Origin of the sequence: Succinispira mobilis DSM 6222 (assembly GCF_000384135.1) — a bacterium.
Lineage (GTDB): Bacteria > Bacillota > Negativicutes > Acidaminococcales > Succinispiraceae > Succinispira > Succinispira mobilis.
The window spans coordinates 1747438-1805108 of record NZ_KB913028.1; the positions used below are offsets into that span (position 1 = coordinate 1747438).

Here is a 57671-nt window from a genome sequence, read left to right on the forward strand (position 1 = left end):
AGGCACTAGGGGCAAACTTCAAAGCATAAAATTTAGGTCCAAGCAATGGTTTAAGATATTTTGAATTTTTATCAAACAACTCATCTTTACTATAACAAGCACTATTATATTCACTAATAGTTTTTTGTAGCTTATTTGCATTAATATTCAATTTATCTGCAAGTTCTGCGATATTATCAGCTTGATATAAAACACCGCGATTTTTTAGCAACTCTATCTGCATCGCCTCTTTAAAATTTTCCATACTCATATTAGCTGTAACAACATTAACCAAATCCAACCCATTTTTTTCATAACCTTCCAAGATACTATCATCTATTATGGAAAAAGCCATTCTATTTTTTTGTCTCGCAATCGCATTTACCGAAAAAACTGGATTTTCGATGATACTCTCATTCATAAATCGTTCTCCGGCTAAATTAACCAACAAATTCGGCTGTCTAAATGGTAGTTCTACAGGAGCATAACCCCCAGTGTGCGGTGCAAAAAAGACAAGTTCCATATCCATCTTACTTTTAGCAGCTCCTACTGCCCAAGCCATTTTTATTCCTTCTCCCTTTAAACCTGGAACACGGTAAGAAAATAAATCTTTATCATATTCATACTCCGTATACTCTTTAATAAATTCTGGCGAATCGCCAAAACCACCAGTGCAAACAATAACACATTCCGCTTCTAATTCTAACAATCCTTTATCTTCTTTTTCAGCGACTACGCCAATTATTTTACCCGATTCTATTTTCAAGGACTTAACAGTTGTATTTAAAGATATCTGTCCACCTAAATCTTTTAATCTACTGTGTAATGTTCTAATCATAGTACTAGCAGCGCCCAATGCTCCTACCTGTCCATTCTTAGGTTTTATCAAGTGCCATGTGGCCTCAGAGCCTGGAAAATATTTTGATGGTAAAGCAAATTCTACTCCCATTTTTCCCAGCCAACTAATAGTTTGTGCCGATTTATATAGATATTTACGCACCAACAAAGCATTAGCTCGCCAATGAGTGTAATCCATAAATTTTTGAAATGCTCGTTCTCTTGTTAGATCTATAAGATGTTTTTTTTGTAAATCCGTTTCCACCCCTAATAAACCGACAGCTAAATTTGTACAGCCACCTAACTTATTCATTTTTTCAAGTACACATACACTTATCTTAGCTTCAGCCAAAGTAACAGCCGCGCTTAATCCCGCTGCACCTCCACCTATAACTATTGCTTGCACTTTGTGTTTATTCATTCTTCTCCCCCCTATAACCTCCAATATTACTTTAATTCATGCTAACAAATATTTTTTCAACTAACAAGGATGATTTAATCAATATTTGCCTATTTTTATCCTGCTTTTTAATTCTTTAGTATTAAAAGACTTTTTACATCATACTTTAATCTTATTTTATCTTATTTCAAAAAAATCTTGCATAAATTTATTATATGGTATATAATATAAAAGTAATTTACATTATGGCCCGGTAGTTTAGTTGGTTAGAATGCCGCCCTGTCACGGCGGAGGTCGTGGGTTCGAGTCCCATCCGGGTCGCCATGCGGAAATAGCTCAGCGGTAGAGCATCGCCTTGCCAAGGCGAGGGTCGCGAGTTCGAATCTCGTTTTCCGCTCCATAGGGGTATAGCTCAATTGGTAGAGTAGCGGTCTCCAAAACCGTTGGTTGTGGGTTCAAGTCCTACTGCCCCTGCCAGAAACCACAGCCTGTACAGCAATTGTACAGGCTTTTTTTCGTCCGGGTGTAATAGTCCGTTAGTAACTGGGGTAAAGTGGTAGTATAATTATAGCTTCCAGTCCGAGTAATTTTTATGTATAATTATCTGTATTGAGCATGACTTGAAAATCCTCCTTTGATCGCTTTCACAACTTTATCATAAAGGATTTTTCAAGATCATGCTCATTTTCTGTAAAAAAATATGCTGTGATATGCAGAATTTTCTACACACCGCAACATATATTATAGAGCCCTAATATATGCTAGGTGGTTTTTTATATTATTTTTTTAAACAGCTTGAACACACTTCAAAAAATTTACAGCCTGTTCTGTAGGCAGTGGTTTACTAATATAGTAGCCTTGCAATAAATCGCAACTCGATTCTAACAACCTATCTTGTTGTTCAATTTCCTCAATCCCTTCAGCTACAACATTCAATCCTAAAATATGAGCCATCTCGATAATCGCATTAACTAAATTAGATTGCGTATTATCTTTAGTAATATCATCAATAAAGCTTTTATCTATTTTAATTGTATCAACTGGTAATTGTTTTAAATACGTTAACGAAGAGTAGCCCGTTCCAAAATCATCCAAAGAAACTAACATTCCCATTTCTCTAAGTTCACTCAATTTCTTCACAGCATTAATTTTATTTTCTAGGAATACACTTTCTGTAATTTCAATCTCTATCGCCCGCGCAGGAACATGCTTTTTCTGTAACGCGCTTTTCACCATAGCCACAAAATTTTCGTCTAACAGTTGTTTTGCTGAAATATTTACAGCAATTCTAATACTGCCATAGCCACTAGAGTTCAAGTATTTCCAAAAATCACATGCTTCTTGTAGAGCATAATTACCTAGTTCATAAATCAAATTGTTTTCTTCTGCGATTGGAATAAATACCAAAGGAGATATATTCCCTAAAACTGGATTTTTCCAACGCATCAAGCCTTCAAACGCAACTATTTTACCATATGAATTGGTCTGCGGCTGATAATACATATGTAGTTCATTACGTAATATTGCTTTCCGCAAATGTGATAAAATCAGCAATCTTTCTTGTACATCTTCTAATAGTTCCTCCGAAAAGATTTTAAAACCTGTTCGACCTTGTTTTTTAATACTTGTCAAAGCAACATCGGCACATTTTATTAAAGATGCTATCTTTGTCCCATGCTGAGGATAAAAACTAACACCAATACTGGCCGTTACATTTAGTGTAACATCTGCAAAAGTGTATTCGTTTTTAATTTTATTAAAAAATTGTTGCGCATATTCTTTAACACATTCTTCATTGCAATTTTCTACAAATACAATAAACTCATCACCGTTAACATGCCAAACACTACCGTTACCACGAGTTAATTCTTTTAAATCTTCTGCAACATTTTTAATTACGGCATCTCCATAACTAATTCCAAAGGCATTATTAACTACATTCAAGTTGTCAATATCAATATAAAAAAGAGCTCCTTCGGCACCATTAGTTGTCTCCACGAAACTTTCTAGCAATTTAACCCTATTAGGTAGTCCTGTCAACTGGTTAGTATAGGCCAGTTTTTCTGCTCGCTCTTGAATCATTTTTTCACTAGTAATATCTGTAAACGATCCCCTAATCTGCTTTATGTTTTTTTCAGTTGTTACAGTTCTAGCTACCATTCTTAAATAATGATGCTCATTATCTAAAGCCAAAATTCTAAATTCTAGTTTTATTTTCCCGTCATCATTTTTATTTTGTAATTCTTCTAGTACATTTTCAACTTTTTTATAATCTTCAATATGAACTCGCGCCAAAATCAACTTCCAATTATTTGACTTAAGCTTACCAGTTGTGCAAATATATGTTTCTAAAAAAGAAGTAGTTATTTGCAATTTATTTTCGCTAGGTACCCATTCAAATAAAGCATTATCTGCTTCTTCAATAATATCAAGATATTTATTATACACTTCTTTAACTTCTTGTACTTTTGCTTGCAATTGTTTTGTACGACTCTTAACTAATGATCTTAAAATTATCACTAACCCAACCAAGAAAAAAATAAATAGACTCAACGGCACCAACAAAGACAACAACTCATTGTTACTTATTAATTCATGATTAACTAAAACAATTTTTTGAATCTTCGAAAGCAAATATTCATTTCCCCAAATATAGACACCGATGATAGAACCAAATATACTAATTGGGCCCAATGTCTTTATGTTTAAATTAATTTTATTCAACTAGTCCACCCTATTTTCTTTCTAATATTAAATTTTGCAAAGAATATATTAATTTTAACACAAAATATGCTCTATAGTTAAGTTCTTTTTAAAAAAACAACTAAAAAACCCTCTGGCATAACCAAAGGGTTTAAATTTTAAAAAATATTAATGACCGGCTGGAGCTGGCGCCTTTTTCCAAATGCCAAGTGGTTTACCAACTGGCCAAAAAACTCTGCCAAAAAACTTATTAAGGAATGTAGCTCCACATAAGTAAAAAGAAATCATAGACACAATTAATTCTGCATAAGCTGCCATACCATGTGCCCAATGCCCACCAATACCTAGTGTATCAAGTGCTAAGCCTAACAATAACAAATCAATAAAAACCATATCCAAGAATAGCACAAAATTTGCTTCAGCAGCAGCTATAGTTCCAATCACGGAAAATATAAAAAATCCTAAAAAAGCAAATCCTAGTTGTTTCGGATCAACACTTTTTGCAAGTACCTCACCTAACACACCCGCTTTAATCATCCAACTTGCTGCTACTCCTAACCAAAACAAGCCAAAAGCTCCAAATACAGTTGCCCCAAAAATGTTGTTGTGCTTAAAATCATATACACATGCAAACAATTGTGCGATTGCACCTAGAAAAATAGCCCAAGGAATAACAAACGATACCCCACTTGTAATACCTAATTTTTGTGATGCTGCTACTAACGTAACAATAGATAGACCTAACAAGCCAAGTGGTGTCGGATCTGCTACTACGATTTGAACATTGCGATTTTCTGTTGCCATTATATCCTCCTAAAATTTCAATATATAACGGTATTATAGTATACTAATTTTAATATGTCAAGAATATAGCTGAATTTTCGAGTCTTATGTATTTTTTTCAGAACAATCTGCATTTTTTGCGATACTTGGTAACCTAACCTTCAGTATTGTGTATTCTTTTTTGATATCAAGATACTTGCCTAATATTTTCGCACTAGCTCGCTGTGCAAAATCCATTATAGCTTTTTGATTTTCAATTTGAACTTGAACGACTTTTCCACATATTTTATTTTCAGAAGCCATTTTACCTAAAATTGTATTAACCTTAGAAACTGCAAAAGATTCTTTGTAACTTCGCTCATCAGTTAAAGCACTAATTATGTCGGCTACCGCTAAAACTCTTTGAGAAATATCTAAATCAACTGCTCTTAAGCCATAAGGATAACCTTTCCCATCTAGTTTTTCATGGTGACTTATCGCTATTTTGTAAATATCATCATTCACGCAGTTTTTTATTATTTTCTCTGTTTCTAATACATGTTCTTGCATTTTTTGCATTTCCCACATCGCTAATTTGCCATTTTTGTTTAAGATTTCTTTAGGTGTTTTTATTTTTCCCAAATCATGTACCAGTGCTGCATAATAAATATTATATATGTTACTTTTCGGCAATTTTAATTTTTGTGCTAAAGCCACACTTATATAAGCAGTTTTCACACTATGCGTTACCGTATACTCACTCTTAAAATCTATCGAAAAAACAAGCATCTTTAAATAGTCTCGTAAAGAATTTCGTGAAATTTTGGCATTTTCGAATATTTCTAAAATAATTTTCAAATAATCACCATTGAAATAATTACGCAGTAAATCACCTTTTTTATTCGCCTGCCAAAAAAGATTTATATTATCTTTAGCAAACATTTCGCCATCATGTTTGCATAAATATTTTTCTAAATATTTTTCTCCATTTAGTTGTAAATAGTTATCTAATTTATCAGCGAAATATAACAGATTTATTATATCTTTATTGTCACAACCTATTTGTTTCATAGTTTGATAATCAAAATGATGATATAAAACTGTATTGGCCAGTTTTTTAAGCGGTGAAAAATATTTCAAATGTAAATAGCCATAAATTGAATGTTTGCAGTAATCCTCTTGCTCAAAAAATTCAAAGGAATTAATATCTTCTGTTTTGTAAGCACCGATATCGTGGAATAAACCTAAAACACAAATATCAATAATTTTTTTTTCAGAATATTTATCTGAGTTTACGAGTAGCATATATAAAATATATGCTACTCGTTCTCCGTGATCGGTTAAGCGATGGTCTATCCTTCTTAGAGCCCGCAAAACAATTTGTATAGCTTTTTCACTTTTGACATTATTTATCACTTGAAAAACTTCCTCACTCTATTAAAACTTCTTTTTTTATGTTTTTAGATAATTTAAAGCAAGCAACTAGACTATATAGTATATATACTACTATATTATTATTAGTATCGCAATAAGCCAGATATTTATTTTCTTGGCTATTTTGGTAAATTAAATTACTTGTAGTATAATATTCCATGAGGTGACTTTAATGTTTAAAACTGATAGTTTGTTTGCAAACGCACCTAAATATGTTCCTTTAGCCGAAAAAATGCGACCTCGAACACTTGAAGAATTTATTGGTCAGGCAAATCTTGTAGGTAGCAATAGTTATCTTGCTCGTTTAATCAGCAAAGATAATCTCCAATCGCTAATTCTTTACGGTCCTGCTGGCGTTGGCAAAACAACCTTAGCTAATATCATTGCTAATACAACCAAAGATAACTTTGAAAAACTAAATGCAACAATTGCTGGCGTTAGTGATTTACGTCAAATCATTCAAAAAGCTAAAGAATTAAGACAACTGTATTCAAAAAGAACGATTTTATTTCTCGATGAAATTCATCGTTTCAATAAAGCCCAACAGGATATTCTTCTGCCCTATATTGAAAATGGTCTGCTGATCTTAATTGGCGCTACAACAGAAAACCCCTACTTTGAAATAAATACGCCTTTGTTATCACGAGTTAAAGTACTAGCTCTTCAACAACTTGAAGCTAAACATATCAAGCAAATAATAGAAAAGGCGCTTCGAGATAATGAACGTGGCTTAGGTAGTCATAACTTCAGTTTAACAGATGATAGTCTATGTACTTTAGCCGATTTTTCTAATGGTGATGCTCGCATAGCTTTAAATTTACTAGAACAACTATATTTAATGTTTGGTGAGAACACTTGCGTAACTTTAGATGAACTAAAAATCGCTATGCCAGAAGCAATACGGCGTTATGATAAAAATGGCGATCAGCATTATAATGTAGTCTCTGCTTTTATCAAAAGCATGCGTGGTTCTGATGTCAATGCTAGTATTCACTATCTAGCCAGAATGTTAGCCGCTGGCGAAAATATCGAGTATATCGCTCGCCGAATAATTATTTGTGCTGCGGAAGACGTAGGTCTTGCTGATCCGCAAGCGCTGACAGTTGCTACTAGTTGCTTTCAAGCTATTAAAATTCTGGGTATGCCAGAGGCAAGAATCCCACTTGCACAGGCTGTTGCTTATATTGCTCTAGCCCCTAAAAGCAATGCTTGTTATCTGGCTATAGACAAGGCCTTACAAGATTTAAATACTATTGATTGCGGCGATGTTCCAGCGCATTTAAAAGATGCACATTATGCCGGTGCCCAAAATTTAGGTTGGGGTTTAGATTATAAATATCCACATGATTACCCGAATAATTATGTTTCCCAACAATATCTGCCAGATAATTTAAAAGGAAAAATTTATTTAGCAACAAATAATCTTACTCCTAAAGAAATATAATTGAGGTGAGCCACTTTATGAAACTTTCAACCAAAGGTCGTTATGGCGTGACCGCTATGTATGATTTAGCAATGCATTGCCAACATGGACCAGTACCATTAAAAAGTATCGCCCAACGACAAGAAATATCTGAACACTACCTAGAAAAGCTAATGGGCCAACTACGCTCTGCAGGACTAGTGAAAAGCACTCGTGGTTCACAAGGCGGATATATTCTAGCTCGCTCTGCTAACCAAATCACAGTTGGTGATATTATTCGTGTTATGGAAGGCCCAATTGCTCCAGTTAACTGTTTACTATCTGAACAAGTTAATAATAGTTATTGCGATAAGGCTTGTAGTTGTATTACACGTGGAATTTGGGAAAAAGTTGCCAATAGTATCAGTACAGTTTTAGATAGCATTACTCTTGAGGATCTATGCAAGGAGGAACTAGGCAATGAGTAAAACAGTTGCGGTAGCGATGAGTGGCGGCGTTGATAGTTCTGTAGCCGCCAAGTTATTACTAGATCAAGGATATAAAGTAATAGGTTTAACTCTAAGACTATGGGGAGCCAAGCTCAATGATGCTGGGCAAAGCGTAGCTGAAATTGATGCAAAAAAAATCGCCGAAATGTTAAATATTCCGCACTTTATTATTGATTGCCAACAATATTTCCGTGAAAGCGTCGTAGAAAATTTCATCAGCGAATACGCCTTAGCCCGTACTCCAAATCCTTGTGTTAATTGTAATAAATTAATAAAATTTGGTCTATTATTCGAAGAAGCAATGTTACTTGGTGCCGATTATCTCGCTACTGGACATTATGTTCAGAAATTTATTAATCCAATAACTAAAACACATTATTTACAACAAGCTACAGATAAAAGCAAGGATCAAACCTATGTACTTTATAATATTAAAAGCACAATGTTAGAAAAATTAATTTTCCCACTAGGAGCTTACAGCAAAACTGAAGTTCGAGCGTTAGCTGAACAATTTAATTTACCCGTTTTTGCCAAAGCTGATAGTCAAGAGATTTGTTTTATTCCTAATGATAATTATCGCGATTTTTTGGTAAAACACAGCAATATCAAGCCACTTAAAGGTGATTTTGTTGATATAAATGGTAATATTTTAGGAGAGCATCAAGGCTTAGTAAATTATACCATTGGGCAACGCAAAGGTTTCAATATAGCCTTTGGTAAAAAAATGTATGTACTACGCCTAGATAAAAGTAAAAATCAAGTTGTCTTAGCCGATAATTCTGAAGTTTTTGCCCAAACTCTAAAAGTAACAGACATAGTTTTTGTTGATGAGCGTAATTTGAATTCTGAATATGTACTACAAGTAAAAATACGCTATAATGCGAAGCCAGCCTTAGCCAAAATAATTGTTAAAGGTACAACAGCCGATATAGTATTTGATCAACCTCAACGTGCCATAACTCCTGGACAATCCGCTGCGTTTTATGAAGGCGATATTCTCGTTGGTGGTGGAATAATCGAATGTTAATAAAATTTTAAGGAGAGTATTAACTCAATGAATAAAACAGACTTGCCAGAAGTGCCTCATGACCACGGAACCAATATCCAAACCTTATTGAAAACAGTTCCTTCTGCAGATGACTTTAAACAGGCAGCAACTGTCTTTCAACAGCTTTCCGATCCTACTAGATTGAAAATTCTTTGGTTACTCTGTCATACCGAGGAATGCGTTTATAATATTGCTAATGCGATAGATATGAGTCCTCCAGCTGTATCTCATCATTTACGTTCTCTGAAACAGTCTAACCTTATTACCAATAGGCGAATTGGTAAAGAAATGCATTATACGCTACAAGATTGTACACAAGCAAATTTAATTCATCAAGTTATTGACGCTATTTTCAATTTGAACTGTCCTCGCAAACAAACTCATAATTAAAAAGCTAAAAAACGCTGACCTATGAACTTATATTTCACGGGTCAGCGTTTTTTTATTTTTTAATTAAGAGGCGCATCGAATTTAAAATTGCCAAAACTGAAACGCCAACATCAGCAAAGATTGCCAACCAAATACTAGCCAAACCAAAGAACCCTAGGAGCAGTACTGTAAATTTAACAGCTAAAACAAAAAATATATTACTTCTCACTACTTGCATAGTCTGCTTCGCCAATTCAATTGCCATTACTATCTTGTAAAGACTATCATCCATAATTACAACGTCAGCTGCTTGAATGGCAGCATCCGTCCCCATGGCTCCCATTGCAATACCAATGTCTGCTCTTGCCAAAACAGGAGCATCATTAACTCCATCCCCTACAAACATAACTTTGCCTGTTGTCTGACGTTTTAATAAAGTTTCTAGGTTTTCCAACTTATGTTGCGGCAGTAATTTACTGTAAATATTCGTAATACCAAGTCTTTCGCCCACAATTTTAGCAGCTTTTTCAGTGTCACCTGTAAAAATATTAATATCTATAGACATTTTTTTCAATAAATCCACTGTTTTTTGCGCATCATTTTTTATTTTATCTGTTATGTAAATGCGCCCAGCATAAACCCCACCAATTGCTACATATAATTCGGTGATATCATTATTATTCCTGGCATCAGTAAAGTCCGGAATAACTATTGACTGTTGTTCTAATAACAACTCATTTCCTAAAATGACTTTTTTATCATCTACTTCGGCTATAATTCCAAGCCCTGGCAAATCTTCTAAGTTTTTCACACGTTTATTATCTAATTTTTGCCCATATGCTTCTTGAATACTTTTAGCAATTGGATGATTGGAATACATTTCGGCATGTGCAACCAATTCCAGAAGTAATTGTTGAGAATAACCTACACTACTTACTGATACAACAGAAAACTTTCCTTCTGTCAAAGTTCCAGTTTTATCAAAAACTATATTTTTAACTTTAGCCAAGGCTTCAATATAATTACTTCCTTTTACTAAAATACCCAACTTAGATGCTGCTCCAATTCCACCAAAAAAACTTAATGGAATAGATAATACTAATGCACAGGGGCAAGAAATAACTAAAAAGGTTAGTGCTCTATACAACCAGTCTTGAAATAAAGCCTCTTTAAAAAGAAGTGGCGGTAAAACAGCTAAAAAGAAAGCAACACTTACGACTATTGGCGTGTAATATTTGGCAAACCTACTAATAAATTTTTCCGTTTCCGCCTTATTATTACTGGCATTTTCGACTAATTCTAGAATTCTAGCCACCGTAGAATCTTGATATTCTTTGCTTACTTCAACTTCTAAAACTCCTTGCATGTTAATACAGCCACTTAGAACTTCTGAACCTATCTCTACGGCTAAAGGTAAACTTTCTCCTGTCAAAGCCGCTGTGTTTAAATAAGATACCCCTCTTATAACTTTGCCGTCAATAGGGATTTTTTCGCCAGGTTTCACAGTAATAACTTCGCCTATGGACAATTCTTCTGGGGCAACTCTTTTTAGCCCATCCCTAGTATTAAGATTTGCATAATCTGCCTGTAAATCTAGTAATTCTGTTATTGCCTTTCTAGAATTATCTACAGCTCTTCCTTGAAAATATTCGCCAATTTGATAAAACAACATTACCCCAACTGCTTCAGCATACTCTCCTAAATAAACCGCGCCCATTGTTGCTAATGACATTAAAAAACTCTCATCAAATACTTTTCCGCGCACAACATTTTTAACTGCCGCCCAAACTATTTCCAACCCTACTATTAAAAATGCAGAAATTAATAAGTAATCCCTATATTCTTGCAATATCGGTAATATCATTGCGGCAATAAAAATTAAAGTAGCTAATAATATCTTTGTTAATTGTTTTTTTTGCATATATCTATCCTTTTATAAGTACTTTTGGTTCAATTTTTTTAGCTTGAACTTTTATATTTTCTAAGACGGTGGAAAAATTTTCCGAATCAGCTTCTAAAACAAGTTTTTGCATTAAAAAATTAATTTTAAGTTCTATAACCCCTTCAATTTTTTTCAAACTATTTTGTAGTTTTTCAGCACAATTAGCACAATCAATATTTTCAATACGATAACTTTTTTTCATTTTTGTTCACTCCTTATAATTTAATTAAACAATTGTTTAATCGTTTAATTAAATTATATAAAACTTTAACTACCCTGTCAACAAAAAATATGCGTAAACTTTAAAGCGCTCTGGCTGTAAAGTTATACGCATATTTTTATCTAATTTTAAAGTTCTATATTGCAGGCATTAGCCAATGTAGCTCGTGCTTCTTTTATAATAGTAGCAACTACGTCCTGGCAAGGTTTTATATCATTTAAGACATTCAAGCTTTGCCCTACTTGAACCAAGCCTTGTTCAACATCACCCTCAATAGCAGCTTTTTTATTAGTTCCCGTAGCCATAGTGTTCAACTCATCTTGCGGTGCTCCTGCTCTTTCGCGGGCTAAAAACATTTCTGTAAAACTGTTTTTTAATCCTCGCACACCGTGGCCTCTTGAATACCCAGTTACCGCTGAATCAGTGTCTGTAGCTGCGATTATTTTTTGTTTAGCATTTTCATGCATATTGCACTCAGTAGTTAAAATAAATCTTGATCCCATTTGTACACCAGCAGCACCCATTAATAACGCCGCAGCCATAGCTCTGCCATCTGAAATTCCCCCAGCAACAACAACTGGAATTTTAACCTGTGGAATCACGTTGCTCATCAAAGCCATTGTAGTTTGTGTACCAATGTGACCTCCAGCCTCCATCCCTTCAATAACAATAGCATCAGCACCACTATCTTGAACGCGCTTAGCTAATTTTACACTTGGTACTACCGGAATAACTTTTACTCCATTTGCATGGAATTTCTCAAAAAACGGCACTGGATTTCCTGCGCCTAATGTAACAAAAGCTATTTTTTCCTGACAAACAATTTCTACTATCTCATCTACGTTCGGAGCCATCAGCATAACATTAACCCCAAAAGGTTTCTCCGTCAAAGCTTTAGTTTTCGCAATTTCTGCTTTTAACCATTCACCAGTTCTACCACCTGCCCCAATAATACCAGCCGCACCAGCATTAGAAACTGCGGCTGCCAATAAAGCCTCTGATGCCCAGGCCATTCCGCCCTGAATAATCGGATATTCTATGCCCAAAAGTTCTGTTAAACGTGTTTTCATATATATCAACTCCTTTTCAATTCTACAAAGTATACATAATACACTTAGTCCAATCGATTTCATTATAATTAAATTATTTCTTTAAGTCAATATATTTACACTTACTATAATCTAACCGCCGTATTTTTTTGTTGTAATTTCGTATGTTTTTATGTTAAAATTCATACTAAGAGTATACATTATTAATTTTTCAAACTTTTTTTTTAAGAATATTGTATGTATCTGTTTATATTAAAGAAAGAAGGTATTAATTTTGAGAAGTGATGAAGTTAAATTAGGCCCCGGAAGAGCACCCCATCGTTCTTTATTCTACGCAATGGGCTATTCAAAGGATGATCTTAGTAAACCATTAATCGGTGTAGTAAATGCGCAAAATGAGATTATCCCTGGACATGTGCATTTAAATGATATTGCTCAAGCTGTAAAACACGGAATTTTAGCTAATGGTGGTACTCCTATTGAATTTCCGGCAATTGGAATCTGCGACGGGATTGCAATGGGCCATTCTGGTATGAAATATCCTCTAGCTAGCCGCGAACTAATTGCAGATAGTATCGAAGCGGTTACAAATGGTCATAAGTTTGACGCCTTAGTCCTTATCCCTAACTGCGATAAAATAGTTCCTGGTATGCTAATGGCCGCAGCACGTTTAAATATTCCCGCTATCGTAGTTAGCGGCGGGCCCATGTTAGCAGGTAAATTCCAAGGCAACGATGTTAGCTTAAGTACAGTATTTGAAGGCGCTGGTAAATTCGCCAACAATCAAATGTCTGCTAGTGAATTAGAAGAACTAGAACAATCAGCCTGTCCTGGTTGTGGTTCTTGTTCTGGCATGTTTACCGCCAATACAATGAATTGTTTAACTGAAGCACTAGGTATGGGTTTACCTGGTAATGGAACTATTCCTGCCGCATATCAAGGTGCGCGACTCAATCTTGCTAAACAAGCTGGTAAACAAATTATGTATTTGGTTAACAACAATATCTGTACTCGTGATATTCTTACTCAAGCCGCTTTTGAAAATGCAATAACTGTTGATATGGCTATTGGTGGTTCTTCCAATACCGTATTACACCTACCAGCTATTGCTCACGAAGCCGGTATTGAATTGCCCTTAGAACTTTTTAATAAGATAAGTGCTCGCACACCTTATCTTACAAAACTCAGTCCTGCGCCTAAAGCTTTCCACATTCAAGATTTAAATGAAGCCGGCGGAATTTATGCTGTAATGACAGAGTTAAATAAAAAACAGTTGCTAAATTTAACAGCTAAAACTGTAACAGGCTACACCATTGGTGAGTTGTTGCCTAATTACGAAATTCGCCGTCCCGATGTTATTAAAACTATCGATAAACCTCATAGTTTAACTGGCGGGATAGCTATTTTATCAGGCAATTTAGCCCCAGATTGCGCTGTAGTTAAAGAAAGTGCTGTAGCACCAGAAATGCTAATTCACAAAGGACCTGCTAAAGTATATGATTCGGAGGAAGAAGCAATAGAAGCCATTTTAGGTAATAAAATCGTAAAAGGTGATGTCGTAGTTATTCGCTACGAAGGTCCAAAAGGCGGACCAGGGATGCGCGAAATGTTAAATCCTACATCTGTTCTAGCTGGCATGGGTCTTGATAAAGACGTTGCCTTGATAACTGATGGACGTTTCTCAGGTGCAACTCGTGGTGCTTGCATCGGTCATGTATCACCCGAAGCACGAGAAGGTGGCCCAATCGGCTTAATCAAAAACGGAGACACTATTTCCATTAATATCCCTGAGCGTAAATTGGAAGTATTACTTTCAGAGGCAGAACTAAGTCTGCGTAAACAAAACTGGCTAAAACCACCAGCAAAAGTTAAAACTGGCTATTTGGCAAGATATGCTAGTTTGGTAACTTCAGCCAATACTGGCGCAGTAATGAAAACTCCCGACAACGATTAACTTTTCTGTAAATGACACTACTTGTTTGATTTATTTTATCGGTTAAACAGTAGTGTCATTTTAGTTTAAAACAAAAACTATACTTCAGTATAGTTTTTTTCTATTTAAAGATCGTGTACAATACAATTGTAGCAAGCTACAAAAAGGAGGTAATTAATGGAAGTGAATTTGTTGCTACTAAGTTGTTTGGCTAGTACTAAATTAGATTGAAACGTTACTGACGTCTGCAACTCGTGTGTTGCCTAGCTAGGTTGAAAGCTTAAGTTATTTAGTTAACTATCAGGTATTAGCAAACAAACAGATGGAAAACAACAAGTCATTGGTAATTGGTATTCGGGTTTTCTTTTAGTTAAGTAAAGTCGACAGTCGATTATCGAATCAATTGATTACAATTTTTAGTATCCTAAATCCTAGTAACTCGGGGGTGAACTTGAGTAGTTGAGAAATTACCAAGGTAGACTATAGTTAACTATATTAAAGTATTAAGAATCGATTCCTTTTCCAAAACAGAAGAGGCAAGAAAGTAAAACATTATACGCATCTTTTCCTTAGGGTTTGATATAAAGCGTATGTGTAAGTTTACTTATACTTGTTCTCTTCTGTTTTATTATTAGCAGGATTAAATACTTTCAGCTAGAATATTATAATAAGAGCATTGGGAAGAGGTGATAAAAATGTCTACCAAAAACTCCGTTTCTTGTGCCTTTAATTATAAACTTCTCAATATTTTAGAACATGATTATTCTTTAAACAGTCTACAGTATTTAGAAATAATTTTGCCCAAAAACAGCTGTAATTTTTTATATTATGACTGCCGTAGCGACAATTTGGATTCAATTTGGTATAAATTATTATTACAATTCAGACCTTTTGCCCCGCAAATTATAACCCGAATGCTTTCCCGCTACTTTCCCAGAGATATCTTAGAAATCACAAATACCATTAAATTTATTTTACAGCTAAATTGGCATAAAAGAACCTACATTATTCTTGACAACGCCCATTTACTCTTTCACAATAATTCAAATTTAATAGATTTTTTCTATTTTTTATTAAAAGAAAATTTGCCTAATTTACATATTTTACTAATTACTAATTCTAATCACCCTATCCTAGATTTGAACAAGGTAAAAACGCATCCCAAAACTTCCTTGCTTAAACTTTTTTCTAGCCAATTTTCATTAAAAATCCCTTCTACTTCTTTACTAAATAATCTAACTAAGCCAGAATATAATTTTTGCCTAGAAGTGTGCTCCTTAGATTCTTTTAGCTTCAAAGATGCATTATTTATAAGTTCTCTAGGCTCTCCAGACAAGTATATTAAACGATTATTACTGTTAAATATTCTACTATATAATTCTTGCAATAATACCTATACTTTTTCTAACAACATTTTAGATGAACTTCGTCAAAGATTTTCCCAGCTAGATTCTAAAACCCAAAAAAGTATTTATTTAAAGTTAGGTAAATGCAGTATCCAAAATGGAGATTATCACCTAGCAGCTAATTTTTATTATATTATTAAAGCAAAAGAAGAGCTGTTTACTTGTCTACACTTAGCTAGTCCAAAAGATTTTTTCAAGTTTAACCGCCAAAACTTAATTATGTATTTTTCTTTTTTAACTTATTTTGCTTCGATAAAAGCACTGGCTCTTAACCTTGTTTATGCTCGTTATCTCCTCCAACAGCTCCAAATACAAGATTTCAAGGAACTAATTAAAAATATTGAACCACAAATAAAAAAACTTAAAAGGTTAAAAATTCGACGAAAACTTCTGAGCAAGTTGTTAAACCTAAAAATCATCGCAGATTTTCCCAATATAACCAACCAAAAAAAATCCTTATTTAAACTGCAATATCTACAACAGTATCAATTAGAAAAATGGGAAAATTGGTATTGGAGCATCCCAGAGATGATAAGTTCTCTACTCAATCCACTCCACCTGTCTTTTGCCTTTCATCTCGATAATTTGAAAAACTGCTTTAATTATTATAATAACTTTAACAGTAATTATTTTATTGGTATCGATTTACTTTTAGTAGCTGAGCAAAATTACTATCAGAATAACCTTTCTATGTCCCTTAGCAACTCTTATAAAGCCTTGACCCTGGCTGACTCAAATTCTAATATTAGTTTAAAACTAATGATTTATTTTTTAATTAGTAAAATTACTATTGCTCAAGGTGATAACCAGCATTTTTCGCTAATTCAAGAAAAAATTTTAGCTTTAAGAAGCCTTCAGGTCAATTCAGCCCTAGAACACATTTTCGCCTTTATCGACCTTGGTTTAAACAATTTATTGAAAGGTAAAAACTCATTCATTGAAAACTGGCTAGAAGCCCCTCAGCTTTTAAATAGCAATATTTATCCAGTTTGTAAATCCTACTTTTTAACTCAATATTTATTTTATCTTTTGCGAAAATCCGACTTTAAAACATTAATTAATACTTATCAAGAAAGTGAAAACTCTCTAACTAACAACACTTCTCCAATTCTAAATATCTATAATTATTTATTTTTGGCAATTGCCTATAACCAACTTGCGGAATTCTCTAGATCTAATAATTTTTTCAGAAAATCATTGGACCTAGCTGTAAAAGCAGAAATAATCATGCCTTTCATCGAAAATTTTTCTTACTTAGAACATTTTTTGCAAAAAGTTAAGGCCGAAAAAATTTCAGATTTCGCTTATCAAAATTTTTTAGAAAAAGTAACACCAAGCTACAAGTCCAATGCCAATAAAATTTTTCTTTCTCAACCACCTCCTGATTTAACTATTCTTACCAGTCGTGAAAAAGAAATAGCTTTACTTACGGCCTCTGGTTTATCAAATAGCGATATCGCTAACCAACTTTTTATTGCTGAAATTACCGTCAAAAAGGCTTTGCAAAATATTTTTCGCAAACTACAGGTGCAAAATCGTCTAAGTTTGGCATTATTGTTGAAAAAAACAAACCCTAACAGCTAATTAGTTGTTAGGGTTTGTTTTTTTATCCTAATACCACTTTTGTAAAATCAACAATTTTTAAAACTAATTCACGAATATTTACTAATAAAGCTAGCCGATTATTTTTTATCTCTTCATCTTTATCCATTACCATTACTTTTTCAAAGAAATAATTTATCGGTTCTACCAATTTGTTTATTACTTGTAGTGCAACTAAATATTCACCTTCAGTTATAGCCGCTTCAATAGCTGTTTTCTGTTGGTTAAATTGTTTGCACAATTCTATTTCCGCCGCCTCCAATAATTTTTCTTCTCGCACAACACCAGCCTGTGCTACATTTTTGGTCAAATTTGCTACTCGCACAAAAGCTTGCACTGTACTAACAAATTCTTGACTAACCGCAAACTCCTTAATCGCTTTAGCGCGTTTAAGGGTATCTTGCATATCCATTAATTGCATTGCTAAAATTGCATCTACTAAGTCATAACGTAGACCTTGTTCGATTAATAAGTTTTTCACACGCAAAGTGAAAAATTCTTGTAACTTGGCAGTTAAATCTTGTTGCTCTTGCCCGCTAATATTTAAAGTTTCACAAGCTGCCATAATTATTTTATCTAAAGGTAATTTATAAGTGCTATTTGCTAATACATTAACGATCCCTAATGCTTGTCGACGCAAAGCATAAGGATCTTGCGAGCCAGTAGGAATTAAGCCGCGGCTAAAAGTTGCCACGATATTGTCAATTTTATCTGCTAAACCAACAAAAATCCCAGTTGCTGTACTTGGCAAAATATCACCGGCAAATCTAGGTAAATAATGTTCAAAAATCCCCTCATAAACCAATGGAGCTTCACCCTCTAGCTTAGCATATTCACGCCCCATTATACCTTGCAACTCTGTAAACTCACATACCATTCCGGTCACTAAATCAGCCTTCGCTAAATGTGCCGTATGTTTTACAATTGCTAAATCTTGATAATCAACCATTTGAGCAAAACGCACCGCTAATTTTTCAATTCTTTCAACCTTATCATACATACTACCTAACCCATCTTGGAACACAACATTTTTTAATTTTTGCAAACGTATTTCTAACTTTTGCTTGCGATCTTCGTTAAAAAAGAAACTTGCATCACTAAGTCTAGCTCTCAAAACTCGTGCGTTTCCGTGTGCTATTACTGCTAAGTTATAATCATTACCATTTCTCACTGTGATAAACATTGGCATTAACTCGCCAGTTTTTTCACTAAATAAGGGGAAATAGCGTTGATGTTCTTTCATCGGTGTAATAATTGCCTCTTTTGGCAACACTAAAAATTCCGGATCAAAGTGCCCACATAAAGCTGTAGGATATTCCACTAAATATACCACTTCTTCTAGAAGCTCTTCGTCAATTTTAGCTGTAGCTTGATTTTGTTGGGCAATTGTTTTTATTTGCTCGACAATCATTGCTTCTCGTTCATTAGGGTCAACAATAACATGCTCTGCCCGCAAAGTCTCTACATAGTCCTGTGCATGTTTTAAAGTTATTTTTCCTGCGCTTAAAAATCGATGCCCGTAGGTAAAGTTTCCTGAAGAAACTTCAGCTATAGTCAAGGGAATAACTTGCTCATTTAGTAAAGCTACCAACCAATGAATAGGACGCACAAAACGAATATCATAATTTGCCCAGCGCATATTTTTGGGGAAATTTAATTCCTGAATAATTTCTAATAATAATTCAGGTAATAAATCTTGAACATTTTGTCCAAGTAATTTTTTCACAGCATAGATATAACCATCTTTTTCTACTAAATCGGCCAAATCTACACCTTGAGAACGAGCAAACCCTTGTGCCGCCTTACTATACTCTCCTTCTGGCGTTTTAGCTATTTTTAAAGCTGGACCTTTAGCTTCTAACATATTATCTGGTTGTTGTTTAGCTAAGCCTGTTAATAAAAAAGCCAATCGTCTTGGTGTAGAATAAACTTTAACTGTATCATAGGGAATTTTTTTATCTGCAAATTTTTTTGCCACTAATTCAGCTAATTGTATATTTATTTTCGGTAAAAAACGTGCTGGAATTTCTTCTGTACCTATTTCTAATAATAATGTATCCATTCTTATTTTCCCCCTTTCAATAATGGATAACCTAGTTTTTCTCGTTGTTCTAGGTAAGCACTTGCACAAAGTCTAGCCATAGTGCGAACTCGGCCTATAAAGCCTGTTCGTTCACTAACACTAATTGCCCCACGAGCATCTAAAAGGTTAAAAGTATGCGAACATTTTAATACATAATCATAAGCTGGAATTACATATCCGGCTTCAATAATCCGTTTTGCTTCGGCTTCATATTTATCAAACAGTTCAAATAACAAACTAATATCCGCCAATTCAAAATTGTATACGGATTGCTCTACTTCATTACGATGAAATACATCACCGTAAGTTACGTCGCCAACCCATTGTATGTCAAAAACATTTTCTTTACCTTGAATATACATCGCCAAACGTTCTAAGCCATAAGTTATTTCAACTGCCACTGGTTTAACATCAATACTACCAACTTGTTGAAAATAAGTGAATTGGGTAATTTCCATTCCATCTAACCAAACTTCCCAGCCAAGCCCCCAAGCACCAAGGGTTGGTGACTCCCAATTGTCTTCAACAAAACGAATATCATGTTCTTGGTGTTTAATACCTAACAACTCTAAACTTTGTAAATATAGTTCTTGAATATTGCTAGGTGAAGGTTTCATGATTACTTGAAATTGATGATGTTGAAACAACCGATTGGGGTTATCTCCATATCTGCCATCAGCAGGTCGTCTAGATGGCTCTACATAAGCAACATTCCATGGTTCTGGACCTAAAGACCTTAGGAAGGTACTTGGATTCATAGTTCCAGCACCCTTTTCCACATCATAAGCTTGAGCTAAAATACAGTTTTGTTTTGCCCAAAAGTTTTGTAAAGTTAAAATAATCGTTTGAAAATCCATTTTACCCTCCTAAATATTTAATGCAATTTTGATAAAAATTGCAAACTTTTTAATGGTTTATCCAAGTGTAAGTAAAATAATTGTTGTATCACATACTCTAGCTGTAATAATTGTTTTCCTTTTATGCTAAATTCTATTTTAGTAGATAAATCTAACTTTGTAAATTTTTCCATAAGCACTTGTGTTTCATAATCAAAAGGTAATTCTTCTGTAACTTTGCAAGCTTCACAAACTGCTCCACCTTTTAGTGCACTAAAATAAGCATCTTCTGTTAATGTCTTATTACAAGCTATACAGTTGTTATAAAGTGGCGCAAGGCCTACATAGCCCAATAACTTAATACTGAAAATTATAGTTACTAATCTTTTGTTACGAACTGTAAGCAACTGTAGGCATTGTGTAAGCAAGTCATAAATTGGTTCATCAGCTTGACCTTCTACGGTAAATTCCTCAACTAATTCTGTCAAAATTGAAGCGTAGGTGAGAAATTCAAAATCTGCATCTGGCAAACGTGGTCCAATCAATTCTCCTTGCTTAAATGTATATATTTTTTTATTAGGAAATAACAGCATCTCAAGATTATTAAAAGGTTGTAGCAAGGCATTGTACATATTCTTAGCTCTGGCAACGCCATAAGCCATTACTAAAAGCTTTCCGTGTTCACGTGAATAACAAACAAGCAACTTATCAGTTGCTTGTGTTTGTTTTACTTTTAATATTATCAGTTGTGTATTAAATGGTTGTAAACTCATTTAATTTGCCTCACTAGTACTCATTTCTAAAGCCAAATTCACGCAACGCGTTATCTTTATTGCGCCAATCTTTTTTTACTTTAACCCACAGATCTAAAAATATCTTGTTACCTAACAATGCTTGAATATCGAGACGAGCTTGTTGCCCAATTGTTTTTAGCAATGCACCTTTTTGTCCAATAACAATCGCTTTTTGACTATCACGTTCTACATATATTGTTGCTCTTATATATACATCATCATTAGGACGAGTTTTCATTTCCTCAACTTCTACCGCTATAGCATGTGGTACTTCATCGCGAGTTAATCTCAATACTTTTTCTCGAACTAATTCAGCAACAATCACTCGCTCTGGCTGATCGGTCAGCGTATCTTCGGGAAAATATGCTGGCCCTTCAGGTAAGTGTTTTTCTATTTCTCTTACTAAATAGCTAAAATCTGTGTCTGTTAAGGCGGAAGCGGGTACAAGTTCAGCAAATTTATACTTTTGTTTGTAACTATTAATCAATGGCAATAGTTCACTTTTATCTTTTAATTTATCTACTTTGTTTAGCACTAACAACACTGGGGTTGTTACTTTCTCTAGCATTTCGATTATATACTGCTCACCTTTACCAAATTTTTCCGTTACATCTACCACAAACAGTACTGCATCTACTTCTTTTAAAGTATCTGTAGCACTTTTTAACATAAATTCACCCAATTTATGTTGCGGTTTATGGATTCCAGGCGTGTCTAAAAACATAATTTGAGAATGTTCATTAGTCAACACACACATAATTTTATTACGCGTTGTTTGTGGTTTATCCGACATAATAGCAATTTTTTCACCAATTAGACTATTAACTAAAGTGGATTTACCTACATTAGGTCTACCCACTATGGCCACAAACCCCGATACAAATTTTTCCATATTTAACCCCTTTTAATAAAAATATTAACAATACATTATTTTACCATATAAAAGCTTTTTTTGATATTTTTTTTTCTAATTCTGCCCGAAATTTGCTAATTATATTTACTTATGATAAAATTTGTTACAAAATATCATAAGGAGCGTGAGTTAATCTTGCTAAAAAACAAAATTTTTATTGCTATTACACTTTCTTGGTTGCTTAGTATTTTTGTTTTTAATAATTATGCGGATGCTAAAGTAATTGTTGAAAGCAAAGATATTATTAAAGACAAACCCAAAATCGAGCTTTACATCCCTCAACTTAGAGACTTAGTAGATGGTAATATACAACGTCAGATAAATCAACAATTGACAGCAACCACCGAAAGTGCCTTGGATGATTTTAATCAATTGACTAATAATATGCTTTTAAGCATAAAAAAAGGTAGCCTTCCAGCTGAATATGCTAATAGACTAACTTTAGTTTCTGATTATGAAGTTAAATTATTAAATAAAAATATCGTAAGTATCCTGCAATATGGTTACCAAGATACTGGTGGTGCTCATCCTATGCCTTTTGCTTATGCGCAAACTTTTAATATTAAAACCGGAAAAAATTATGCCTTAAAAGATCTTTTCCAACCAATGTCAAGCTTCGCTTATTATTTAACCGAAAAAATAAAATTAGAAATAAAGTTACGCAATAAGCAAGATAATTATATATTTACGGGGTTACAGGAGCAGCAGAAATTTTTCCTAACTCGTGAGGGCTTGTTTATTTATTATCAGCCTTATGAAATTGCGCCTTACTCTGAAGGCTTTATTTATTTTTTCTTCCCTTACAGCGACTTACCTGATATAAAGCTAGATGAAATTTTATATTAATTATAAATAAGTTTTATCAAAGATATTGCCGTCACAATTTGTACACAAGCTATTGCAACACCATACATAGAAACTTTTAGCCCATGATGCATTAATTCTCCAATATTAATCCGCATCCCAATTCCAGCTAACGCAATTATTTCAAAAACGCCACTAGTTTGTTTAAATAGCTGTGACAAATTATCGGGAATAATTTGCAAACTAAATAATACACACATTAAGAAAAAACCAACAACATACCAAGGAATTTGTCGCCAACCAACACGAACGTCTGCAGCTACAGCTTCTTTAGTAGCTGCATTTTTCATACTCCCTAAACAAAAAACTACGGCGACCAAAAAAATTATTCGTACAATCTTAAAAATCGTGGATAAATCTTTTACTGACTCATTAACCATACTACCACTTGCCACAACCTGCCCAATAGATTGTAGTATCCCCCCAATAAAAGCCGACGTTCTTAATGCATCAAAATCAAATAAACTTCCGGCTATAATTGGCAAATTAATCATTAATATACTGCCAATTAAATTAACAATAGTAATGCTAATCAATTTATCTGTTTCTGTCGCTTTGAGGACTGGTGCTGTAGAAGCAATTGCCGATGAACCACAAACTGCATTTCCACTTGCCATTAAATAGCTAAAATCACGTCCAAAACCAAGTTTTTGCCCAAAATAAATGCAAAATGCGATTGTTAAAATCATTTGCGTAACAATAAATAGCATCCCTTGCCAGCCAACCTGTAATACACTTTGAAAGCTTAAAGTTCCCCCAAGTAATACTATCGAATAAGTTAACAAATTACTTTCCGAAAATTTGCTGCCTGTCGCAAACAAATTATTTTTAGCTATTGTATTACCCACTAAAATGCCTAATAAAATTGCAAAAGTAGCTGCGCCAATATTAGAAAAATATTGTCCTAAAATAGTTCCTAAAAAAGCAATTGCCGCACACACCATAACGCCTGGAACTAAAGTCTTAATTTTAGTCAAATTATATCACTCACCTTGTCTTTATGATAGTTTGTAGTATAATACATGTTTAATGATAAGTAAAATATCTTTATATCATAATAACCATTATAATTTCTTATGATTAAGGAAAGGTGCTAATATGTTGGATGAATTAAAAACCTTTATCGCAGTTGTTAATCTTAAAAATTTCACTAAAGCCGCTGAACAACTTTCGCTTTCACAACCTAGTGTAAGCCAGCACATCAAAAATCTTGAAAAAACTTTTAATGCCATTTTAATAAAACGGAGTATTAAACAAAAAAGCATTGAAATAACCCCAGCAGGTAAAATTCTTTACGATCGAGCGCAACAAATTTGTAAACTATATGACTATACCCTAAACGAAATAAATGAATTACAAGAAACCATTTGTGGTCAGTTACATATTGGCGCAAGTTTTACTATTGGGGAATATTTCCTGCCTGAACTTTTGGGTAAATTTAGTAAACTCTACCCAAAACTGAATTTGCAAATCACAATTGAAAACACGGCTAAAATTTGTCAAAAATTAGCAGCTTTGGAAATAGATATTGCGTTAATTGAAGGAACAGCTCCAGCAGATAGGTTCGCCAAAACTACTTTCTATAAAGATCAGTTAGTTTTAATTACAGCCTTAGACAATCCTTTAGGCGAAACTTTTTTTTCAGCCAGCAACTGGCAAAAGCAAATATGGATAACTCGGGAAATTGGCTCTGGAAGTCGTCAGCAACTAGATAATTTTCTTAAAGAAACTAAACTTATTCCCGAAAATCTAATTGTTTTTGGCAGTAACTTCGCCGTAAAAGAAGCTGTAAAAAATAATCTTGGCGTAAGTTTTATTTCTAGCCATATTGCAAATTTGGCCCAGCTACAACAAGAAGTAAAAATTGTAACCCCTCACCAAAACTATTACCGCGAATTTAATTATTTATTACCACAAAATATTCCCTCTACAGCCACAATTAAAGCTTTTATTAATAATCTACATGAAAGCTTTTCAGATTATACTGTAAATAAATTTTAAGGAGTGTGTTTTATGCAAAAATTTATAACTGGTTTTCTTTTTGCCTGCATTTTATTTGTTTCTACGCCCATAACTCAAGCAATAGATTTGGGTGGAATTTTAAAAGTCGGCGGCATTGGCTTCTTAGTTGACAAATTTGCTCAGCCACTAAACAATTTTATTAACACACTTACTGCAAAACACGCAGTTAGCAGTGACTATGCCACAAAAGTTGTTCCAATTATTGTGGTCGGCACTGGCACTTATGCTGGTGCAGCTCAAGTTACCGGTCCTTTAGAACTGGTTGAACAAACAAAAGCAGTTTTGCAAATCGAAGGAAACTTTAGTGGTGATACTTTCAGAGTTAAGGCACTAATTCCAATCAATAGTAAAAATGTCACAAATTTTTCGCGTGTGCAGGGTGTTGGCGTTTCCGCACAAATTGATGTTAAAATATAGTCATTATATAAAATCGCAAAAAGCAGATATAACCTATCAACCTAGGTTATATCTGCTAATCTTTTATTTAAGCATTTCTATAGTTTTAAAGCTCTTTTTAGTTATCACGTTTTTGATAATATAAGAACAAGCACAATAAAGCGAAAACTATGCCGGAAGGATATGATATTGCCGTGGATAATTTCAATCCCTCTGGAGCTTGTAATATATAAGTAAAGGTTACTGCTGACATTAAAGTAGCGGGAATTAAAGCAATTAAAAAATTTTTCTTTGCTGGTGCTTGTTTATATAAATACACAGCCGCAGCCCATAAAGCAATCATCGCCAAGGTTTGATTAGACCAAGCAAAATAACGCCAAATTATATCAAATTTCATTTGTGATAAAATTGCTCCAATACCTAATAATGGTACTGTCAATAATAAACGTTTATTAATTGGCTTTTGATCGATATTAAACCAATCAGCTAGCGTTAAGCGCGCACTCCGAAAAGCTGTATCCCCTGAAGTTATCGGACACGCAATTACCCCTATCATGGCTAGCACTCCACCAACTTGTCCAAGTAAACTAGTGGAAATATCATAAACAACCCCACCTGGACCACCCATAGTTGCCATTGCTGTTGCCAAACCACCTGTTGATTTATAGAAAGCAACCCCAGCAGCAGCCCATATCAAAGCAATTATACCTTCAGCAACCATTGCACCATAAAAAACTCTTCTACCATCACGCTCTGTTTGAATACAACGCGCCATCATTGGCGATTGTGTCGCATGGAACCCAGATATAGCGCCACAAGCAACCGTTATAAACATTAATGGCCAAATCGGTAGTTTTTTAGGATGCAAATTTTCTAAAGTTAACTCCGGAATTGGATAACCTTGGAAAATTATACCCCCAGCAATTCCTACTGCCATTATAATTAAAGTCAAACCAAAAACTGGGTAAATTTTACCAATCAACTTGTCAATTGGCACTAAAGTTGCCAAAAAATAATAAGTCAATACAATAATAAGCCAAAACTTGGCATCCATCCAAGCTGGAGTGAGTTTTGCTAACAGCATCGCTGGGCCAGTCATAAAAACTGTACCAACTAACACTAATAAAACCACAGAGAATATTCTCATTACCGTCTTCATACTGCTACCCAAGTATTTACCAACAACTTCTGAAATACTACTTCCACCATTTTTCAAAGAAATCATTCCTGAAAGATAGTCATGAACTGCCCCTGCGAAAATTGTCCCAAAAACAATCCAAAGGAATACCACCGGTCCCCAGAGTGCACCGGCAATTGCGCCGAAAATAGGCCCTAAACCGGCAATATTTAGTAACTGAATTAAAAATACTTTTGCCGTAGGCAATGGAACAAAGTCTACTCCATCATTTTTAGCCAATGCTGGAGTTACTTCATCACTAGGAGCAAACATCTCATCAACAAATTTACCATAAACAATGTAGCCCGTAACAAGTAAAATCAGTGCAAGAAAAAAAGTAATCATAACTAGACCTCCTTATTTTTATGCTCAAACAAAAGACAAAGCCTTAAATGACCTTAAGACAAGCAATATTTTGCATTAACTGCTTAAATTTGTGTCCTAACTTATCTAAGGCTTTGAATTTTATCTGTGTACGCTAGCGAGGTTTTAAGTACTCTGTCTAAACAATTCCAGTAATAAATTCAAAGTATTTTTCAATTGTCAAAAATATACAGAACTTTTTCTATTTATCTATAAAATACTACTTTCTTGTCTATTTGTCAAGAATTCCAGTTATGTTTTACAAATACAAAAAAGACTATTCTGTTGAATAGTCTTTAAATTCAATATGGTGGGCGATGACGGGATCGAACCGCCGACATCCTGCTTGTAAGGCAGGCGCTCTCCCAGCTGAGCTAATCGCCCGAAAATGGTGACCCGTAAGGGAATCGAACCCTTGATACCGCCGTGAAAGGGCGGTGTCTTAACCGCTTGACCAACGGGCCATATTGGCTCCTTGAGTAGGACTCGAACCTACGACCGATCGGTTAACAGCCGATTGCTCTACCAACTGAGCTATCAAGGAATATTTTAGTTTGGTGACCCCGGCAGGATTCGAACCTGCGGCCTTTTGATTCGTAGTCAAACGCTCTATCCAGCTGAGCTACGGAGTCGTTGTCGTCGTTAATCGACATTGATAATTATATTACGTTTCAATAGCTTTGTCAACACTTTTTTTATTTTTATTTTCTACAAGTTTTTTGTGATAATAATCACATTTTTTATGTGAGTTTTTTAATATAATCTAGACATAAAATAAAAAGATGAGGTGAATTTTCTATGCAACCTAGAGCAGCTACTTTACAAAAAATAAACTCCAACAATGAAAAATTTTATGCTATTACTCCTTCTATTCCAGGCGGATTAGTCGAGGCTGACTTTTTAGAAAAACTGGCAAAAGTTGCCAAAAAATATAATGCCATTTTGAAAGTAACTACAGCACAACGAATCATGATTACTATGTTGAAATCTGAAGATGTTAACAAAGTCTGGGATGAATTAGGAATCGAACCAGATGATAACTCTAACAATTGTGTTCAGAGCGTTGTATTTTGTCCTGGTGATACCTTTTGTAAACGAGGTAAGCAAGATAGTGTCCAGTTGGGTAAACTTTTAAATAACGACTATTTTCATAAACAGATGCCGCGTAAATTTAAAATTGGTGTTTCTGGTTGTCCTAACGCTTGTGGTTTTACGCAACTTAAAGATATAGGTTTAGTAGGTTTAATTCAAGGCTGGTCTATTTATGTAGGTGGACAAGGCGGTTTCAAACCCCGGATCGGACAATTATTAATTGAAAATTTAACACTACAGCAAGCCTATAAACTTACCCATATAATTATTGCTTACTATCAAAAACATGCTCGTTTAGAACGTTTGGGCGTATTTATTGAACGAATTGGCTTCGATCTATTTAAAGACGCAGTTTTAAATATCTTTTACAACAACACCACCACTGAGTTTTCAACACCTGAAACAGTTGCTCCATCTAACGTTATTAATAGTTCAACCCCTAAGCTTAAGCAAATAACTTTAGACAGTATAATCGCAGATATCATCTCTAGCTTTCCAGAAACAATTCCCGTATTGCAAAGTATGCAAATGGGTTGCCTAGGTTGCCCTTCGGCTACTGGTGAAACATTAGCTGCTGCTGCAAAAATACACGGTTTAAATGAAATAAAACTATTAAATGAACTAAACAAAACTATACAAGGTGGTGCATCCAAATGAGTCTTTTTTTAGGTAAAATCCATTATTGGCTTTTCAACAAGGTTCTTCTATTAAATAACCGGACTGCAAAATTAGTCAACGCATTAAAAATACACTACCCACAACAAATTGAAGAGTTTTGGCAATACACTTTGGAAAATACAGCTCCCCCTTTACCGCCTGAAAAAGATTTGGCAGATTTAATTGACCCAAATAATATTCACGCTTGGCTAGCTGCTCAAATTAATACTGCGCAAATGCGTGAAGCAATCTTTATAAATGAATGTCAAGAAAATCTTCCCTCAGAAGCTCTAATGTTAATCAAGCAAACTTTTATAAGCGAAGCACAAATCCTAGCCGAAAAACTTCTTGTTACTGAAAACTATAGTAACGTCAGTGCTCCCGAGTTATATACATTGTTAAACGATCAATTACTAAATGGCATGCCCTGCGATAGCGAAGATCAAATTGAACAAGAAGGCCCACTCTATATCGCTTGGTCAAAATCCTCTTGCAGTAAATTAGAACTCTGGAAAAGTTTAAATGTCAACGTTGCGCTAATGCAAGAATTATACTTTAATTGGATATCTACTTTTTTAAAATGTTTAAATTCTAATGCTGTACTCTTAAAAACCCAAAATGGGTTAGCAATTAAACTAAAAGAGTAAAAAATTATTTAGTACTTTCCCAGAAGTTATGATAAATATATCAAACTTCTGGGATTTTTTCATGTCATAGATAATAAATTTTGCTATACTTATAATTAAGAAGATTTTATTTAAGGAGCAAATTTTATGAGCACAAGCAAAAATCTTGTAGAAGAGCTTGATATATTAGTTGCCAATAACATTATTAGTAGTGCGGTTGCAAATAATATTCGTGCCTACTACGAAACCAATTCACCTGTGAAAAAAACTAGCTGGAGCGTTGTGGTTTTTTCGCTAGGTATAATTTTTATAACTTTAGGGCTTATTTTTCTTATCGCTTACAACTTAGAAATGTTAGGGCAATTTCCAAAATTGTTTTTAGCTATTTTTATTCTAATTACAACCCAGTTGCTTAGTTATCATACAGTTTATAAAAATAATTCTCTAGCCACAATAATCAAAGAAACTATCCTCTTAGTTTATTGCCTACTGCTTGCCGGAAGTTTAATTTTAGTACAACAAGCCTTTGTGCTTGATGGCACGCTCCACGATTTTTTATTCATCTGGTTGATTTCCGTACTACCTCTTATTTATCTAAAACCTTTCAATTGTCCGATTATCATTTTTAATTTTTTAACTTTTTTTTGGTTACTATCTATGCACCACACCGCTAATTATTGGTTAATTTTACCAATATTATTGTCAATATATCCCGTAATAACTATACTTACTAAGCATCATCTTAGATACTTACCATTTATTTGTTGGCAAGTTGTAATCAATATTTTTACTGCCTGTATTGTTATTTACGATAAATTCAGCCCAAACTTGTCCTTACAATTTATAATATTAATCGCAGTTTTGTTCGCGCAACTTAGCAATTTTTCTTCAGAAAGCATTTTTAAAAAACCTTTAAAATTTATTGGTTATGGTGTCAGCCATTTATTTTTACTCATAAGCAGTTTCAATCATTTCGGTTGGAACGCTCAATCTATCACTACAATTCCTCTAACTACCTGGCTAATGTTTGCAGCTGCTTTAATAAGCAATTCTATCCTTAGTTATTTACTTTGGCAAAAATCCTGCTTAACTTTACCACAAAAACTTTTTTCAGCTGCGCCTATTATAATTTTTACTCTCTCATTCTTTTCCAAAGCTATAATCTCTAATCACTTTATATCCTGGGTAATTAGCCTTTATTTATTGGTTCTGTATTTAACTTACACATATTTCGGATTCCGTTCTTTAACTAAAAGTAATCTAAATTTAGGTATGTTAGGTTTAATTATTCTAATAATGTTTAAAGTTTTTGACTACGAATTAAGTTTTCTAAGCAAAGGATTAGTTTTTATTTCTCTAGGCTTTATTTTTATTTTTGCCAATAAAATTTTAGAAAAAAAGCAACGAGGTATTTCCAATGAATAAGCAAATTAAAAATTTTATTTTCGTTGCTCTCCTACAATTTGTAGTTCTAGTCTATCCAGTATATATTTGGCAAGATATAACAAATTCCGGGACAGAATATAAGTTTTTAGTTGAGATATCCCCCCCACACAAAACTTTTTCTGGCTATTATTTAAACCTTAATTTTGCCACAAGCAAATTCACGACAACTGAGAAAATTCCTACAAACAAGCAACTATACGCGCTATTAACAATAGATCAACAAGGTTTTTATCAAATAAGTGCAGTTAAACAAGATTTACCCCAGAATAACAATTCATATTTTCTAACAAAACTAAATTATCAACATAACAATGAACTCCATCTTGATATTCCTTTTAACAAATACTATATAAATGAGCGCACAGCAAAAAGCCTCGCCCTTCAACCTTTAGACAAACAATCTGGCAACTACGCAATTGTATCAATAAAAAACGGGCATGGCGTAATAAAACAAATCTATTATAATGACATTCCGTTAATAAACTAAACTTATATTTAAAGAGGTGTTGTTCTTTTGTCTATCCAAGAAATTCTTTCAGAGCTCCAAAATTGCGAAAAGCTCCAGCTTTTCCCCAAAAAAATATCCAATTTTAAACTTTTTTTAGAACTTAAAGAAACCCCAATTGGAATTGATATTTTCAACTACGAAAATAATAATAAATTCGCTAAAATATCTTTATTTTATAATCTTGCTACCAAAGACTATATTTTAAAAGAAGCGCTAGGTTTAACAGAATTTTGTAATATTAAATTCATAAATCCCAATCGTGATCTTTTATTGGATATGCTTTTGACTAACCTAACAGTAATTATTCAACGCTATTCTAGCACCAATACCAATCCCATTTTGTTAGAAAAAGGAATAATGCAGTTTAATTTTAATTTTCCTTCCGAAATTAATGGCTTTAAGTTAATAGTCAGTCCCAGTAATCCATTTTCCTATCTAAGTGGCTCTAGCATAATTCTTGACTATACTAATTTTGCAACTAATAAACAACTATTGATTTACTACAATGAGTTCCGCAATGATTTTTTTGCCGAATATCGCGTAAATAATGTCCTTTTTCCTTGTAGTAAATTTGATTGTAATACATTAGTTGATTTGGAAGACTTACTTAATAAAAACCTATATCAAACTCTTAAAGAAATATAGCAATAAATACTAAAACACTAAAATAACAAAAAAAGTCAACCTTTTAAAGGCTGACTTTTTTGTTATTCAATTAACTATTTATGACGCATATGTGGAAACAAAATGACATCACGAATCGATGTACTGTCAGTTAAGAACATAGTTAAACGATCTATACCGATACCTAATCCACCTGTTGGTGGCAAACCATACTCAAGAGCTGTAACAAAATCCTCATCCATCATATGCGCTTCATCATCACCCGAAGCTCTCTCTGCCACTTGTTTTAAAAATCTTTCTTTTTGATCAATTGGATCATTCAATTCTGAAAATCCGTTACAAATTTCCCGAGCAAAAATAAACCCTTCGAAACGATCAGTTAATTCCGGCTGTAATTTATTGCTTTTTGCTAAAGGAGATATTTCTTTAGGATGACCAATAATAAAAGTTGGTTGAATTAACTGTTCTTCAACTAATTCTTCGAACACCAAGTTAATTATTTTTCCAATTCCATCATTTTGTTCGTAATGAACATTAAGGCTTTTAGCTAATTCTCTAGCTTTATCCAAATCATCTACAGAATTAAAATCTACATTTGTATATTGTTTAACAGCATCAATCATCGTAATTCGATTCCAAGGTGGTGTTAAGTCTATCTCTTGGCCTTGATAGTTTATCTTCATAGTACCCAAAACTTCTTGTGCTGTTTGAGAAACTATTTCTTCTGTCAAAGCCATTAAATCTTTATAATCTGCATAAGCTTGATAAAGTTCTACCATGGTAAATTCCGGATTGTGCTTTATCGAAATACCTTCATTTCTAAATACACGCCCCAATTCATAAACACGTTCAAAGCCACCCACAATTAAGCGTTTAAGATATAATTCTGGCGCAATACGCATATATAATTGCATATCTAAGGCATTATGATGCGTCACAAAAGGACGAGCTGCAGCTCCCCCAGGAATTGGATGCATCATTGGTGTTTCTACTTCCAAAAATTCTTTGTCATTTAGAATATTTCTTATAGTACTGATAATTTTACTTCTTTTAACGAAGGTGTCACGCACATTAGGATTAACAATTAAATCTACATAACGCTGACGATAGCGTGTCTCTACATCTTTTAAACCATGCCATTTTTCTGGTAAAGGACGCAAGGATTTAGTTAAGAAGGTTATATCTTGGGCTTTAATACTAACTTCTCCAGTTTTCGTGGTGAATACAGTTCCGGTAACGCCTATAATATCACCTATATCATATAATTTAAAAGTATCATATAATTCGTCCCCTAGAACATCTTTCCGGACATAAATTTGTATTTTTGCTGTTTTATCCATAATATTCCAAAACATGGTTTTACCATGACCACGCATCGCCATAATTCTACCTGAAACTTTTACTTGCGTTTCATTCGCAATCAAGGTTTCACAGTTATCTAGAATATCTTGTGCATGGTGTGAATAATCGAACCGACTCGCAAAAACTTCAATATTTTTTTCTTGCATAGTTTGCATTTTTTGCAATCTAACTTGCATCTGTTCACTTAACTCTTGTGCTGTCAACTCTTGATTTTGCTCTTGATTATCTGCCACTCAAATCACTCCAAATTAATCTATTTTATCTTCTAATTGTTAAAATCTTGTACTTCAAAATTCCCGCTGGCACATGTACTTCAACAATATCGCCAACTCTTTTGCCGACAATAGCTGCCCCTACTGGTGATTCATTAGAAATTTTATTTTTTACTGGATCAGCTTCCGCTGAACCAACGAGTGTATAAGTTAATACTTCAGCAAACTCTTCATCATAAATCTCTACCGTAGAGCCAAAATTCACTACTTCTGTGTCAATATTGCTATCATCAATTACTTTTGCAGTTCTGATCATCTTTTCTAAGCTAATTATTTCACCCTCTACAAAAGCTTGTTCGTTTTTTGCATCTTCATATTCGGAGTTTTCGCTTATATCGCCATAAGATATTGCTTGTTTTATTCGTTCTGCCACTTCTAGTCTCTTCACTGATCTTAGTTCCTCTAAGCGAACCTCTAATTTCTTAAGGCCTTCGGCAGTTAAAATAGTTTCTTTTTCCGTCATTTAGCAACTTCTCCTTATACTCATAATTTTTTATTATCTATAACTGAAAATAATTAAAGCAGTGCTATTTGCTAGCACCACCTAATAATTAGCTATCATATATTGCGAGTAACAAACCTTCTGCCTAAGCTACGTTGTATTTTCTCAATTTCTATTTTCGTAACCTCTTGCTCCGCATTTCTAAACCCAGCTAAGTGAAAATTGTGCTTTTTAGCTAATCTAGTAATTGTATCTATCTGCTCAATAGAAATTTCTCTACCCAAAGTAAAGTTTTCATATTTGCCTTCTAACGCTAAAATCATTGTTTCGGCCATACAAGCATATGCTGTTTGTTCTGGAAATCCAAAATTGAAACCAAACTCCACATTGCCTGGAACACTAACAATGCCACCTTCTATAACGAGAACATCCTTACGTTTTCTACTAACCTCAATTGATACATTTCTAGGTCTAGCGACATCACAAATGACTGCCCCTGCCTTTAAATCTTCTGGTTCAATTAAACAATCCAAAGCACTAGTCACCGCTATAACAACATCGGCATTTTTTAAACTTTCTTTAACGTTGTCTGTAGCAATAATTTCACCTACTGCCTCACGTCGCACATCTTGAGCTAAATTTTCTAATCGCTCACAATTTCTAGCAACAAGAGCAATTTTACCAGATTCACGCGCTAAAATCCGCGTGCAAGCTGCACCAATAGATCCAGTAGCTCCTAAAATAACCACATTACAATCCGCTAACTCTTTCCCCATTAGTCTAGTTGCAGCACGAGTCCCTTCTAAGGCTGTAGCTACTGTATAACTATTGCCAGAAGTTACCGCTATATTTAAATTTTTCGCAATAGTTATTCCTGCATCACCCACAACAGAAGTAAAAGCCCCTAAGCCAACTATTTTAGCGCCTAGATTTTCGGCCACCTTACCCGCTTGAATAATTTTATCCAAAACAATTTCTTCTGGCAACTCCAACATTTGCCGTGCTGTTAAAGGACAGCCAATAAACCAGCCTTCCGCCTCCGCATGCACAGATTTAATTCCTGTAATATGCGAAACTTTAAAAGATGGAATATATCTTAAAATACCTTCTAAACAACTCTCGGGCAAATGTTTTACCAAAGAAAATTTCTTGGCAAAATCTCTAGCAACTAGTGGATGCACTATAAATGCAAAGCGTTGCATGTTTAATCCTTCTTTCTTAGTATAAGTATTCAACTCTAGGTTTTATCTCTAATTTATTTAACAACAAATCATACTCAGCAGAATCTAACCTTTTGCCTTCATTTGCAGCCACTAGCAACGCTTCTAAAACATTAGTTCCAAAGCTTCGACCTTGCATCTGTGGTGTTGTTGTTACCAGCAGCTTTACCCCATTTTTTTTCAAAAGATTAAGGTCAGTTGTAGTAACAGTATTGGTAATAATTATTTTGCCTTCCAAATTATCAGGCATATACCTTTTTATTAAATGAAAATCACCCGCAATAACTTCATTATCATCAAAGTATTCCGGATGTCTTATTACCTGTTTTTCTTGTTCTGAGCCAATGGGATAAAATAGCTTTATTGGTAACTTTGTAATTATTGGTGCTACAAATTTAGCTAGGTTAGCTAAACTACTTAATTTTCGCAAAGGTATATTCACACCTAAACCGTAAATCAAATCACCATAAACTACTTCTGCTCCACAAGCATCTAAAGCTTCTGCCAAACCAAATCGATCTACGGCACAAACCAACAATACTTTTTTATTTTTTAAGTCAAGCCCATGTTCGCTCTTTAAAATATCGGGAATTTTTCTCTCTAAAGTATTTTTTACCCCACTACCGTCAACTATCGGTGTTTGCCTTGCAAATTTGACAATTTTTGCCGACTCGCTAAAAGTATAACGTCTATTACCAGCATATATATATAAATCCGTACCACCTAATCCAAAAGCATCCACACTGCCATCATACTTTTTCAATAGTTCACAAGCAAGTTTTTTATCACCATCAGTTCCCCGACGTTCAATTATAAATTCTTGCCCTAGAAATCTCTGTATCAGGCGAGTATCTCTACTACTAGAGCCTAAACTAATGCTTAAAACATGTTTCATTTGCACCACCAACTATAATATAGATAATTAGGTATAAGAAATTTTATCACAAAATACAATTTCACTCAAGTGCTAGATATTATTCCCATAAGCCACAAGAAAAAGATTATATTTTCAGCAAACGCTCTAAATAATCAATACTGAGGTTTTCAAATTCTTTAACTTCAGTGGCTCGATTAAACAAACCACGGTATTCTGTAGCAAACGGTAATCCTTTTACATAAGATAAAGCATGACGTCGCATTTCTTTTACTGCTATTATCTTACCTTTATGTTGTACTAACAAATTCAAATGTTCCAGTAACATAGCAAATCGTTCTTCTAATGTTATTTGTTTAATTTCTTGTCCTTGCAATAATTGTGATATTTGTTGAAAAATCCAAGGATTACCTTCAGCACCTCTTCCAACCATAACTGCCGCACATCCTGTAAATTCAAACATTTCCTGAGCTTTAGCAGGAGTACTTATATCACCATTACCAATAACTGGAATACTTACACTATCTACAACTTGTTTAATCACATTCCAATCTGCTTGGCCTTGATAAAATTGTTCACGAGTTCTAGCATGTATTGCAATTGCATCCACTCCTGCTTTTGCAGCTTTTTGGGCAACTGTAATAGCATTAATACTATCCTTATCCCACCCACTTCTAATTTTCACAGTCAAAGGAATTTGCAAACTGTCTCGAACCCTTGCTAAAATCTCGTATACCAACTCTGGCTTCTTTAAAAGTGCCGAACCTTCATTATTATTTACTATTTTAGGGACTGGGCAACCCATATTAATATCAATAGCCGCCGCTCCCATTTTTTCTACTATTTTTGCCGCTTTCGCCAGTTCTTGTGGTTCATTGCCAAATAATTGAATCGCAACCGGTTGTTCCTCTGGTAAAGTTTTTAGCAAATCAAATGTTTTTTGATTATCGTAAAGTAACCCTTTAGCACTAACCATTTCACTAACTAACAAGCCCACACCTTGTTTTTTGCATAACAACCTAAAGGGCAAATCCGTTACTCCTGCCATTGGTGCTAATACTGTTGGTACCTTAAGCTGCATTTTCCCTAAAAACAAATTCTTATCCCACCTATTTTTAATTCTCTTTAGGCTGTTAAATAGCTGTAGTGGAAATCCCACCACAGCTATTTAACAAAATCTTTTTATCTAGGATTACGTTCATGTAAAATTTGTAATCCATCTAAAGTCAAAAATGGTTCTACTGTATCAATAGTAGATGATTCTGCCGCCATTAAACTGGCCAAGCCGCCAGTTGCGACAACAAAAACCTCAGTTCCTAATTCGAGTTTCATTCGACGCACAATCTCATCAACCTGACCGACGAAACCATATATTATTCCCGATTGCATACTGCTAATAGTATTACGACAAATAACATTTTTAGGTTTTATTAACTCTATCCTTGGTAGTTTAGCCGCTCTTTGAAATAACGCTTCTGTAGCAATACCAATCCCAGGAGCTATTGCGCCCCCTAAATAATCTCCATTTAACGCTAATGCACAAAAAGTAGTTGCCGTACCAAAATCTACAACAATTAAGGGCATTTCTTTATCTTTATATTTTTCATAAGCAGCAATAGCATTAACTATTCTGTCTGCACCAACTTCGCGCGGATTTTCATATTTCAGACAAATTCCTGTCTTTATTCCTGGGCCTACAATCAAAGGGCGAATGTTAAAATATCTTTCGCACATTTTGCTTAGAGGTACTAACAATGGTGGCACTACTGTTGAAATAGCGATTGCATCTATATCTTGCATAGCGACATTGCTATACGCAAACATATTGCCTAATAAAATTCCATATTCATCTATAGTTTTTTGTCTATCAGTAGAAAACCGCCAATTTACAATTAGTTCCTTTTCTTTATAGACACCTGCCACAATATTAGTATTTCCCACATCAAGTACTAATAACATTTTATCCTCCTAAAACATATAAAAAATTTAAATAAATTAATTAGGAACTATATAGGCTAATGCTCTTTTAACTCTCAAGCCAATATATGCCGCCATTACTGCTTTTATTAAATCAAAAGGCAAAAATGGTATTACCACCATTTTTATCGCTACATCCCAGGCTAAAGGTTTATTTAATACATACTTCATGCTTAAAACAAAACCAATAGTGCCTAAAACATATACCACTAGCAAACCTAACATAAACACGATAAAGGTTAATTTGAATTTTGTCAAGCCTCGTTCTGAAAAAAAACCAATTAGATAAGCACTAACTAAAAACCCAATCAAAAATCCGCCCGTTGGACCTATAAACGTAGTTATGCCTGCTTTTCCACCCGCAAATACTGGTAAACCCAGACACCCAATCATAAACCAAACTAGAACACTAATACTAGCCCATTTTTTTCCTAAAATCAATCCAGTTAGAAAAATAAAAGCTATTTGCATACTATGAGGAACCAACCCGATCGGTATAATTATGTAGGAACTTATGCACAATAGTGCCGCAAAAAATGCAGCTAAAATCATTTTTTTTTGATTCATGTTATTTTCTCATCCTTATCGACACATCTCCAGCTAAAACTGTTTTCAATTCCCCGTCACTTTCAACTATCAAGGCTCCATCTGCATCTATATCTACAGCACGACCTTCATAGCTTTCCTTAATGCCCTTAACCGTGACTGGTTTATTTAAAGTTATTGAGTACTTGCGCCACTCATCTAAAATTTGCGCAAATCCCTTGCTATTTACTTCTGCGTATCCTATTTCAAATTGTTTGCATATTTCCGCAAATAATTCGAGTCGCGAAACTTTCCTATCCAAAACGTCATTTAAGCTAATAGCAATATCTTCTAATTCTTCTGGCAATTGTTGTTTGTTTAAATTTACATTAATTCCCATTCCAATGACAATATAATTTATGCCATCCATTTGCGCATTCATTTCAGTTAAAATTCCTACCAACTTTTTGCCGTTTATAAAAATATCATTAGGCCATTTTATTCCTACACTAACTCCATATAATTTTGTAAAAACACGATGCAACATAACAGCTGCTAACAAGGTGCATTTAGCTGCTTCTTGCGGTAACCACTCTGGGCGCAACACCACCGTCATCCAAAGGCCTTCACCTTTAGGCGAATACCAACCACGTTGAATTCTACCTTTACCTTTTAACTGTTCTTCTGCAACTACAACTGTGCCGTGTACGGCTCCATTTTGAGCTTCTAATTTAGCCACATCATTAGTTGAAGATACACTATCATGATAGATTATATTGTGCCCTAGCCAATCCGTCTTTAAATTTGCCGCTAACTCATGGGGCAATAATTTATCAGTTATTTCCTCTAAAACATACCCTTTTTTGCCGATAGTCAAAATGTTATAGCCTTCTTTTTTGAGCGTTTTTATATGTTTCCAAACCGCCATTCGCGAAACACCTAACTTTTGAGAAATTTTCTCACCCGAAAGCGGTTGTCGCTCTTGTGCCTTGAGAATTTCAAGTATTTTAAATTTCACTTTTACTCACCCCTAAAATATATTAACAAAATAGCAGGCACATTGCCTGCTATTTTGCATATTAATCCCTAAACTTATAGGGTTTCAGGTTGCTCTAAGGGAGTTTCCTCAACTGCATTTACAGTATCGGTTGACATTGCAACTTCTTCTGTCTGTTCTGAAGCACTTGCTGGCAACATAAGGTTTTCAATTTCCTTACCATCAATAGTCTCTTTTTCAAGTAATAGAGCCGCTATTGCATCAAGTTTATCCATATTTGCCAATAATAGTTGTTCAGTTTCTGAATAAGCTTCCTCAATAAAAGCTCGTACTTCTTTGTCAATTGAAAAAGCCACTTCTTCACTATAGTCTTTATCGCGTCCTAAGTCTCTACCTAAAAAGACTTGTTCTTGGCGTCTACCAAAAGTTATTGGCCCTAATTTCTCGCTCATACCATATTCGCAAATCATCTTCCGCGCCAAAGCGGTCGCTCTTTCCAAATCATTTTGAGCTCCTGTTGAAATTTCTTTCAAAACAATGGCCTCTGCTACTCGGCCACCTAAGAAAGTTTTCAATTGATCTAATAGTTCAGAGCGCGTTGCATAATAACGGTCTTCTTTAGGCAACATTAACGTGTAACCCCCAGCACGACCTCTAGGTATTATGGATACTTTATGAACTGGGTCAGTATGTTTCAATAGCATCCCAATGAGAGCATGTCCTGCCTCATGGTAAGCAGTTAAGCGACGTTCTTTATCGCTAATAACTCTACTTTTTCTCTCTGGTCCTGCTAATACACGCTCTACAGATTCTTCCATTGCATTCATATCAATAGTTTTACGATTTCTTCTAGCCGACAATAAAGCAGCTTCATTTACCAAGTTACTTAAATCTGCACCTGTAAATCCTGGAGTACGTCTAGCTAAAATACCCAAGTCTACTTCTGCATCCAAAGGTTTGCCTTTAACATGCACTTTTAAAATTTCTTCGCGTCCTTTAACATCAGGACGATCAACTACAATTTGACGGTCAAATCGACCTGGTCTTAACAATGCAGGATCTAAAATATCTGGCCGATTTGTTGCTGCAATCATTATAATCCCTTCATTAGCACCAAAGCCATCCATTTCAACAAGCAATTGGTTTAAAGTTTGTTCACGCTCATCATGACCGCCACCTAACCCTGCACCACGTTGTCTACCTACAGCATCAATCTCATCAATAAATATAATACATGGGGCGTTTTTCTTCGCTTGCTCGAATAAATCACGTACCCGTGATGCACCAACCCCAACAAACATTTCCACAAAATCAGAACCGCTAATACTAAAAAACGGAACCCCAGCCTCACCAGCTACAGCCTTTGCCAACAAAGTTTTCCCTGTTCCTGGAGGTCCAAATAGTAAAACACCTTTGGGTATCCTAGCACCTAAATCATTAAATTTTTTAGGGTGTTTTAAAAACTCTACAACTTCTTCTAACTCTTGCTTGCACTCATCAGCGCCAGCCACATCAGCAAAAGTTATCTTTAATTTTTCTTCACCATATAACTTAGCTTTACTTTTACCAAAGGACATAACACGACCGCCGCCGCCTTGAGTTTGTTGCATTATAAAGAACCAAACTCCAATAAGCAGCAACATTGGCAAAATGGACGAAAAAATACTAGTCCACCATGGCGGTTGAGGTGGCAATTCTGCTTTTATTTCTACATCATTTGCCCGTAAATTTGTAATTAATTCTGGATCACGTGGTGCTATAGTTGTAAAATCCTTTCCTGACTGTAATTTGCCGGAAATAAAATTATCTACTATAGTTACTTGGGTTATTTCTTTTTGCTCTACTTGTTTTATAAATTGACTATAACTTATTTCTTGCTTAACATTTGTCTTCGCAGAATAAAAATCTATTAATGATATAGCAATTATAATTATCAACAAATATACACTTACATTTCTAAAAAACTTATTCAACTCATTACCTCCTTCTAAAAATAAAGAGACAGCTTCTGCTCTAGCACTATATGCTACATTTTTATATAATACACTAAAAACCCTAACTTTAACAAGCTAAAATTAACAAATTTTTGTTAATTTTATTTAATTATCCTGCCAAACACTATCTTTTAGTATCCCTATGTAAGGAAGATTTCTGTATTTTTCAGCATAATCTAGCCCATAACCAACCACAAACTGATCTGGAATCTTAAAACCTACATAATCTGCTTTAATAGGCTTAACTCGTCTTTCTGGCTTATCTAGCAAGGTAATAATATTAAAACTTTTTGCCTGTTTACTAATGAAATATTCCTTTAAGCAACTTAACGTATTACCAGTATCTATGATATCTTCGACCAATAAAACGTGCTCATTAGTAACATCCATCCTTACATCTAAATAGATATTAACACAGCCAGCACTAATTGTTCGCTCCCCATAAGAACTTGCGATCATAAAATCAAATTTTACTGGCATATCCAATTTTCTAATTAGATCCATCATAAACATTGTAGACCCTTTTAAGACACCAACAATGCAAATAGCTTCCCCTTTATACAAATTATTTAATTCACACGCTAACTCAGTTATTCGCGCCGCAATTTGCGTCTCACTTAATAATATTTTTTCAATATCTGCATGCATTAACTCTAAACTCCTTATATTTTTTTAATCACTGGATATATTCTATAATAATATAGCTACTTTTTCCAGCATTATCTACAAAATCAACTGTAAATTTTCTGTGTCCTACTACCCAAACCACCTGCCCATTATATTCTACTAGTGGTATGGAATCACGCTTAAAACTATCTATTTTTCGTTCTATAAAAAACTCTTTTAATTTTTTCCTGCCCACATTAACAATATTAATCTTATCGCCAACACGCCGAGTTCTAATTTTTATTTTGGTAACATTCGGTACAAAAGGCAAACACAAGATATTATTTTTTTCTATTGTAGGCAATTCTTTTTGCATTGTCACCATAAAAATTTTCCCATAAAAATCGTATTTACCAGCTTTTTCTAAAATAATCTCTTGGTCATTAGCAACATTTTCTAGTGGCTTAGCCAACTGTAAAACTAAATTCTCATATTGCAACTTAGCCCAAATTTTCCCAGGCAACTCAATGGTTTTTCCTGTAGCCTTAACCTGCACTAAGTTATATATCGCTTCCAAATGAACATTACCAAGACCTTGTTTGTCGCCTTTTAACTTTTCCACAGCTAGCAACACTACGCGCAAAAAAATCGCCTTATGCAAGCTTGCTAATTCTTGTCGTTTTATCATTACTACTTGTTCTTGTTTAATTATTTGAGCGCCGATAAGTTCTGCTTGCTTCTGCATATAATCATCTTCAACTTGCAATAACTGGATATTACGACCTAGCACCTCTATTATCTTAGGATTATACTTGTTCTTAATATACGGAATTAGTTCTTTTCGAACACTATTTCGCAAGTACTCTAATTGTTCATTGCTTTTATCTTGGCAATATATTAATTTATGTATTCGGCAGTAAGTTTCAATTTCCGGACGTGAAACCCCTAACAAAGGTCTTAATAAGTCTTTTTGTTTAGGCAATATACCTTTTAAACCACTTAAACCAGCACCTCGCAGCATGTTTAAAAAAAATGTTTCTGCTTGATCATTTTTTGTATGTGCCGTAATAATAATCTCCGCCGCATATTTTAGTTTTACCGCCCTCAAAGCAGCATACCTTAACTGCCGGGCAGCAGTCTCAATGCTCAAACTTTGCTGCATCGCCCAAGCCTTAACATCTACATGTTCTAATGCAAAAATCAACTCATTGTTTTGACAATAGGTTTCAACAACTCTTGCATCTTCTTTAGAATCATCGCCTCGTAATTGGTGATTAACATGACAAACAATAATCTCGCCGCCTTCTTGAGCGACAAAGCGTTGCATCAAATGTAATAAACAAAGAGAATCAGCGCCTCCAGAACAAGCAACTATTACTCTTTGTTTTGGTTGCAAGAGCTCCTGCTTTTTTATATTATTAGCAAAATTTTCGTAGAGCACAAAATCACCTTCCCAAATTGTCACACAAAAAATAAACTAGGACCGTCTCAAAATTTCGTTACAAATACGCTATTTTGAAACAGTCCAAATATTACAAAAACACTTCTAGCCTTTACGACTAGCACCTCGTCCACCACGTTTTGATTCCGTATTTCTTTTTAAGTCTAATAACCGATCATCACTGTCTTTAATAAATTTCGACAACTTATCTTCAAAGGTTAAAGTTGGAGCAATTTTAGGTGCTCTTTTAGAATCTGAATAAGAACGGTTTTCTCTATTAGGTACTCGCGGTTTAACTGGTTCTACTGGTTTAGGTGGCATCAATTGTTTTATAGATAAACCAATTTTCCCGCGCTCATCTACAGATAAAACTTTTACCGTAACCTTATCCTTTTCTTTCAAAAAATCCTTTACGTCTTTTACATATACATCTGAGACTTCTGAAATATGGATTAATCCTATTTTCCCTTCGCCTAAGTCGACAAACGCCCCAAAATTGGTGATGCCAGTAACAACACCTTCAACTACAGCTCCTACTTCAATTGACATATAAAAAATAAGCCTCCTTGATAATTGCTTAATACAAACTACTTTGATTATACACTTTTAAGATTTACAGTGTCAATTCCAAAATAAATAATATTTATACAGCATATTTTTGTTAACCTGTGAAAAATTATTTTCGTTGTTTTTTCTCACAAATCACAACCTGGCTTTTGCCACGATCTTTTGCTAAATATAATGCTTTATCCGCATTAACATACAATTGCTTATAATTTTTCCCATGCTCAGGATAAAAAGCAACCCCCACACTAGCCGAAATTTCTTGAAATTTTCCTGCTTTGCTATATTGGCGATTTATGGCTTTTACAATTAGCTCGGCAATCTCTAAAACTTTTTGCTGACTGCTAGCAGCTGGTAAGAAAACCAAAAATTCATCCCCGCCAACCCTACCAATTATTGAGCGCGCATCCATAATATTCCTTACTATATCAGCAATCTCCACCAAAACCTTGTCCCCAAATAAATGTCCAAACTTATCATTGATATTTTTGAAATAATCTAAATCATACAGTAGTAATGCTTGAACTCCACTTAGTGCCTCTTCTGAATTCAAAAATTTTTCTACATATTTTTGTGTAGCTTGTTTATTGTAAAACCCAGTTAATGCATCTCTTTCCGAACGATAAATAAGTTTCAATTCATGTTTTTTTCGTTCATCAATATCTTCAATATGCATTAAACCTTTTACTTCTTTCGAGAAATTATCCTCTAATAAATATAATTTGCAAACCATCCAGCGTATTGTCCCATCTGCTTGCCTGCGCCGAAACTCTAAATAAATATTTTTATTGCCTGAATAAAATTGTTGTAAGATATTTTCCCGCGAGAAAGTTGCTAAATACTCCGAAACATCTTCTTCGTGTACAAATTTTTTAGCACTCAATAAAATTTGCTGTGTGTAATCACTCGAACATGAAGCATCGCAATCTTTTATTAGCAACTCCTTCCCGCGCGTAATAATATTTTTAGTAATATTCATTTCCAAAACAAAGGTATTGCTTTCTATTAAAAATTTATTATAGCGTTCATTTTCAGCCATTCTTTTTTCGTTAGTCTTAACCTCAGTAATATCAGCTACTTGAAAATAGGCAATTATCTCTTTAGTCATACTATGTTCTAGTAGACAGGCATTGCTTTCCAACCATTTATATTTCTTGGAATCTATCATTTTGCGGTAACCAAAGCTATACTGAAACCTGCCTGCTGCAAACCGTTTTTTTATATTTTCTGCAGAAAAATTTTGCAAATATTGTTCGCGATCTTGCGGATGTACAAATTCATTAGCAAATACGTTTATAAACTTAGAAAAACTATCCCCTACATTAGCCGCGTATTCTTTTGGTAGTGTCTTAATTGGTTCGATGAATTCATCTTTGTTTATATTAACTACATAAGCACTGCTAGCTTTTGAGGCTAATATTTCTTTGTATTGTTTTTCTTGAACTAAAAGTTTTTCTGCTGTTATATCTTTCGCGATACCCATTACACAAATTGGTAAAACATCGTCTACTTGAATATTTTGTAGTCTTACATTGTACATGCGGTATTCAGAATTGCGCCAAACCACAATTTCAGTTTCAACTTGCTCTTCACTACCCCTTATTTTATCAAAAGCCGCTAAAAAATCAGCTACACTACTTTTGTATAATAACCCATAAGCCAAAATCCTGTTTAAAAATCGATTAATAGTCTTGGGAAACCCATTTTTTCTAGCAATATTTTTATCGAACACAACTTTGTCTTTGTCAGGATAGTAATCAAATAAAATTAGTTCGGCATTATTCTTTATGACCTCAAATCTTTTTTCGTTTAAAGCTACTTGTGCTGTTTTCAAAACTAACTGTTCATATAATTTTTCACATTGACTATCAGTAGCTGCTGAAAAATGGGCATGCGCAACTTTAAACCGCTGTTTTTCTTGAATACAAAGCATACTAAAGCGAATGCTTCTTGTTAGCTTCGTTTGTTCTGACACGTCTAGTACCCCATGTACTAGACAAGTTTTTTCATCTATAATAATCGTATCATATCTTTCAGCGCAAATATCTAAAGCTCCCACTCTTTTTAAGACTAGTAAGTTATCTACATCACTATCCTTAAAAGCTTTCCCAGAACTATGAATGCCGATATATTCAGCTCCTTTAATATAAACATCTTTAAACGTATTTTTTTGACCGTCTATAAAATATTCTCTAAATTTTTTCTTGACAAATTCAACAGCTAACTCAGCTAATTCCATTTTTTCCTCCATTTTGACATAATTGCAGTCAATACCTTGTACGTCTAAAAATATAACGTTTTTGTTCATTATTCTCGAATTACAATTGGTACTTCATTCGGCTTTATTAACTTATACTGGCTCCGCGCAACCTTTTCAATATATTTTAAATCATTCAGATTTTTTATTTCAGTTTCTAATTTTTCCTGCTCCGCAACTAAATCTCGCCGTTGCATCTCCGCTCGTTCAATCCCTTTTTTCACTTGATAAATTTTCCATTCCTGGCCTAAAACAAGAACTAATAGCAATGTCAATAAGCCAATATAGAAACATTTAAAAAAACTCACTTTTTCTTTTTTCTTACTGCGTCTTTTCAACATAAGCTTTCCTCCTTTATGCCCAGAGCATTTACAATAGTATAGCATTTTTAAATTATTTTTAAAACAACTAAAGAGGTGATTTATTTGCTTAAAACAAGTATTTTAAATAGGTTAATAGTCATATTTTTCTCGCTTATCGCCAGTTCTTTAATATTTTTTTCTGTATACATGCTAGATATCTTCAATAATTACAGTTTAAATGCCATAAAAGAAAACTTGCATATCACTATAAAAAATGTTCAATTTTTCCTAATGCAACCAAATAATAAAGAATACCTTCAGCAAGCAACAATCAAACCTTATCTAACGGAACTGGCTAAAGTTAATAATATTAATATCCATATCCTCGATATCGATAAAAACCTTCTAGTTAGCTCGGCTACTACTACTCCCGACTTAAATAGTTTCGAAAATTTAGCTAGTTTAAAAACTGATTTTAATAAAATTAATACCTACACCCGCAAAAACACTCAAACTAATGAAAACTATATTTATATGGCAACCTCGCTTCCTGTAGACTATGGACAATATGTTATTTTAATAAGTGCCAATACTCAATCGTTTAATCAAAATTTTCAACAAATCCGTCAAATTACTTTTATAGCATTGCTCATAACTTGTATAATCGCTTTATTTGTTAGTATTAAATTTGCTAAAAATATAATTTCACCCCTCCAAGAAATAACTACTGCCACAGAAGCTTTTTCTTCTGGTAAATTTGAACACAAATTGCAAATATCTACCCAAGATGAGTTCGGTTTATTAGCCCATACTATTAATACCTTAGCCGCCAATCTAGCAGATAAAATTACAGAAACAGCTTTAGAAAAAACTAAACTAAAACTTATTTTAGAAAAAATGGATAATGCCGTAATCCTCGTAGACCAAGATGGACGCATTCAAACTATTAATCAAAAAGCCTTAAGTATCTTTCCCATAAATAAATTTACTAACTCAGATACATTACACCACCTAGATATTTTATCAAGTTCGGTTTTTGATAAAGCAATTCAAGACACAATTAATAACAACAACCCACAAACTATTGACCTAAAGTTGAAATTTAAAGAACAGGCCAAAAGTTTTCAGGTTTTTCTCTCACCAATTACTGAAGTTTATAGTAACAAAATAAAATATGTCTTGTGTGTATTTTATGATATAACTGCCTTAAAAAGTATTTTTGATAAACAAGTCGACTTTATAGCCAATGCTTCCCATGAACTTAGTACGCCGCTAACCAGTATTCGCGGTTTTGCAGAAGCAATTGAAGATGATGCCGATAATTCATTATTAGTAAATAAGTTCGCTAAAATAATTCAAGAAGAATCGCTACGCATGCAACGTTTAATTAACGATCTTCTTCAAATTGCCAAACTTGATTCTTCAGAATATCGTAATACAATTACACTTAGCAATATAAATATTGAAAATCTGCTCCCCTCAATAGTTACTGATTTATCAAACCTGGCCCAAACAAAAAATATCGAACTAAACATTGTTTCTAATCTTAATAATAACTTAATCTATAGTAATTATGATTGGTTAAAACAAGCCTTAGTAAATTTAGTGGAAAATGCTATTAAATATACCCCAGCCGGTGGCAAAGTTTTTCTAATTCTAGAAGAAGACAATGCTTATACTTATTTTAAAATTAAAGATACTGGCGAAGGTATGCCCAATAGCGAATTAGAAAAAATCTTTGATCGTTTCTATCGAGTAGATAAAGCCCGCAGTCGTAGCAGTGGCGGCACTGGTCTTGGTTTATCTATTGTTAAATTTATAACTAAACTCCTTGCTGCTAAAATAAAGGTAGAGAGCACCGTTGGACTCGGAACTACTTTTACCATTAGCATTCCTAAACCCCACTAAACTACCTAAAAATTAAATGGAGCTGTCGCCTTAGCAATATAAGCCCATTGCTAACGACAGCTCCATTTTAATTTTTAAATCTTCTTCCCGTAGATAAGTAAACAACACTTTCCGCAATATTAGTTGTATGATCTCCAGCTCGTTCTAAATAATGCAAAGCCGCTAACAGCCTTACAAGGTACTCTACATCATGTGGACTAGATTTTATATCTTCGACTATACAAGCATGTAGATTTTTGCAGTAATCATCCACAACATCATCTTGAGCATGTACTAATTCCGCTAAAGATACATCTGTATTTTGATAAGCTTGCAACACCTTATTTAGCATATCCGTTACTTCCAAGCTCATGTTTTCAAAACTACGATATTTTTCGCCTAATTGCTTGTCACTAGTCTTTTTCCAAGCAATTCTAGCAATATTTTCCGCATAATCTCCAATTCTTTCTAAATCGGTTGCAATTTTGAGCGCTGTACTTAAAATCCTCAAATCTGTAGCGATTGGCTGTTGTAAGGCAATTAGCAGTATGCACTTATCTTCTACTAAAACTTGCATCAAATCAATTGATTCTTCCACCTTCATAACTTCTTCAGCCAAAATTCTATTGTCCGTTAGCAGGGCTTGTACTGATTCAATTAAAGCCTTACTTACTACTCTCCCCATCGATTGAATATCGTGCAGTAAGATCTCTAATTCTCTGTCGAATTCATCTCGTATTCTTTTCATCTTATCCAAACCTTCCTGTAATATATTCCTCGGTTTTTATATTTTGCGGATTTGTAAACAAACTTTTAGTCTCATCATATTCAATCATCTCACCATTTAGAAAAAATGCTGTCCGATCAGAAACCCTAGCGGCTTGTTGCATATTATGAGTAACCATAATTATTGTGTACTTATTTTTTAAACTTAATACCAATTCTTCAATTTTCATTGTTGAAATTGGGTCCAAAGCTGAACAAGGCTCATCCATCAGTAAAACCTCTGGTTCTACTGCTAATAAACGTGCTATACAAAGACGCTGCTGTTGCCCCCCTGAAAGTGAAAATGCTGGTGCTTTTAATCTGTCTTTTACTTCTTCCCACAAGGCTGCGCCTTCTAAGCTTTCCTGCACAATTTGATCTAACTCTTGTCTACTATATTTTTGATGTATTTTAGCCCCATAAATAACATTATCATAAATGCTCATTGGAAATGGATTTGGTCTTTGAAAAACCATGCCTACGTTTTTTCGCAAATTAACTACATCAGTTTTAGGATGATAAATGTCTACTCCATCTATCAAAACTTGCCCTTGAATAACTACATTATCAATTAAATCATTCATCCGATTTATTGTTTTTAAAAAAGTAGACTTTCCACAACCAGAAGGGCCTATAAAAGCAAGAACACTTTTTTCAGGCATATCCATATTAATATCAAACAATGCTTGTTTGTCAGTGTAAAATAAATTTAACTTTTTAACTTGTATTTTATTTTTTTTTAATAACACGTTTCTTTACCTCCACCAATCTTTCAACCTAATTGATATTAACATGTAAATAAAAAAAAAGAGTTAACGCTTTGTTAACTCTTTGTAAAATTTAATTATTATCTGCAAAACGGTAACCAACACCTCGTACGGTTTCTATAGCGTTAGTCAATTGTTTTGATTTTTCTAGTTTAGACCGCAAGTGTCTAATATGTACATCTACGGTACGAGTATCACCATAATATTCATAACCCCAGATTTTTTCTAATAATTGTTCCCGGCTAAAAACTCTACCCAGGTTGGTTGCAAACAACTTTAAAAGCTCGTACTCTTTAGGAGTTAATTCTATTTTTTCATCTAAAATATGTACTTCATAACTAATAAAATTGATTTTCAAATCTCCTAAAACCAACTCGCCCTCATTAACATTGCTATTACCCAATCTTCTTAGGACAGCTTTTACTCTAGCTATTACCTCACGTGGGCTAAATGGTTTAGTTATATAATCATCTGCGCCTAATTCCAAGCCCAATATTTTATCAATCTCTTCGGCTCTAGCTGTAAGCATTATGATAGGAATTCCTGCTGTAGCTGGATTATTCTTTATTCGACGACAAACTTCTAAACCATCTATTTTAGGCAACATTAAATCTAATAAAATTAGATCTGGCAAATATTCCGTCAAAATTTTCAAGGCTTGTTCCCCATCACTGGCTTCACGCACATTAAACGTGTTTTTCTCTAAAGTAAACCTTAATAATTCCCGAATATTATCTTCATCATCCACAACTAATATTTTCATAGCTACCTCGCTAAAAAAAGCTAGGTTGCCCTAGCTTTTTATAAGATTAAAACTTATTTAAACATATCTTTGAAGGCTTTACCAGCTTTAAACACTGGTACTACACAAGCTGGAACTTCCATTTCTTTTTTAGTACGTGGGTTTTTGCAAACACGTGCTTTACGCTCTCTAGCTTCAAAAGTACCGAAACCAATAACTTGAACTTTACCTTTACCTGATACTTCTTCTTTGATGCTTTCTAGAGTAGCTGCAATAACTTTCTCTACATCTTTTTTGGCCATGCTTGTTTTTTCGGCTACACTTGTGATTAATTCATTTTTGTTCATTGAATAATGCCCCCTATAAAATTTATAATTTTTAATATATTCTAAGACGAAACGTCCTAAAATTTAAATTACTGTAACTTTGCTTTTTCCCAAAACTCGTCTAATTCTTGCAAAGAAAAATTTTGCCACTCTCTGCCGCTATTTAAGACACATTGTTCTACAAAAGCAAACCGCTTTCTAAAACAGTTGTTGGAAATATTCAAGGCCAGCTCTGGTACAACCCGATAATGTCGCGCTAAGTTGGTAACTGCAAAAAGCAAATCACCCAATTCTTTTTCCAATTCTTGTCGATTCTTAGCTACTTTTACTTCTTCTAATTCCTCATAAACTTTAGCATATACAGGCTCTATTTCTTGCCAATCAAAACCAACTTTAGCAGCCTTAGATTGCAATTTATAAGCACACATTAAGGCTGGCAGACCTTTCGTGACTCCATCTAAAACATATTTTCGCTCTGATTTTTCACTTGCCTTTATTTTATCCCAGTTTTTTAGAATATCTTGGGTACTAGCAACACTAATTTTACCAAAGACATGCGGATGACGCCTAATTAACTTATCATTGATTCCATCGATAACATCCTGTAAGTCAAATACTCCCGCTTCTTTAGCTATTTGTGCATGAAAAACAACCTGTAACAATACGTCCCCTAATTCTTCACAAAGCAATGTTGCATTTTGGTCATCAATTGACTCAACAACTTCATAAACCTCTTCGATAAAATTATGCCGGATAGTTTCATGCGTCTGTTCTCTATCCCAAAGACAGCCAGCAGGAGCACGCAATTCTTCTACCGTATTTGCTAATTCACTTATATTGACACTATCATCATAAGGCAAATAAACTGTTGTCAAATGATTGATATCTGGCTGGCGATCAAGTTCGTATAAAAAAATCTTTTCTACACGTTCATCTGCTAATCCTAGATTTCTTAAGAAAACAATCTCAGTCTCGTCATTATAATAATCCATCAAGGTAAGTTTTACATTTGAAGCAACCTGTTTATTATAAACTTGCGTAATTATCAAGGGCAATTTTTCCTTTGCCTGAACTGTTTCAATCTGTAAAGCATCTATAATTTTCAACCCATCACAAGCATCTAGAGCTAAACGGCTATACACCAAATCTAAAAAACTCATTGCTGGTAAAATTTTTATCGCAATATTCTCTTGAACAGCTTTTTTTCTTAATAATTGCACGGTTTTTTCTGCTACTAGCGGACTACCTGGTACGGCATAAACAATCTTACTATATTTTCGACTCTCTTGCAAACAAAAATTCACAATTCGTTCATAAACCTCGTCAAAAGAGTCACTAGACTCATAAAAATTATCACAAGAAACAAACTCCAACTTATTTTCGCGTAATTGTGTCACGCTTGGATGTTGTTCGGTACGCAAAATCACTTTTTCAGCACTTTGCAACAGTTGCATGGTTTCCACAGTTATATCACCCAATAAACTAGGGCCTAAACCAACAATGTAAATCAATTTCTTCACTCCCTAATTAGCCGCAACTTCAACATAGTATTAGCTAATTTGTTACCTACTACAGGTATAGCTCGGATTTCTTGAGCACTAATACTGCCTGTAATAACTAACATTAGACAATACACCATACCACCTAAAATAATTGAACTTAAAGTAGCTAAAGAATTACTCATCAAAGCCTCGATCAATTTGCCATGACTCCAATGCACCACATAACCCATTATAATAGCAGATAGCGTAATACGCAAGATATCTTTTATAGGAAAATTAACTCGTATTTGTTTTTTTAAGAACAAAACATTCAAAACTACCGCCAAAAGAAAATCTATGTCTGTAGCAAAAGCAGCCCCAATAATACCGTAGCTGGGATTAGCAGTTAAAATCCAAGCTAAAAGCACCTTTACGCCTGCACTTATGATCATATTTATAACTGGAACAATTGTTTTTCCCAAACCTTGTAAAATTCCTGTTGTTACTTGGTGTAATCCTAGAAAAAATATGGCCGGCGCTAAAACAGCAATACTAGTACCAGCTGCTGGAGTTGCATACAACATTTGTGAAATTGGTGTCGCTAAGACCAGTAACCCCAAACTTGCAGGAATAGTTATCAAGGCACATAGTCTAAGAGCAGTTGCAATTTTTTTATTCACACTCTCGTAATTAGTCAAAGTGTAAGCTTCCGAAATAGCTGGAACTATACTGGCAGCCAATGAAGCCGTTGGAATTGTTGCCATCATGATTAGTGGCAACCCCATTCCTGTTAAATACCCAAATAAAGTTGTTGCTTGTTCGACACCAAAACCAGCAACTTCTAATCTTTTAGGCACAATTAGCATATCTAAGCTAGATACTACGGGAATCATAATATTTGCTAAAGAAACTGGTAGAGCCAAACGAACAATCTTATTAACAATAGTTTTAGCTGATACCAGTTTTGTTTCTTTCTGCGTTGCAATTTGTACAGCAATAGTTTTTTGATGCTTAAAGTAACAATACAATAAAACCAACAAACCACATAAAGCCCCTGGGGCCGCCCCAAAACTAGCTCCAGCTGCTGAATATTCAATTCCCATTGGCAGTAATAAGTACGCAAAACTAATCATGGTCATAACGCGAATAAATTGTTCAATAATCTGGGAACTAGCGGTAGGCGTCATCATTTGATATCCTTGAAAATACCCTCGATAACTCGATAGCATTGTCGCAAAAAACACTGCTGGCGCTAAAGAAATAATTGAATAATAAGCCCTAGGATCACGTACAATTTGTTCATTGACTAGAAAATCTGCGCCAAAAAATAGTAAGCTGGCAAAGACTAAACCTGTAATACTCATCAAAGCCAAAGAAATCTTAAAAACGCGATTTGCACCCCGATAATCTCCTAAAGCTAATCTTTCCGCAACAATTATTGATATTGCTACTGGTATTCCTGCTGAAGAAATACTAAGTGCCAGCAAATAAATTGGATATGCCATTTGGTATAAACCAATGCCTTCACCACCTAGTAATCTTGACAAAAATATTCTATTTGCTGAGCCTATTATCTTTACTAGTATTCCTGCTACCGTTAAAATAAATGCTCCTTTTAAAAATTTATCTCGCCCCATTTGGCCTCCTAGTAATGCTTTTTCTAACACAACTACTTATTAAAGCATTTTATTTTATATTTGGCAATAAAATTTTAATTATTTTCTCAGTTAGATCTAAGTAGTCAATTATATTTTCTCCCAGTTTTATCTGCAAACGCGCATACTCCCCTTGAATAAATTTCATTTTTTTTGAATATATATCAGACAGTTTTAATATTTCAGCCCCTTGCACGCTTGTCTGTTGATTAAAAACAATACTAAGTTCTTTACCTTTAGCAATCATGCTACGCAAACCATAATTACGACAAACAGCTCTGAGTCTAGCCACTCTTATCATTGCTATTACATCCTTTGGTGGCTCGCCAAAGCGGTCTATTAGTTCATCTAAAAGTTCCTGCGCTTCTTTTGCATCTTTAATGATCGCTAAACTTTTATATAACTCCAATTTATCGCTATTGTCTGGCATATATTCTGGACTAATATGCAGATTAACTGCAATATCTATATTGGGCTCAAAGTTATTTGTAATCGCCACTGTTTCGCCTTTTAAAGCTGCAATTGTTTCTTCTAATAATTGACAATAAGCCTGAAAACCAATGCTCAGAACATGTCCATGTTGCTTGTCACCCAAAATACTACCTGCTCCTCTTATTTCCAAATCCCGCATTGCAATTTTGAAACCTGAGCCTAATTCGGTAAAGCTACGTATAGCCTCTAACCTTTTTTGAGCTATTTCTGATAAACTTTTTTGTGGCCTATATAATAAATATGCATATGCTAAATGCGCACCTCTACCAACTCGTCCCCGCATTTGATACAACTGTGACAAACCAAATTTATCCGCATCTTGTATGATTATTGTATTAGCGGTTGGCACATCAATTCCGTTTTCAATAATACTGGTGCTAAGTAAAATATCACAATTACCTTCATAAAAGGCGATGATATTCTTTTCCAACATTCCTTCTGGTAGTCTGCCATGGGCTATTTTAATATTTGCTTTGGGTAGAATTTTTTTTAATTTTTTCTCAGCCCCCTCGATATCTTCAATAAAACGTACTACATAATAAACCTGCCCACCACGTTTTAATTCACGTTTTATTGCCTGCTCTAAGATTGCTTCCGCTTCCCCCATAACATAAGTTTCTACAGACATCTTATTTTCTGGAGCCGTTTCAATTACACTCATGTCTTTAGCTGTAAGCAAAGTCATATGCAAAGTTCGCGGAATGGGTGTAGCAGAAAGTGTTAGGACATCTACGTTAGTTGCAATTTTCTTTATCTTTTCTTTCTGAGCTACACCAAACCGCTGTTCTTCATCGATTACCAATAACCCCAAGTTTTTGAAAAGAATATCATTTTGTAAAATTCGATGCGTAGCAATAATAACATCAATTTTACCTTCAGCAAGTTGTTGAATAATATTTTTTTGTTCTTTAGCATTATTAAATCTACTCAAACCCTCAACTCTTACACCAAACGCGCTCATTCGTTCACTAAAAGTCTGTAAATGCTGACGTGCTAGGACCGTTGTCGGCACTAAGACCGCCACCTGTTTACTAGCCGCTACTGCTTTAAAAACAGCGCGCATAGCTACTTCCGTTTTACCATAACCAACATCACCACACAGTAATCTATCCATTGGTTGAGTGCTTTGCATATCTTTTTTTATTTCCACAATGGCACGTAACTGATCAGGTGTTTCTTCATATACAAAAGCCTCTTCAAATTCATTTTGAAAACTATCATCCTCGGGAAACGCAAACCCCGGCACCAATTTACGTCGGGCATATAGTCTTAATAACTCTTCAGCCATATCTGTAATTGCCAATTTTGCCTTATTTTTCAGCCGCTTCCATTCTGTACCACCCATTTTAGATAATTTGGGCGTAACACCGTCATTACCAATGTACTTATGCAATGTCGTAACTTGCTCCACAGGTACAAATAATTTGTCAGTACCTGCATACTGTAAAATCAGATAGTCGCGTAATAACCCCTCAACCTTAATAATATCTACACCAATGTATTTACCTATGCCATGTATATTATGAACTACATAGTCGCCTATTTTTATATCAGTGAAATAATTTATTTTACTTTCTTTATCAATGGTTTGAAATTTACGTTCCTTTACTAAACCATAGATATCTTTTTCCGAAATAACTACTAATTTTTCTTCTTTTAAACAAAATCCCTCTTGAATATTATCAACAATACAGTATACTCCTGATTGCAAAGCTCCCACACTAGTCTCTTCCAAGATAACTACGTTAAATTCATTTTTAAAATTTTGTCTAAATACTTTCGCCTTGGCAAGATTAGATAGAACAATAATTACACTATATTGTTCTTGTAAATAATTTTTAATGTCTTTAATTAGAATATCTATTTTTTTATGATAACTACTAACGTTTAAAAAATTACTTACGTCCTGACTAATACCTCCAGCTCTACTATGTTCAAAAACCAAGCTAATACTACGAATATTTTTTTGTTTTTCTTGTAATTCTGCATAGGTAATATATTGTTTACACTCATTTTCTTCTAAACTCTGTAAGTACTCAGCGGCCAACGTCATCAGTTCTGTTGGTTCATCAATAATCAACACGTTCTGCTCTAAATAAGCAAAAATATCACTAGTAAAATTTCTTTCTCTATTTAGTAAGGGTAACAAATTCAAAGTTGGCAAATGTTCTATCGAACGTTGGCTAGCTATGTCAAAAGCCCTGATATCATCTACATTTTCCATATAAAATTCTAAGCGTACTGGGTTATCATAACCCAAAGGAAATACATCTAAAATGTCTCCACGCAAACTAAACTCGCCAGTAGCATATACCTTATCTGTTCGACTATAACCATAGTCAACCAAGTTTGCCAGCAATTCTGCTCTGGAAATTTCCTGTCCGCAAATTATAGCTAGTTGACGCTGTTGCAAATTTTGCTTAGCCACAAATTTATGCAAATATGTTTCCATATTCAAATATATTACACTTGCTTTAGCCTGGGCCATATTCTCTAATGCCTGCAAACGAGCCCAGTTTAATTCAGTATTAGCATTTTCCGCCAAAAAATCTAGCTCATCTTCTGGCAATAATTCAAAACAAGGAATTTCAGGCAATAATTCTTTTATAATCTTCTTGTATTTGCGCAACTGACTATTGTTTTTCAGCAAAAAAATCGTTGCATTTGCTTGTTGTTGTATAACTGCCGCAGCTACATAAGGCTTATAGTCTTCATTAATTCCAACCA

49 protein-coding genes and 7 tRNA genes (2 of these 56 only partly in view) are annotated in these 57671 nt (G+C 34.2%); 18 read left to right on the plus strand and 38 right to left on the minus strand.

What is annotated here, in order from left to right; all coding sequences use genetic code 11:
- Positions 1 to 1237: the 5' portion of an FAD-dependent oxidoreductase gene (locus tag SUCMO_RS0108265; RefSeq protein WP_019880210.1), read on the minus strand. The gene continues 218 nt to the left of window position 1, outside the view; 1237 of the gene's 1455 nt are visible here — the first part of the coding sequence; its start codon is at positions 1235 to 1237; its stop codon lies beyond the left edge, outside the window.
- A 226-nt stretch (positions 1238 to 1463) separates the two neighbouring features.
- Here SUCMO_RS0108265 and SUCMO_RS0108270 point away from each other — a divergent pair.
- The 3 genes from SUCMO_RS0108270 (at position 1464) to SUCMO_RS0108280 (ending at position 1693) form a co-directional block, all read left to right on the plus strand.
- Positions 1464 to 1540: transfer RNA gene (locus tag SUCMO_RS0108270), tRNA-Asp, on the plus strand.
- A 1-nt stretch (position 1541) separates the two neighbouring features.
- Positions 1542 to 1616: transfer RNA gene (locus SUCMO_RS0108275), tRNA-Gly, on the plus strand.
- 1 nt (position 1617) lies between these two features.
- Positions 1618 to 1693 (plus strand) — tRNA-Trp (locus tag SUCMO_RS0108280).
- Between the two features lie 309 nt (positions 1694 to 2002).
- Here SUCMO_RS0108280 and SUCMO_RS0108285 read toward each other — a convergent pair.
- From SUCMO_RS0108285 to SUCMO_RS0108295, 3 genes are all read right to left on the minus strand, one after another.
- Positions 2003 to 3940 carry a sensor domain-containing protein gene (locus SUCMO_RS0108285; RefSeq protein ID WP_019880212.1) on the minus strand — a complete coding sequence of 646 codons (1938 nt, stop codon included), beginning with the start codon at positions 3938 to 3940 and terminating at the stop codon, positions 2003 to 2005.
- A gap of 147 nt (positions 3941 to 4087) precedes the next feature.
- Entirely contained in the window at positions 4088 to 4723 is a 636-nt protein-coding gene (locus tag SUCMO_RS0108290; RefSeq protein ID WP_019880213.1) for an acetate uptake transporter, read from the minus strand.
- 84 nt (positions 4724 to 4807) lie between these two features.
- Positions 4808 to 6097 (minus strand): HD-GYP domain-containing protein, encoded by a 1290-nt coding sequence (locus SUCMO_RS0108295; RefSeq protein ID WP_019880215.1) that lies wholly within the window; start codon positions 6095 to 6097, stop codon positions 4808 to 4810.
- A gap of 190 nt (positions 6098 to 6287) precedes the next feature.
- Between SUCMO_RS0108295 and SUCMO_RS0108300 the strand changes: the two genes are divergently transcribed.
- The 4 genes from SUCMO_RS0108300 to SUCMO_RS0108315 are packed head-to-tail and all read left to right on the plus strand — an operon-like array spanning position 6288 to position 9464.
- Positions 6288 to 7559, plus strand: a complete 1272-nt coding sequence (locus SUCMO_RS0108300) for a replication-associated recombination protein A (RefSeq protein WP_019880216.1) — start codon at positions 6288 to 6290, stop codon at positions 7557 to 7559.
- Between the two features lie 17 nt (positions 7560 to 7576).
- Entirely contained in the window at positions 7577 to 8005 is a 429-nt protein-coding gene (locus SUCMO_RS0108305) for an RrF2 family transcriptional regulator (RefSeq protein WP_019880217.1), read from the plus strand.
- Positions 7998 to 9053 (plus strand): tRNA 2-thiouridine(34) synthase MnmA, encoded by a 1056-nt coding sequence (gene mnmA, locus SUCMO_RS0108310; RefSeq protein WP_019880218.1) that lies wholly within the window; start codon positions 7998 to 8000, stop codon positions 9051 to 9053. The genes SUCMO_RS0108305 and mnmA overlap by 8 nt, the downstream gene beginning before the upstream one ends.
- A gap of 27 nt (positions 9054 to 9080) precedes the next feature.
- Complete coding sequence (locus tag SUCMO_RS0108315; protein ID WP_019880219.1) at positions 9081 to 9464, plus strand: ArsR/SmtB family transcription factor; 384 nt, start codon at positions 9081 to 9083, stop codon at positions 9462 to 9464.
- A gap of 52 nt (positions 9465 to 9516) precedes the next feature.
- Here SUCMO_RS0108315 and SUCMO_RS0108320 read toward each other — a convergent pair whose 3' ends face one another.
- From SUCMO_RS0108320 to SUCMO_RS0108330, 3 genes are all read right to left on the minus strand, one after another.
- Positions 9517 to 11364 carry a heavy metal translocating P-type ATPase gene (locus SUCMO_RS0108320; RefSeq protein WP_019880220.1) on the minus strand — a complete coding sequence of 616 codons (1848 nt, stop codon included), beginning with the start codon at positions 11362 to 11364 and terminating at the stop codon, positions 9517 to 9519.
- A 4-nt stretch (positions 11365 to 11368) separates the two neighbouring features.
- Entirely contained in the window at positions 11369 to 11587 is a 219-nt protein-coding gene (locus SUCMO_RS0108325; RefSeq protein ID WP_019880221.1) for a cation transporter, read from the minus strand.
- Between the two features lie 146 nt (positions 11588 to 11733).
- The gene (locus SUCMO_RS0108330) at positions 11734 to 12675 is read right to left on the minus strand and encodes a nitronate monooxygenase (protein ID WP_019880222.1); all 942 of its coding nucleotides are present in this window, start codon (positions 12673 to 12675) and stop codon (positions 11734 to 11736) included.
- Positions 12676 to 12928: 253 nt separating this feature from the next.
- On the opposite strand from SUCMO_RS0108330, the gene ilvD reads away from it, so the two are divergent.
- Positions 12929 to 14608, plus strand: a complete 1680-nt coding sequence (ilvD, locus tag SUCMO_RS0108335) for a dihydroxy-acid dehydratase (protein ID WP_019880223.1) — start codon at positions 12929 to 12931, stop codon at positions 14606 to 14608.
- 674 nt (positions 14609 to 15282) lie between these two features.
- On the plus strand, positions 15283 to 17577 hold the full coding sequence (locus SUCMO_RS0108340) for a response regulator transcription factor (RefSeq protein ID WP_019880225.1): 2295 nt from the start codon (positions 15283 to 15285) through the stop codon (positions 17575 to 17577).
- Positions 17578 to 17599: 22 nt separating this feature from the next.
- Here the strand turns inward: SUCMO_RS0108340 and glyS are convergent, their stop codons facing one another.
- From glyS to era, 4 genes are read right to left on the minus strand one after another with little or no spacing between them, the layout of a single operon-like run.
- Positions 17600 to 19657, minus strand: coding sequence for a glycine--tRNA ligase subunit beta (gene glyS, locus SUCMO_RS0108345; RefSeq protein ID WP_019880226.1), 2058 nt, complete (start codon positions 19655 to 19657; stop codon positions 17600 to 17602).
- Positions 19658 to 19659: 2 nt separating this feature from the next.
- Positions 19660 to 20535, minus strand: coding sequence for a glycine--tRNA ligase subunit alpha (gene glyQ, locus SUCMO_RS0108350; RefSeq protein WP_019880227.1), 876 nt, complete (start codon positions 20533 to 20535; stop codon positions 19660 to 19662).
- A 17-nt stretch (positions 20536 to 20552) separates the two neighbouring features.
- A complete protein-coding gene (recO, locus tag SUCMO_RS0108355; protein WP_019880228.1) occupies positions 20553 to 21287 on the minus strand; it encodes a DNA repair protein RecO in 735 nt (244 codons plus the stop codon).
- Between the two features lie 13 nt (positions 21288 to 21300).
- Positions 21301 to 22200 (minus strand): GTPase Era, encoded by a 900-nt coding sequence (gene era, locus SUCMO_RS0108360; protein ID WP_019880229.1) that lies wholly within the window; start codon positions 22198 to 22200, stop codon positions 21301 to 21303.
- A gap of 111 nt (positions 22201 to 22311) precedes the next feature.
- On the opposite strand from era, the gene SUCMO_RS0108365 reads away from it, so the two are divergent.
- A complete protein-coding gene (locus SUCMO_RS0108365; RefSeq protein ID WP_083938738.1) occupies positions 22312 to 23067 on the plus strand; it encodes a DUF3298 and DUF4163 domain-containing protein in 756 nt (251 codons plus the stop codon).
- On the opposite strand, the gene SUCMO_RS0108370 is transcribed toward SUCMO_RS0108365, so the two are convergent.
- Complete coding sequence (locus SUCMO_RS0108370; RefSeq protein ID WP_019880231.1) at positions 23064 to 24062, minus strand: YeiH family protein; 999 nt, start codon at positions 24060 to 24062, stop codon at positions 23064 to 23066. The genes SUCMO_RS0108365 and SUCMO_RS0108370 overlap by 4 nt on opposite strands.
- Positions 24063 to 24183: 121 nt before the next feature.
- Here SUCMO_RS0108370 and SUCMO_RS0108375 point away from each other — a divergent pair, with 121 nt between their 5' ends.
- Together SUCMO_RS0108375 and SUCMO_RS0108380 are read left to right on the plus strand one after the other, a co-directional pair.
- Positions 24184 to 25086: a LysR family transcriptional regulator gene (locus SUCMO_RS0108375; RefSeq protein WP_019880232.1), complete on the plus strand. Its 903-nt coding sequence runs from the start codon at positions 24184 to 24186 to the stop codon at positions 25084 to 25086.
- A gap of 12 nt (positions 25087 to 25098) precedes the next feature.
- Positions 25099 to 25524, plus strand: coding sequence for a hypothetical protein (locus SUCMO_RS0108380; RefSeq protein WP_019880233.1), 426 nt, complete (start codon positions 25099 to 25101; stop codon positions 25522 to 25524).
- Positions 25525 to 25621: 97 nt separating this feature from the next.
- Here the strand turns inward: SUCMO_RS0108380 and SUCMO_RS0108385 are convergent, their stop codons facing one another.
- The 5 genes from SUCMO_RS0108385 to SUCMO_RS0108405 all read right to left on the minus strand — a co-directional run bounded on the left by SUCMO_RS0108385 (position 25622) and on the right by SUCMO_RS0108405 (position 27675).
- Complete coding sequence (locus SUCMO_RS0108385) at positions 25622 to 27025, minus strand: carbon starvation CstA family protein (RefSeq protein WP_019880234.1); 1404 nt, start codon at positions 27023 to 27025, stop codon at positions 25622 to 25624.
- 326 nt (positions 27026 to 27351) lie between these two features.
- A tRNA-Val gene (locus SUCMO_RS0108390) sits at positions 27352 to 27427 on the minus strand.
- 5 nt (positions 27428 to 27432) lie between these two features.
- Positions 27433 to 27507 (minus strand) — tRNA-Glu (locus SUCMO_RS0108395).
- Between the two features lie 4 nt (positions 27508 to 27511).
- Positions 27512 to 27587: transfer RNA gene (locus tag SUCMO_RS0108400), tRNA-Asn, on the minus strand.
- 11 nt (positions 27588 to 27598) lie between these two features.
- A tRNA-Arg gene (locus SUCMO_RS0108405) sits at positions 27599 to 27675 on the minus strand.
- 166 nt (positions 27676 to 27841) lie between these two features.
- Between SUCMO_RS0108405 and SUCMO_RS0108410 the strand changes: the two genes are divergently transcribed.
- The 5 genes from SUCMO_RS0108410 to SUCMO_RS0108430 all read left to right on the plus strand — a co-directional run bounded on the left by SUCMO_RS0108410 (position 27842) and on the right by SUCMO_RS0108430 (position 32017).
- Positions 27842 to 28792: a DUF1858 domain-containing protein gene (locus SUCMO_RS0108410; protein ID WP_019880235.1), complete on the plus strand. Its 951-nt coding sequence runs from the start codon at positions 27842 to 27844 to the stop codon at positions 28790 to 28792.
- Entirely contained in the window at positions 28789 to 29439 is a 651-nt protein-coding gene (locus SUCMO_RS0108415; protein WP_019880236.1) for a hypothetical protein, read from the plus strand. The genes SUCMO_RS0108410 and SUCMO_RS0108415 overlap by 4 nt, the downstream gene beginning before the upstream one ends.
- Positions 29440 to 29565: 126 nt before the next feature.
- Positions 29566 to 30843: a DUF2157 domain-containing protein gene (locus SUCMO_RS0108420; RefSeq protein ID WP_019880237.1), complete on the plus strand. Its 1278-nt coding sequence runs from the start codon at positions 29566 to 29568 to the stop codon at positions 30841 to 30843.
- Complete coding sequence (locus SUCMO_RS0108425; RefSeq protein WP_019880238.1) at positions 30836 to 31351, plus strand: GDYXXLXY domain-containing protein; 516 nt, start codon at positions 30836 to 30838, stop codon at positions 31349 to 31351. Before SUCMO_RS0108420 ends, SUCMO_RS0108425 begins: the two co-directional genes overlap by 8 nt.
- 27 nt (positions 31352 to 31378) lie before the next feature.
- Positions 31379 to 32017: a hypothetical protein gene (locus tag SUCMO_RS0108430; protein WP_019880239.1), complete on the plus strand. Its 639-nt coding sequence runs from the start codon at positions 31379 to 31381 to the stop codon at positions 32015 to 32017.
- A 74-nt stretch (positions 32018 to 32091) separates the two neighbouring features.
- Here SUCMO_RS0108430 and lysS read toward each other — a convergent pair whose 3' ends face one another.
- The 14 genes from lysS to SUCMO_RS0108500 all read right to left on the minus strand — a co-directional run bounded on the left by lysS (position 32092) and on the right by SUCMO_RS0108500 (position 46868).
- Positions 32092 to 33534 carry a lysine--tRNA ligase gene (lysS, locus tag SUCMO_RS0108435; protein ID WP_051084580.1) on the minus strand — a complete coding sequence of 481 codons (1443 nt, stop codon included), beginning with the start codon at positions 33532 to 33534 and terminating at the stop codon, positions 32092 to 32094.
- Between the two features lie 82 nt (positions 33535 to 33616).
- Positions 33617 to 34093, minus strand: coding sequence for a transcription elongation factor GreA (gene greA, locus SUCMO_RS0108440; RefSeq protein WP_019880241.1), 477 nt, complete (start codon positions 34091 to 34093; stop codon positions 33617 to 33619).
- A gap of 95 nt (positions 34094 to 34188) precedes the next feature.
- Entirely contained in the window at positions 34189 to 35274 is a 1086-nt protein-coding gene (locus SUCMO_RS0108445) for an NAD(P)H-binding protein (RefSeq protein WP_019880243.1), read from the minus strand.
- A gap of 16 nt (positions 35275 to 35290) precedes the next feature.
- Positions 35291 to 36187, minus strand: coding sequence for a hypothetical protein (locus SUCMO_RS0108450; protein WP_019880245.1), 897 nt, complete (start codon positions 36185 to 36187; stop codon positions 35291 to 35293).
- A gap of 106 nt (positions 36188 to 36293) precedes the next feature.
- Complete coding sequence (dusB, locus tag SUCMO_RS0108455; RefSeq protein ID WP_019880246.1) at positions 36294 to 37262, minus strand: tRNA dihydrouridine synthase DusB; 969 nt, start codon at positions 37260 to 37262, stop codon at positions 36294 to 36296.
- An 86-nt stretch (positions 37263 to 37348) separates the two neighbouring features.
- On the minus strand, positions 37349 to 38125 hold the full coding sequence (locus tag SUCMO_RS0108460) for a type III pantothenate kinase (RefSeq protein WP_019880247.1): 777 nt from the start codon (positions 38123 to 38125) through the stop codon (positions 37349 to 37351).
- Between the two features lie 36 nt (positions 38126 to 38161).
- Positions 38162 to 38710, minus strand: coding sequence for a biotin transporter BioY (locus SUCMO_RS0108465; RefSeq protein ID WP_019880248.1), 549 nt, complete (start codon positions 38708 to 38710; stop codon positions 38162 to 38164).
- A gap of 1 nt (position 38711) precedes the next feature.
- Positions 38712 to 39686 (minus strand): biotin--[acetyl-CoA-carboxylase] ligase, encoded by a 975-nt coding sequence (locus SUCMO_RS0108470; RefSeq protein WP_019880249.1) that lies wholly within the window; start codon positions 39684 to 39686, stop codon positions 38712 to 38714.
- Positions 39687 to 39760: 74 nt separating this feature from the next.
- A complete protein-coding gene (ftsH, locus tag SUCMO_RS0108475) occupies positions 39761 to 41638 on the minus strand; it encodes an ATP-dependent zinc metalloprotease FtsH (RefSeq protein ID WP_019880250.1) in 1878 nt (625 codons plus the stop codon).
- A gap of 126 nt (positions 41639 to 41764) precedes the next feature.
- Positions 41765 to 42307 (minus strand): hypoxanthine phosphoribosyltransferase, encoded by a 543-nt coding sequence (gene hpt, locus SUCMO_RS0108480; RefSeq protein WP_019880251.1) that lies wholly within the window; start codon positions 42305 to 42307, stop codon positions 41765 to 41767.
- A 28-nt stretch (positions 42308 to 42335) separates the two neighbouring features.
- Positions 42336 to 43730, minus strand: coding sequence for a tRNA lysidine(34) synthetase TilS (tilS, locus tag SUCMO_RS0108485; RefSeq protein WP_083938739.1), 1395 nt, complete (start codon positions 43728 to 43730; stop codon positions 42336 to 42338).
- An 81-nt stretch (positions 43731 to 43811) separates the two neighbouring features.
- The gene (locus SUCMO_RS0108490) at positions 43812 to 44255 is read right to left on the minus strand and encodes a S1 domain-containing RNA-binding protein (RefSeq protein WP_019880254.1); all 444 of its coding nucleotides are present in this window, start codon (positions 44253 to 44255) and stop codon (positions 43812 to 43814) included.
- Positions 44256 to 44382: 127 nt separating this feature from the next.
- Positions 44383 to 46509, minus strand: a complete 2127-nt coding sequence (locus tag SUCMO_RS0108495; protein WP_019880255.1) for a sensor domain-containing diguanylate cyclase — start codon at positions 46507 to 46509, stop codon at positions 44383 to 44385.
- 68 nt (positions 46510 to 46577) lie between these two features.
- Positions 46578 to 46868: an FtsB family cell division protein gene (locus SUCMO_RS0108500; protein ID WP_019880256.1), complete on the minus strand. Its 291-nt coding sequence runs from the start codon at positions 46866 to 46868 to the stop codon at positions 46578 to 46580.
- A 252-nt stretch (positions 46869 to 47120) separates the two neighbouring features.
- On the opposite strand from SUCMO_RS0108500, the gene SUCMO_RS10640 reads away from it, so the two are divergent.
- Positions 47121 to 48737 (plus strand): HAMP domain-containing sensor histidine kinase, encoded by a 1617-nt coding sequence (locus tag SUCMO_RS10640; protein ID WP_169336626.1) that lies wholly within the window; start codon positions 47121 to 47123, stop codon positions 48735 to 48737.
- Between the two features lie 67 nt (positions 48738 to 48804).
- Here SUCMO_RS10640 and phoU read toward each other — a convergent pair whose 3' ends face one another.
- The 7 genes from phoU to mfd all read right to left on the minus strand — a co-directional run.
- Positions 48805 to 49464 carry a phosphate signaling complex protein PhoU gene (gene phoU / locus SUCMO_RS0108510; protein WP_019880258.1) on the minus strand — a complete coding sequence of 220 codons (660 nt, stop codon included), beginning with the start codon at positions 49462 to 49464 and terminating at the stop codon, positions 48805 to 48807.
- Between the two features lies 1 nt (position 49465).
- Positions 49466 to 50230: a phosphate ABC transporter ATP-binding protein PstB gene (gene pstB, locus SUCMO_RS0108515; protein WP_019880259.1), complete on the minus strand. Its 765-nt coding sequence runs from the start codon at positions 50228 to 50230 to the stop codon at positions 49466 to 49468.
- A 91-nt stretch (positions 50231 to 50321) separates the two neighbouring features.
- On the minus strand, positions 50322 to 51011 hold the full coding sequence (locus tag SUCMO_RS0108520; protein ID WP_019880260.1) for a response regulator: 690 nt from the start codon (positions 51009 to 51011) through the stop codon (positions 50322 to 50324).
- Positions 51012 to 51064: 53 nt separating this feature from the next.
- Positions 51065 to 51337, minus strand: a complete 273-nt coding sequence (locus SUCMO_RS0108525) for an HU family DNA-binding protein (RefSeq protein WP_019880261.1) — start codon at positions 51335 to 51337, stop codon at positions 51065 to 51067.
- A gap of 68 nt (positions 51338 to 51405) precedes the next feature.
- On the minus strand, positions 51406 to 52836 hold the full coding sequence (gene yabN, locus SUCMO_RS0108530; RefSeq protein WP_245539353.1) for a bifunctional methyltransferase/pyrophosphohydrolase YabN: 1431 nt from the start codon (positions 52834 to 52836) through the stop codon (positions 51406 to 51408).
- Positions 52833 to 54434, minus strand: a complete 1602-nt coding sequence (locus SUCMO_RS0108535; RefSeq protein WP_019880263.1) for a putative polysaccharide biosynthesis protein — start codon at positions 54432 to 54434, stop codon at positions 52833 to 52835. The genes yabN and SUCMO_RS0108535 overlap by 4 nt, the downstream gene beginning before the upstream one ends.
- 49 nt (positions 54435 to 54483) lie before the next feature.
- A protein-coding gene (gene mfd / locus SUCMO_RS10645; protein ID WP_019880265.1) for a transcription-repair coupling factor crosses the window boundary here: on the minus strand, positions 54484 to 57671 show its 3' portion. Its footprint extends 82 nt past the window's final position; 3188 of the gene's 3270 nt are visible here — the last part of the coding sequence; the start codon falls outside the window, past its right edge; its stop codon occupies positions 54484 to 54486.

Excerpts from the sequence above, each read along its gene's own strand:
- SUCMO_RS0108380 (WP_019880233.1), top strand. The coding sequence starts at position 25,099 with ATGCAAAAATTTATAACTGGTTTTCTTTTTGCCTGCATTTTATTTGTT.
- glyS (WP_019880226.1), bottom strand. The coding sequence starts at position 19,657 with ATGGATACATTATTATTAGAAATAGGTACAGAAGAAATTCCAGCACGT.
- SUCMO_RS0108460 (WP_019880247.1), bottom strand. The coding sequence starts at position 38,125 with ATGTTATTAGTACTTGATGTGGGAAATACTAATATTGTGGCAGGTGTC.
- SUCMO_RS0108415 (WP_019880236.1), top strand. The coding sequence starts at position 28,789 with ATGAGTCTTTTTTTAGGTAAAATCCATTATTGGCTTTTCAACAAGGTT.
- mnmA (WP_019880218.1), top strand. The coding sequence starts at position 7,998 with ATGAGTAAAACAGTTGCGGTAGCGATGAGTGGCGGCGTTGATAGTTCT.
- SUCMO_RS10640 (WP_169336626.1), top strand. The coding sequence starts at position 47,121 with ATGCAACCAAATAATAAAGAATACCTTCAGCAAGCAACAATCAAACCT.
- SUCMO_RS0108365 (WP_083938738.1), top strand. The coding sequence starts at position 22,312 with ATGATAAAATTTGTTACAAAATATCATAAGGAGCGTGAGTTAATCTTG.
- SUCMO_RS0108305 (WP_019880217.1), top strand. The coding sequence starts at position 7,577 with ATGAAACTTTCAACCAAAGGTCGTTATGGCGTGACCGCTATGTATGAT.
- lysS (WP_051084580.1), bottom strand. The coding sequence starts at position 33,534 with ATGCAAGTTAGATTGCAAAAAATGCAAACTATGCAAGAAAAAAATATT.
- SUCMO_RS0108520 (WP_019880260.1), bottom strand. The coding sequence starts at position 51,011 with ATGAAAATATTAGTTGTGGATGATGAAGATAATATTCGGGAATTATTA.
- SUCMO_RS0108300 (WP_019880216.1), top strand. The coding sequence starts at position 6,288 with ATGTTTAAAACTGATAGTTTGTTTGCAAACGCACCTAAATATGTTCCT.
- SUCMO_RS0108490 (WP_019880254.1), bottom strand. The coding sequence starts at position 44,255 with ATGTCAATTGAAGTAGGAGCTGTAGTTGAAGGTGTTGTTACTGGCATC.
- SUCMO_RS0108495 (WP_019880255.1), bottom strand. The coding sequence starts at position 46,509 with ATGGAATTAGCTGAGTTAGCTGTTGAATTTGTCAAGAAAAAATTTAGA.
- phoU (WP_019880258.1), bottom strand. The coding sequence starts at position 49,464 with ATGAAAAGAATACGAGATGAATTCGACAGAGAATTAGAGATCTTACTG.
- hpt (WP_019880251.1), bottom strand. The coding sequence starts at position 42,307 with ATGCATGCAGATATTGAAAAAATATTATTAAGTGAGACGCAAATTGCG.
- SUCMO_RS0108330 (WP_019880222.1), bottom strand. The coding sequence starts at position 12,675 with ATGAAAACACGTTTAACAGAACTTTTGGGCATAGAATATCCGATTATT.
- SUCMO_RS0108290 (WP_019880213.1), bottom strand. The coding sequence starts at position 4,723 with ATGGCAACAGAAAATCGCAATGTTCAAATCGTAGTAGCAGATCCGACA.
- SUCMO_RS0108410 (WP_019880235.1), top strand. The coding sequence starts at position 27,842 with ATGCAACCTAGAGCAGCTACTTTACAAAAAATAAACTCCAACAATGAA.
- SUCMO_RS0108340 (WP_019880225.1), top strand. The coding sequence starts at position 15,283 with ATGTCTACCAAAAACTCCGTTTCTTGTGCCTTTAATTATAAACTTCTC.
- SUCMO_RS0108465 (WP_019880248.1), bottom strand. The coding sequence starts at position 38,710 with ATGAATCAAAAAAAAATGATTTTAGCTGCATTTTTTGCGGCACTATTG.
- SUCMO_RS0108325 (WP_019880221.1), bottom strand. The coding sequence starts at position 11,587 with ATGAAAAAAAGTTATCGTATTGAAAATATTGATTGTGCTAATTGTGCT.
- SUCMO_RS0108500 (WP_019880256.1), bottom strand. The coding sequence starts at position 46,868 with ATGTTGAAAAGACGCAGTAAGAAAAAAGAAAAAGTGAGTTTTTTTAAA.
- SUCMO_RS0108450 (WP_019880245.1), bottom strand. The coding sequence starts at position 36,187 with ATGAAACATGTTTTAAGCATTAGTTTAGGCTCTAGTAGTAGAGATACT.
- SUCMO_RS0108445 (WP_019880243.1), bottom strand. The coding sequence starts at position 35,274 with ATGCAACGCTTTGCATTTATAGTGCATCCACTAGTTGCTAGAGATTTT.
- SUCMO_RS0108385 (WP_019880234.1), bottom strand. The coding sequence starts at position 27,025 with ATGATTACTTTTTTTCTTGCACTGATTTTACTTGTTACGGGCTACATT.
- SUCMO_RS0108320 (WP_019880220.1), bottom strand. The coding sequence starts at position 11,364 with ATGCAAAAAAAACAATTAACAAAGATATTATTAGCTACTTTAATTTTT.
- SUCMO_RS0108535 (WP_019880263.1), bottom strand. The coding sequence starts at position 54,434 with ATGGGGCGAGATAAATTTTTAAAAGGAGCATTTATTTTAACGGTAGCA.
- greA (WP_019880241.1), bottom strand. The coding sequence starts at position 34,093 with ATGACGGAAAAAGAAACTATTTTAACTGCCGAAGGCCTTAAGAAATTA.
- SUCMO_RS0108425 (WP_019880238.1), top strand. The coding sequence starts at position 30,836 with ATGAATAAGCAAATTAAAAATTTTATTTTCGTTGCTCTCCTACAATTT.
- glyQ (WP_019880227.1), bottom strand. The coding sequence starts at position 20,535 with ATGGATTTTCAAACGATTATTTTAACTTTACAAAACTTTTGGGCAAAA.
- SUCMO_RS0108420 (WP_019880237.1), top strand. The coding sequence starts at position 29,566 with ATGAGCACAAGCAAAAATCTTGTAGAAGAGCTTGATATATTAGTTGCC.
- SUCMO_RS0108315 (WP_019880219.1), top strand. The coding sequence starts at position 9,081 with ATGAATAAAACAGACTTGCCAGAAGTGCCTCATGACCACGGAACCAAT.
- era (WP_019880229.1), bottom strand. The coding sequence starts at position 22,200 with ATGGAAAAATTTGTATCGGGGTTTGTGGCCATAGTGGGTAGACCTAAT.
- recO (WP_019880228.1), bottom strand. The coding sequence starts at position 21,287 with ATGAGTTTACAACCATTTAATACACAACTGATAATATTAAAAGTAAAA.
- SUCMO_RS0108375 (WP_019880232.1), top strand. The coding sequence starts at position 24,184 with ATGTTGGATGAATTAAAAACCTTTATCGCAGTTGTTAATCTTAAAAAT.
- SUCMO_RS0108525 (WP_019880261.1), bottom strand. The coding sequence starts at position 51,337 with ATGAACAAAAATGAATTAATCACAAGTGTAGCCGAAAAAACAAGCATG.